At 69.0% G+C, this 47,654-nt stretch carries 46 protein-coding genes and 3 pseudogenes (1 of these 49 only partly in view); 26 read left to right on the forward strand and 23 right to left on the reverse strand.

All coding sequences use genetic code 11. The annotated features are described in order from the left end of the window. Together BYZ73_RS13465 and BYZ73_RS13470 are read left to right on the forward strand one after the other, a co-directional pair. Nucleotides 1-95 carry the 3' portion of a leucyl aminopeptidase family protein gene (locus BYZ73_RS13465; RefSeq protein ID WP_112316348.1) on the forward strand. 1,288 nt of this gene lie to the left of the window's left edge, so the window shows 95 of its 1,383 coding nt (coding positions 1,289-1,383); its start codon lies beyond the left edge, outside the window; its stop codon occupies nucleotides 93-95. Then, nucleotides 92-937: a C40 family peptidase gene (locus tag BYZ73_RS13470; protein ID WP_112316349.1), complete on the forward strand. Its 846-nt coding sequence runs from the start codon at nucleotides 92-94 to the stop codon at nucleotides 935-937. Before BYZ73_RS13465 ends, BYZ73_RS13470 begins: the two co-directional genes overlap by 4 nt. Nucleotides 938-956: 19 nt before the next feature. On the opposite strand, the gene BYZ73_RS13475 is transcribed toward BYZ73_RS13470, so the two are convergent. Together BYZ73_RS13475 and BYZ73_RS23820 are read right to left on the reverse strand one after the other, a co-directional pair. Further along, nucleotides 957-1,301, reverse strand: a complete 345-nt coding sequence (locus tag BYZ73_RS13475; protein WP_112316383.1) for a DUF2794 domain-containing protein — start codon at nucleotides 1,299-1,301, stop codon at nucleotides 957-959. Nucleotides 1,302-1,710: 409 nt separating this feature from the next. After that, entirely contained in the window at nucleotides 1,711-3,543 is a 1,833-nt protein-coding gene (locus BYZ73_RS23820; RefSeq protein WP_245943148.1) for a Y-family DNA polymerase, read from the reverse strand. A gap of 153 nt (nucleotides 3,544-3,696) precedes the next feature. Between BYZ73_RS23820 and BYZ73_RS13485 the strand changes: the two genes are divergently transcribed. Both BYZ73_RS13485 and BYZ73_RS13490 read left to right on the forward strand, forming a co-directional pair. Beyond that, complete coding sequence (locus BYZ73_RS13485) at nucleotides 3,697-4,143, forward strand: c-type cytochrome (RefSeq protein ID WP_108025184.1); 447 nt, start codon at nucleotides 3,697-3,699, stop codon at nucleotides 4,141-4,143. Between the two features lie 125 nt (nucleotides 4,144-4,268). Then, nucleotides 4,269-4,991: an NYN domain-containing protein gene (locus BYZ73_RS13490; protein ID WP_112316351.1), complete on the forward strand. Its 723-nt coding sequence runs from the start codon at nucleotides 4,269-4,271 to the stop codon at nucleotides 4,989-4,991. An 18-nt stretch (nucleotides 4,992-5,009) separates the two neighbouring features. Here BYZ73_RS13490 and BYZ73_RS13495 read toward each other — a convergent pair whose 3' ends face one another. Further along, nucleotides 5,010-5,636, reverse strand: a complete 627-nt coding sequence (locus tag BYZ73_RS13495) for a TetR/AcrR family transcriptional regulator (protein ID WP_108025180.1) — start codon at nucleotides 5,634-5,636, stop codon at nucleotides 5,010-5,012. Nucleotides 5,637-5,796: 160 nt separating this feature from the next. On the opposite strand from BYZ73_RS13495, the gene mbfA reads away from it, so the two are divergent. The 7 genes from mbfA (at nucleotide 5,797) to zapE (ending at nucleotide 11,912) form a co-directional block, all read left to right on the forward strand. Continuing rightward, nucleotides 5,797-6,774, forward strand: a complete 978-nt coding sequence (gene mbfA, locus BYZ73_RS13500) for an iron exporter MbfA (protein WP_108025178.1) — start codon at nucleotides 5,797-5,799, stop codon at nucleotides 6,772-6,774. A gap of 164 nt (nucleotides 6,775-6,938) precedes the next feature. Further along, the gene (gene fghA / locus BYZ73_RS13505) at nucleotides 6,939-7,769 is read left to right on the forward strand and encodes an S-formylglutathione hydrolase (RefSeq protein WP_108025176.1); all 831 of its coding nucleotides are present in this window, start codon (nucleotides 6,939-6,941) and stop codon (nucleotides 7,767-7,769) included. Between the two features lie 16 nt (nucleotides 7,770-7,785). Next, nucleotides 7,786-8,235: a YaiI/YqxD family protein gene (locus tag BYZ73_RS13510; protein WP_112316352.1), complete on the forward strand. Its 450-nt coding sequence runs from the start codon at nucleotides 7,786-7,788 to the stop codon at nucleotides 8,233-8,235. A gap of 99 nt (nucleotides 8,236-8,334) precedes the next feature. Continuing rightward, entirely contained in the window at nucleotides 8,335-8,961 is a 627-nt protein-coding gene (locus BYZ73_RS13515) for an HAD family hydrolase (RefSeq protein ID WP_112316353.1), read from the forward strand. Beyond that, nucleotides 8,954-9,868, forward strand: coding sequence for an ornithine cyclodeaminase family protein (locus BYZ73_RS13520; protein ID WP_112316354.1), 915 nt, complete (start codon nucleotides 8,954-8,956; stop codon nucleotides 9,866-9,868). Before BYZ73_RS13515 ends, BYZ73_RS13520 begins: the two co-directional genes overlap by 8 nt. Next, nucleotides 9,853-10,782: an alpha/beta fold hydrolase gene (locus BYZ73_RS13525; RefSeq protein ID WP_245943149.1), complete on the forward strand. Its 930-nt coding sequence runs from the start codon at nucleotides 9,853-9,855 to the stop codon at nucleotides 10,780-10,782. The genes BYZ73_RS13520 and BYZ73_RS13525 overlap by 16 nt, the downstream gene beginning before the upstream one ends. Nucleotides 10,783-10,832: 50 nt before the next feature. Beyond that, nucleotides 10,833-11,912: a cell division protein ZapE gene (gene zapE / locus BYZ73_RS13530; protein WP_108025169.1), complete on the forward strand. Its 1,080-nt coding sequence runs from the start codon at nucleotides 10,833-10,835 to the stop codon at nucleotides 11,910-11,912. Nucleotides 11,913-11,952: 40 nt separating this feature from the next. Here zapE and BYZ73_RS13535 read toward each other — a convergent pair whose 3' ends face one another. The 4 genes from BYZ73_RS13535 to BYZ73_RS13550 all read right to left on the reverse strand — a co-directional run bounded on the left by BYZ73_RS13535 (nucleotide 11,953) and on the right by BYZ73_RS13550 (nucleotide 16,159). After that, a complete protein-coding gene (locus BYZ73_RS13535; RefSeq protein ID WP_425451091.1) occupies nucleotides 11,953-13,191 on the reverse strand; it encodes a bifunctional folylpolyglutamate synthase/dihydrofolate synthase in 1,239 nt (412 codons plus the stop codon). Between the two features lie 32 nt (nucleotides 13,192-13,223). Continuing rightward, the gene (gene accD, locus BYZ73_RS13540; RefSeq protein ID WP_112316356.1) at nucleotides 13,224-14,225 is read right to left on the reverse strand and encodes an acetyl-CoA carboxylase, carboxyltransferase subunit beta; all 1,002 of its coding nucleotides are present in this window, start codon (nucleotides 14,223-14,225) and stop codon (nucleotides 13,224-13,226) included. Nucleotides 14,226-14,306: 81 nt separating this feature from the next. Continuing rightward, nucleotides 14,307-15,182 (reverse strand): CPBP family intramembrane glutamic endopeptidase, encoded by an 876-nt coding sequence (locus BYZ73_RS13545; RefSeq protein ID WP_112316357.1) that lies wholly within the window; start codon nucleotides 15,180-15,182, stop codon nucleotides 14,307-14,309. A 92-nt stretch (nucleotides 15,183-15,274) separates the two neighbouring features. Next, nucleotides 15,275-16,159 (reverse strand): CPBP family intramembrane glutamic endopeptidase, encoded by an 885-nt coding sequence (locus BYZ73_RS13550; RefSeq protein WP_112316358.1) that lies wholly within the window; start codon nucleotides 16,157-16,159, stop codon nucleotides 15,275-15,277. Nucleotides 16,160-16,271: 112 nt separating this feature from the next. On the opposite strand from BYZ73_RS13550, the gene BYZ73_RS13555 reads away from it, so the two are divergent. The 5 genes from BYZ73_RS13555 to BYZ73_RS13575 all read left to right on the forward strand — a co-directional run bounded on the left by BYZ73_RS13555 (nucleotide 16,272) and on the right by BYZ73_RS13575 (nucleotide 21,785). Then, nucleotides 16,272-16,943, forward strand: a complete 672-nt coding sequence (locus BYZ73_RS13555; protein ID WP_112316359.1) for a hypothetical protein — start codon at nucleotides 16,272-16,274, stop codon at nucleotides 16,941-16,943. Between the two features lie 105 nt (nucleotides 16,944-17,048). Continuing rightward, complete coding sequence (locus BYZ73_RS13560; protein ID WP_146746302.1) at nucleotides 17,049-17,819, forward strand: DUF6478 family protein; 771 nt, start codon at nucleotides 17,049-17,051, stop codon at nucleotides 17,817-17,819. Next, complete coding sequence (locus BYZ73_RS13565; protein ID WP_112316361.1) at nucleotides 17,816-18,235, forward strand: hypothetical protein; 420 nt, start codon at nucleotides 17,816-17,818, stop codon at nucleotides 18,233-18,235. Before BYZ73_RS13560 ends, BYZ73_RS13565 begins: the two co-directional genes overlap by 4 nt. Nucleotides 18,236-18,719: 484 nt before the next feature. After that, nucleotides 18,720-20,744: an NADPH-dependent 2,4-dienoyl-CoA reductase gene (locus tag BYZ73_RS13570; RefSeq protein WP_112316362.1), complete on the forward strand. Its 2,025-nt coding sequence runs from the start codon at nucleotides 18,720-18,722 to the stop codon at nucleotides 20,742-20,744. 138 nt (nucleotides 20,745-20,882) lie between these two features. Then, nucleotides 20,883-21,785 (forward strand): LysR family transcriptional regulator, encoded by a 903-nt coding sequence (locus tag BYZ73_RS13575; protein WP_108025153.1) that lies wholly within the window; start codon nucleotides 20,883-20,885, stop codon nucleotides 21,783-21,785. A 45-nt stretch (nucleotides 21,786-21,830) separates the two neighbouring features. Here BYZ73_RS13575 and BYZ73_RS13580 read toward each other — a convergent pair whose 3' ends face one another. From BYZ73_RS13580 to BYZ73_RS13595, 4 genes are read right to left on the reverse strand one after another with little or no spacing between them, the layout of a single operon-like run. Beyond that, nucleotides 21,831-22,835, reverse strand: a complete 1,005-nt coding sequence (locus BYZ73_RS13580) for an OmpA family protein (protein WP_112316363.1) — start codon at nucleotides 22,833-22,835, stop codon at nucleotides 21,831-21,833. Continuing rightward, nucleotides 22,832-23,407 (reverse strand): peroxidase-related enzyme, encoded by a 576-nt coding sequence (locus tag BYZ73_RS13585; protein ID WP_108025149.1) that lies wholly within the window; start codon nucleotides 23,405-23,407, stop codon nucleotides 22,832-22,834. The genes BYZ73_RS13580 and BYZ73_RS13585 overlap by 4 nt, the downstream gene beginning before the upstream one ends. A gap of 3 nt (nucleotides 23,408-23,410) precedes the next feature. Continuing rightward, nucleotides 23,411-24,151 carry a GNAT family N-acetyltransferase gene (locus tag BYZ73_RS13590; RefSeq protein ID WP_342768205.1) on the reverse strand — a complete coding sequence of 247 codons (741 nt, stop codon included), beginning with the start codon at nucleotides 24,149-24,151 and terminating at the stop codon, nucleotides 23,411-23,413. Then, nucleotides 24,148-24,879, reverse strand: a complete 732-nt coding sequence (locus BYZ73_RS13595) for a competence/damage-inducible protein A (protein WP_112316364.1) — start codon at nucleotides 24,877-24,879, stop codon at nucleotides 24,148-24,150. The genes BYZ73_RS13590 and BYZ73_RS13595 overlap by 4 nt, the downstream gene beginning before the upstream one ends. A gap of 108 nt (nucleotides 24,880-24,987) precedes the next feature. Here BYZ73_RS13595 and sfsA point away from each other — a divergent pair, with 108 nt between their 5' ends. The 3 genes from sfsA (at nucleotide 24,988) to BYZ73_RS13610 (ending at nucleotide 28,255) form a co-directional block, all read left to right on the forward strand. Continuing rightward, entirely contained in the window at nucleotides 24,988-25,695 is a 708-nt protein-coding gene (gene sfsA, locus BYZ73_RS13600) for a DNA/RNA nuclease SfsA (protein WP_112316365.1), read from the forward strand. A gap of 67 nt (nucleotides 25,696-25,762) precedes the next feature. After that, entirely contained in the window at nucleotides 25,763-26,641 is an 879-nt protein-coding gene (map, locus tag BYZ73_RS13605) for a type I methionyl aminopeptidase (protein WP_181498056.1), read from the forward strand. Between the two features lie 81 nt (nucleotides 26,642-26,722). Further along, nucleotides 26,723-28,255, forward strand: a complete 1,533-nt coding sequence (locus BYZ73_RS13610; protein ID WP_108025140.1) for an alpha/beta hydrolase family protein — start codon at nucleotides 26,723-26,725, stop codon at nucleotides 28,253-28,255. A 118-nt stretch (nucleotides 28,256-28,373) separates the two neighbouring features. Here the strand turns inward: BYZ73_RS13610 and BYZ73_RS23825 are convergent. Continuing rightward, a pseudogene (locus BYZ73_RS23825) lies at nucleotides 28,374-29,511 on the reverse strand (IS3 family transposase); the annotation flags it as partial. A 66-nt stretch (nucleotides 29,512-29,577) separates the two neighbouring features. Continuing rightward, nucleotides 29,578-30,855 carry a glycosyltransferase family 2 protein gene (locus tag BYZ73_RS13620; protein ID WP_112316368.1) on the reverse strand — a complete coding sequence of 426 codons (1,278 nt, stop codon included), beginning with the start codon at nucleotides 30,853-30,855 and terminating at the stop codon, nucleotides 29,578-29,580. Nucleotides 30,856-31,003: 148 nt separating this feature from the next. On the opposite strand from BYZ73_RS13620, the gene BYZ73_RS13625 reads away from it, so the two are divergent. The 4 genes from BYZ73_RS13625 to BYZ73_RS13640 are packed head-to-tail and all read left to right on the forward strand — an operon-like array spanning nucleotide 31,004 to nucleotide 35,226. Next, the gene (locus tag BYZ73_RS13625) at nucleotides 31,004-31,780 is read left to right on the forward strand and encodes a cephalosporin hydroxylase family protein (protein ID WP_112316386.1); all 777 of its coding nucleotides are present in this window, start codon (nucleotides 31,004-31,006) and stop codon (nucleotides 31,778-31,780) included. 13 nt (nucleotides 31,781-31,793) lie between these two features. Beyond that, nucleotides 31,794-32,969 carry a class I SAM-dependent methyltransferase gene (locus tag BYZ73_RS13630; protein ID WP_112316369.1) on the forward strand — a complete coding sequence of 392 codons (1,176 nt, stop codon included), beginning with the start codon at nucleotides 31,794-31,796 and terminating at the stop codon, nucleotides 32,967-32,969. Further along, a complete protein-coding gene (locus tag BYZ73_RS13635; protein WP_112316370.1) occupies nucleotides 32,966-34,000 on the forward strand; it encodes an ATP-grasp domain-containing protein in 1,035 nt (344 codons plus the stop codon). Before BYZ73_RS13630 ends, BYZ73_RS13635 begins: the two co-directional genes overlap by 4 nt. Next, entirely contained in the window at nucleotides 33,997-35,226 is a 1,230-nt protein-coding gene (locus BYZ73_RS13640) for an NAD-dependent epimerase/dehydratase family protein (protein WP_181498059.1), read from the forward strand. The genes BYZ73_RS13635 and BYZ73_RS13640 overlap by 4 nt, the downstream gene beginning before the upstream one ends. A gap of 178 nt (nucleotides 35,227-35,404) precedes the next feature. Here the strand turns inward: BYZ73_RS13640 and BYZ73_RS13645 are convergent, their stop codons facing one another. From BYZ73_RS13645 to BYZ73_RS13660, 4 genes are all read right to left on the reverse strand, one after another. After that, a complete protein-coding gene (locus BYZ73_RS13645; protein WP_112316372.1) occupies nucleotides 35,405-36,661 on the reverse strand; it encodes an NAD(P)/FAD-dependent oxidoreductase in 1,257 nt (418 codons plus the stop codon). Nucleotides 36,662-36,674: 13 nt separating this feature from the next. After that, the gene (locus tag BYZ73_RS13650) at nucleotides 36,675-37,406 is read right to left on the reverse strand and encodes an amino acid ABC transporter ATP-binding protein (RefSeq protein WP_112316373.1); all 732 of its coding nucleotides are present in this window, start codon (nucleotides 37,404-37,406) and stop codon (nucleotides 36,675-36,677) included. Beyond that, nucleotides 37,403-38,059 carry an amino acid ABC transporter permease gene (locus tag BYZ73_RS13655; protein WP_112316374.1) on the reverse strand — a complete coding sequence of 219 codons (657 nt, stop codon included), beginning with the start codon at nucleotides 38,057-38,059 and terminating at the stop codon, nucleotides 37,403-37,405. Before BYZ73_RS13655 ends, BYZ73_RS13650 begins: the two co-directional genes overlap by 4 nt. A 96-nt stretch (nucleotides 38,060-38,155) precedes the next feature. After that, nucleotides 38,156-38,896, reverse strand: a complete 741-nt coding sequence (locus BYZ73_RS13660; protein ID WP_112316375.1) for a substrate-binding periplasmic protein — start codon at nucleotides 38,894-38,896, stop codon at nucleotides 38,156-38,158. Between the two features lie 340 nt (nucleotides 38,897-39,236). Between BYZ73_RS13660 and BYZ73_RS13665 the strand changes: the two genes are divergently transcribed. Next, complete coding sequence (locus BYZ73_RS13665; RefSeq protein ID WP_245943152.1) at nucleotides 39,237-39,746, forward strand: cupin domain-containing protein; 510 nt, start codon at nucleotides 39,237-39,239, stop codon at nucleotides 39,744-39,746. Between the two features lie 87 nt (nucleotides 39,747-39,833). On the opposite strand, the pseudogene BYZ73_RS13670 reads toward BYZ73_RS13665, so the two are convergent. From BYZ73_RS13670 to BYZ73_RS13680, 3 genes and pseudogenes are all read right to left on the reverse strand, one after another. Then, nucleotides 39,834-40,337, reverse strand: a pseudogene (locus BYZ73_RS13670) (ParB/RepB/Spo0J family partition protein); the annotation flags it as partial. Next, a pseudogene (locus BYZ73_RS13675) lies at nucleotides 40,334-40,849 on the reverse strand (plasmid partitioning protein RepB C-terminal domain-containing protein); the annotation flags it as partial. The pseudogenes BYZ73_RS13675 and BYZ73_RS13670, both read right to left, overlap by 4 nt. A 12-nt stretch (nucleotides 40,850-40,861) precedes the next feature. After that, nucleotides 40,862-42,391: a recombinase family protein gene (locus tag BYZ73_RS13680; protein WP_146746303.1), complete on the reverse strand. Its 1,530-nt coding sequence runs from the start codon at nucleotides 42,389-42,391 to the stop codon at nucleotides 40,862-40,864. Nucleotides 42,392-42,516: 125 nt separating this feature from the next. Between BYZ73_RS13680 and BYZ73_RS23835 the strand changes: the two genes are divergently transcribed. Both BYZ73_RS23835 and BYZ73_RS13690 read left to right on the forward strand, forming a co-directional pair. Then, entirely contained in the window at nucleotides 42,517-43,110 is a 594-nt protein-coding gene (locus BYZ73_RS23835) for a hypothetical protein (RefSeq protein WP_245943150.1), read from the forward strand. A gap of 199 nt (nucleotides 43,111-43,309) precedes the next feature. Then, the gene (locus BYZ73_RS13690) at nucleotides 43,310-45,397 is read left to right on the forward strand and encodes a TonB-dependent receptor plug domain-containing protein (protein ID WP_112316379.1); all 2,088 of its coding nucleotides are present in this window, start codon (nucleotides 43,310-43,312) and stop codon (nucleotides 45,395-45,397) included. On the opposite strand, the gene BYZ73_RS13695 is transcribed toward BYZ73_RS13690, so the two are convergent. The 3 genes from BYZ73_RS13695 to BYZ73_RS13705 form a co-directional block, all read right to left on the reverse strand. Next, nucleotides 45,385-46,218: an ABC transporter ATP-binding protein gene (locus BYZ73_RS13695; RefSeq protein ID WP_112316380.1), complete on the reverse strand. Its 834-nt coding sequence runs from the start codon at nucleotides 46,216-46,218 to the stop codon at nucleotides 45,385-45,387. The two genes, BYZ73_RS13690 and BYZ73_RS13695, sit on opposite strands and share 13 nt — an antisense overlap. After that, the gene (locus BYZ73_RS13700) at nucleotides 46,206-47,198 is read right to left on the reverse strand and encodes a FecCD family ABC transporter permease (RefSeq protein WP_245943151.1); all 993 of its coding nucleotides are present in this window, start codon (nucleotides 47,196-47,198) and stop codon (nucleotides 46,206-46,208) included. Before BYZ73_RS13700 ends, BYZ73_RS13695 begins: the two co-directional genes overlap by 13 nt. Beyond that, nucleotides 47,191-47,654: ABC transporter substrate-binding protein (locus tag BYZ73_RS13705; RefSeq protein ID WP_146746304.1), on the reverse strand; the 464-nt coding region annotated here is incomplete at its 5' end. The genes BYZ73_RS13700 and BYZ73_RS13705, both read right to left, overlap by 8 nt.

Below are 47,654 nucleotides of genomic sequence, written 5' to 3' on the forward strand. Positions count from 1 at the left end.
GGCAACCCTCCGACGCCCCGGCCCGGCCCAAGGGCGGGGTCGGACAGGGGGCGCGGACGATCCTCGCCGCGCTGCCCGAGGTGTTGGGGCTGTGACCGGCGCCATCCCCCGCGACCGGCGCGAGACACCCGCGAACGACCGGGTGGCCGCGACCCGGCTGAAGGGGCTGGTCGCGGCGCCCCGCTATGCCGATCCGGTGCAGTTTCGGGTGACCCGGCCGCTGGCGGATCTGTTGCGCGCGCCGGGTGGGCCGCGCGAACGCCAGCTGGTGCTGGGCGAGGCGTTTGAGCTGCTCGACATGCAGGACGGGTTCGGGTTCGGCTGGGCCGCGCGCGACGGGTTCGTGGGCTATGTCGCGGCCCAGGCGCTGGCCGCCGATGTCCCAGCGCCCACCCACCGGGTGGCGGTGCCAGCGAGCCACGCCTATTCCGCGCCCGACCTAAAGCGGCCCGAGGTGATGGGCCTGTCCTTCGGCACCGAAGTCCGGGTGGTCTCGGCCGAGGGTGGGTTCTTCGAGACCGCGCAAGGCTGGTTCGTGCCCAAGCCGCATCTGCGGCCGCTGAACGTGCCGTTCCGCGATCCGGTGACGGTGGCGCAGCTCTTCTTCGGGGTGCCGTATCTCTGGGGCGGCAATTCGGTCTGGGGGATCGACTGTTCGGGTCTGGTGCAGGCGGCCTGGCTGGCCTCCGGGCGGGCCTGCCCGGGCGACAGCGATCAGCAGGAACGGGGGCTGGGCGAGGCCCTGCCCGAGGGAACGCCGGTCGAGCGGGGGGACCTTCTGTTCTGGCGCGGCCATGTCGCGCTGGCGGTCGATCCCGAGGTGCTGATCCATGCCAACGGTCACACGATGTCGGTGGCCTATGAGCGGATCGCCGATGCGGTCGCCCGGATCGAGGCGCAGGGCGAGGGCCGTCCGACCGCGCATCGGCGCGCCTAGGCGCGGGCCGGATCGGCGGCTAGTCGACCGGCCGGATCAGCTTGCGTTCCAGCACCCGCAGAACGGTCGGCAGCTCGTGGCCGCGCTTGAGGATCTGCCCGTCCATGCCGATCACCGAGTAAAGCCCCTGCCGGCCGCGCAGGCGGGGACGTTTCTCGATGCGGTAGAGCGGGTGTTCGGCAGTGCGGCGGAAGATCGAGAAGATCGCCGCGTCGCGGAGGCAGGAGATCCCGTAGTCGCGCCATTCGCCCGCAGCGACCATCCGGCCATAGAGGGTGAGGATGACCCCCAGCTCGGTCCGGTCGAAGGCGACCTGTTCGGCGGGGCGTTCGGCCGGGAACGGCGTGGGGGGGATGACGCTCATGTGACGAAGGTGCCGCCCTGTCGCGGGCAAATCAAGGGCCGCCCGGGTTTTGCCCTGAAAATACCTGTGCTTCGGCATCAGGGCTTCCTGTGGAGGCCCGGAATCGGAGGCATAAGGGGGCATAGCGATACGCTGGACCCGGTGCCGCGGTGAAACAGCCCCCACCCAAGCTGCGGCGCCGGGTGACGACCTCCCACTCCTGGTCGGCCAGGGGCCAAAATTCTTTCCAAGAATTTTGGCCCCTGGCCGACCATTTCTTGCCGTTTCTTGGTGTCCGTGCGGGCCGGGTGGTGGCTTGGGCCAAGGACGTTTTCCCGAGGCCCGGCGGCGGAGCGGCGGCCGAAAAATTCTCTGCGAGAATTTTTGTCCCGCTCCGGGGCGCGACGCGGGATGATGGGCGGGCTTGCTGTCAGCCGAACCGGCCCTGGCAGAACCAGCCCGCCGACATCTCTGCCCCATGCGCGTAGTACAGCCAGAGCCGGGTCTGCGCATCAGTGTCGACGCGCCAGTAATCCCGCGGTCCCGACCGCCAGGCCGGATCGTCCAGCCACCATTCCGGCAGGAGCCGTTCGGGGCCCGCCGCCGCGCGGGCGGCAAAGGCGCGCTGGCGCCAGCGGAACCGGTCGGGCGGTTCCGGGTGCTCGGCGGCCGCCACCGGTTCCGGCGCAAACAGCAGAAGCGGCCGCGGCCGGTCGGGCCGGGGCCAGGGGCCGGCCGGGTCGGACCAGGCGGCGGCGAGCAACTGAAAGCCCTTTTCGGGAATGTGGCTTTCGGCCGGGGCCAGCCGGGTCACCGCCTCGAGCCCGATCCGGGCGCCAAGCCGCCCGATCAGATCCGCCATCCCGGGATCGGCCGCCGCCGGTTCGGGCGGCCCGGCCCTGTCTTTGCCCGCGTTCTTGGTCGCATCCCTGTATCGGTCGGCGCGCTCCGCGGTGTCCCGGCCCGGATCGTCGCCCGATCTGTCGCCCGATCTGTCGCCCGAGCCGTCGTCCGATCCACCGCCTGGGCCGTCGCCCGAACCGGCCCCGGTGCGGGCCGGGATGTCGAACCGGCCGGAATGCGGGTGCAAGGGTTCGGTTTCGATGGCGTCGAGCCGCAGCCGGTCGATTCCGCTTCCGTCGTCATGCCCGCCTTCGATGCCGTTCTCGATCCCGCCGAGTTTCAGCGCCAGCAGCGGCCGCATCCGGTCGGGCGCGGCAGTTGCGCGGGCCAGCCCGACCTCGACCGTCCTGATGCCGTGATCGGTGCGGAAGGCCTGCAGCCGCAGCCGCCGCGCGCCCAGCCCCGCGGCCTCGAGCCGGGCCCCGAGCGCGGGCAGCAGCCGGTCGATGGCGGCCAGCAGGTCCGCCTCGAGCCCGATCGGTTCGGGCAGGGACAACCGCACCGCGAGATGCGGTGCGGGCCGGGCGGGCGAGACCGGTTCGGGGGCCGCGCCCAGCGCCTGATCGAGCCGGTCGACAAGCCCGCGCCCGAAGCGGCGGGCGAGCGGGGCGCGCGGCATGCCGAGAATGTCGCCGACCCGCCGCAGCCCGAGCCGGGCCAGCGCCTCGATTATGGTCTCGTCGAGCCGCAGCGCGGCCATCGGCAGCGGCGCCAGCGCGGCGCGGGTCTGGCCGGGGGCCGCGATCGGCAGGCGCTCTGCGGCCAGTCCTTCCGCCCGCGCGGCGGTCTGACCCCCTCCTTGACCTGCGCGCCGGGCCGCGCGCGACCGGGTGGCGCGGGCTTCCTGCGCGATGGCGTCGCCGGTCCGGTGCGGCTGCGCCTCGGTCCCGGCAAAGCGGGCCAGCGCCCAGGCCGCGCCCAGCGTGTCTGCGATGCCCGGGCGCACGCTCAGCCCCAGCGCCGTGCAATCGGTCTCGACCGCGGCGATCAGGCCGGGTTCGCCGCCGAAGAGATGGGCGCAGCCGGTGATGTCGAGCCGCAGCCCGTCGGGCGGGTCTTCGGCGACCCATGGCGAAAACCGGCCGGCCCAGCGCCGCAACCCGGTCAGGAAGGCGGCCTCGCCGGCGGGGTCGGCGGGCCGGGTCGCCAGCTGCGGGCAGATCGCCATCGCGTCGCGCAGCGGCTGGCCGATCCGCAGTCCGGCCGCCTCGGCCTCGGCGCAGAGCGAGACGATGACCTGCGCGCCCCGGCGGTCGGCCAGCACGGCGAAGGGCCCGGGCGGCAGGCCCCGGCGGTCGCGCAACGCGCGGTCTGCGGCAAGCCGTGGAAACCACAGCGACAGGATTCGGCGGGCGGGCATGGCAGGATGTTCTCGTTTTGGTCCAATCTAGCATCCCCCTCTGCGCCGAGTCGAGTCGGCCCCGCCTGCCCCCTGCCGCCGACCCCACGGCGATGTGACCCGCGGCTGTCGCAATTCCGGCATAGGCTGGGGGCGCCAATCAGGAGGATCCGAATGACCACAAGGCGCATGACCAAAGTGACGATCTTCGCGCTGGCCGCTGCGGCGGCCACGCTGGCCCATGCGGCCGATGCCACCGACCCGACCGTGAAGGCCCGGCAGGAAGCGATGGAAACCATCGGAAAAAGCATGAAGACCATCGCCGACATGGCCAAGGGCGATGCCGCCTTCGACTCCGGGGCCGCCACGGCCGCGGCGGCGACGATCGCCGAGACCGCGGCCAAGGTGCCCGGTCTCTTCGAGACCCCGGCCGACGATCCGGAATCGGAAGCGAAGCCCGCGATCTGGACCGATTTTGCGGACTTCACCGAAAAATCCGAGGCGCTGAAGGCTGCGGCCAGCGAGGCCGACATGGCCTCCCTGGATGCGCTGCGGGGGTCTGTCGGCGACATCGGCAAGACCTGCAAATCCTGCCACGACGACTATCGCGTCAAGAAATGACCGGCAGGGTCGGGGCCGGAACGCGCCGCCGCGCCGGCCCCGGCTTTCCCGCAGGGGCGGACCGGGCTATATGACGATCCGGGTGGCACCCCGTCCCGCCCGGCAGAAGAAATCATGAAATACCCATGCCCGAGACAAAGCCGCCGCTTCTGGCCGTCCTGATCGACGCCGACAACATCCCCGCCCGCCATGCCGAACCGATCCTGAAAGAGATCACCAGCTTCGGCGAACCGGCCCTGCGCCGGGTCTATGGCGACTGGTCCTCGGACCGGCTGAAGCCCTGGGCCGAGAAGGTTCTGGCGCTGGGCATGGTGGCGCATCAGGAGACCGCCAATACCAAGGGCAAGAACGCCTCGGATATCGGGCTGGTGATCGACGCCATGGACATCCTGCATTCGGGCCGGTTCGACGGGTTCGTGCTGGTGTCCTCCGACAGCGATTTCACCCGTCTGGCCAGCCGCATCCGCGAAGAGGGGCTGGACGTGATCGGGATCGGCGAGGCCAAGACGCCGGTTTCGCTGCGCAATGTCTGCAACCGCTTCGTGCTGGTCGAGAACATCGTCGAGGAGCCCGCACAGGGCGCGGTGCGCGACCGGGCGCAACCCGCGGCCGAGGGCAAGCGGCCGGTCCACGAGGTGTCCGAACTCATCATCCGGGCGATGGACAAGATCAACCAGGAAGACGAGTGGTTCACGCTGGGCCAGATCGGCCAGTTCATCACCGCCGACAGCCCCGATTTCGACACCCGAAGCTATGGCAAGCGCAAGCTCTCCGATCTGGTGCGCGATCTCAAACGGTTCGAGACCAAGCGGGTGGGCAATCAGCTTCTGGTGCGCCGGCTCGACTGAGCCGGGCCGCGTCGGGGGTCAGGTCCGATTGGCGCCGTAGCGCGCGAGGAAGACCGCCACCGCGCCGTCGATCACCCGGCGGATCTCGTCCTCGGCAAAGCCGTTGTCCAGCCGGAACACCCGGCGCGTGTAAAGATCGGCCTTGCAAAGCTCTGCGAACTGGTCGGCGGCGAGGGTCTCGTCCTCGACAGACAGTTCACCGCGCCGGGTCGCCTCGCGCAGGAAGGCCGCGATTTCGCTGCGCAGCCGCATCGGGCCGGACTGGTAGAAGGCGGCGCCGAGATCGGGGAAGCGGTCGGATTCCGCCACGCAGATCCGGAACACCGCCTGGTTGAACTCGGACAGCAACGCCGAAACGATGTGGCGCGCCGCACTTTTCAGCACCGTCTCGGCGGGCGCGGCCATGTCGATCTCGTGCAGCGCGGCCCCGGCCTGGCGATCGCATTCGCGCCGCAGCACCTCGGAAAACAGCAGCCGCTTGTCGGGGAAGTAGTTGTAAAGCGTGGCTTTCGACACGCCGGCCGCCCGGGCGATGGCATCGACCGAGGCACGCTCGAATCCGTCGCGCAGGAAGATCTCGCGCGCCCCTTCGAGCACCTGGTCGAACTTGCGTCCCTTGCGGATCCGGTCCGGTTTCGCGGTCATGGGGGGGTCCTGCGGCATCGCCGACATCCTAGACCGGGCGGTTCAGTTTCCGCAAGGCAAGCCTGTGGCAACGGGCCGCCCGGCCTGCGGCAGCGCGTCCCTTGCAGGGAGGGGCAGAGCGGACTAATTTAGAATCGTTTTAAACTGGAGTCCATTGACGATGATTCCCGGTCTTTCCCAGCGCCGCCGGTTTTCCGACCTGAACGAGCAGGAAATCCTGGCGCTTGCGATTTCGTCCGAAGAGGACGACGCCCGCATCTATCGCAGCTATGCTGAACAGCTGCGCGCCGATTATCCGGATTCGGCACAGGTCTTCGAGGCGATGGCGCGCGAGGAGGACGGTCACCGGCGGCGCCTGATCGAGACCCACCGCGCGCGGTTCGGCGAGGTGATTCCCTTGCTGCGGCGCGAGCATGTCGCGGGCTATTACGCGCGGCGGCCGGTCTGGCTGATGAGCAATCTCGGCATCGAGCGGATTCGCGAAGAGGCCGAGATGATGGAGCGCGACGCCCATGATTTCTACCTGCGCGCGGCCGGGCGGGCGACGGATGCGGCGACGCGCAAGCTCTTGGGCGATCTGGCGGCAGCGGAGGCCGGGCACGAGACGGTGGCCGACCGGCTGATCGCGACCCATGTCGATGCGGCCGCGGCCGAGAAGGAAAGCCGCACCGCGCATCGTCAGTTCGTGCTGACCTGGGTGCAGCCGGGGCTGGCCGGGCTCATGGACGGGTCGGTCTCGACGCTTGCGCCGATCTTCGCCACCGCTTTCGCGACCCAGGATACCGGCACGACCTTTCTGGTCGGGCTGGCGGCCTCGGTGGGCGCCGGGATCTCGATGGGCTTCACCGAGGCTGCGTCGGATGACGGGGCGATCTCGGGCCGCGGCTCGCCGCTGAAGCGGGGGATCGCCTCGGGGGTGATGACGGCGGTTGGCGGGCTTGGCCATGCTTTGCCTTATCTGATCCCGCATTTCTGGACCGCGACCGGCATCGCCATGGCGGTGGTGTTCTGCGAGCTTTGGGCGATAGCCTGGATCCAGAAGAAGTACATGGACACGCCGTTCTTCCGTGCGGCCTTCCAGGTGGTGCTGGGGGGCGCGCTGGTCTTTGCCGCCGGGGTGCTGATCGGGTCGGGTTGAGTCCGGAAAGACCCGGGCCGGGCGGGTCGCGACTTTTCTGCGAAAAGTCGGGCCCGGTTGCCCGCGATGCGCGCGGTTACCGGCCCGTCGGCCGGTTGCGCGCTTGCCCTGTCCGCGATCCCGCGCTAGCCCTGAGGCAAGCGGGTGAGGAGGGAGTTTGCCGGATGGAAACGGTTTCGGAGAACAGGTGTTTCGACGGGATGCAGGGCGTCTACCGTCATGCCTCGGATGTCTGCGGCTGCGACATGACCTTTGGGCTCTTCCTGCCGGAAGAGGCCAAGGACGGTCCGGTGCCGGTGTTGTGGTATCTGTCGGGGCTGACCTGCACCCATGAGAATGCCATGACCAAGGCCGGTGCCCAGCAATGGGCGGCCGAACAGGGTATCGCGCTGGTCTTTCCCGATACCTCGCCGCGTGGCGAGGGCATCGCCGACGATCCGATGTACAATCTCGGGACCGGCGCGGGCTTTTACGTCAACGCGACCCAAGACCCGTGGTCGAAGAATTACCGGATGTGGGACTATATCGCCGAGGAACTGCCCCGCCTGCTGACCGCGAATTTCGCCATCGACGAAGAGCGCCAGTCGATCTGCGGCCATTCGATGGGCGGGCATGGCGCGCTGACCCTCGCGATGGCGTACCCCGAGCGCTATGCCGCCGTCTCGGCCTTTGCGCCGATCACCCATCCCAGCCAGTCCGACTGGGCCAAGAAGCCGATCCATGCCTATCTGGGCGAGGGCAATGTCGACTGGACCCGCCACGATGCCTGCCTGTCCCTGCGGGCCAATGGCTTTGCCGGGCCGATGCTGATCGATCAGGGCACCGGCGATCAGTTTCTCGATGCGCTGATGCCCGAGGCGCTGGCGGCGGCCATGACCGAGACCCGGCATCCGGGCATTTTCCGGATGCAGAAGGGCTACGATCACAGCTATTTCTTCATCTCGACCTTCATGGAGGACCATGTCGCCTTCCATGCCGAGGCGCTGTACCGGTGAGGCGCGGGGGGCAGGCATGACCGTCTATGTCGACGCCGATGCCTGCCCGGTGAAGGCCGAGGCGCTGCGGGTGGCCGAACGCCACCGGGCGGACCTGGTCTATGTCGCCAATGGCGGGATCCGGCCCGTCGATCACCCGCTGGTGCGCATGGTCTATGTGCCCGAAGGCCCGGACGAGGCCGACAAGTGGATCGCGGACCATGCCGGGCCGGGCGATGTGGTCGTGACCGCCGACATCCCGCTGGCCGCGAAGGCGGTCGCCGCCGGGGCCCGGGTGCTGAGCCATACCGGCGAGGCCTTCACGCCCGCCAATATCGGCCAGAAGCTGGCGACCCGCGACCTGATGGCCGATCTGCGCGCCGCCGACCCCTTCCGGCAAGGCGGCGGCAAGAGTTTCGGCAAGGCCGACCGGTCGCGTTTTCTCGATGCGCTGGACCGGGAGCTTGGTGCCTGCGCGCGCGGGTGACGTCGCGGCCGGGCGCCTTACGGCGGGCGGCCCGGGGCCTTCAAGAATCCGCGTCCGGGGACTAGCCTGCGCGCGAGGTTCCAACCCGCAGGAGATCCGATGCCCATAGACGCCGTCGTTTTCGACATCGGCCGCGTGCTGATCGACTGGCAGCCCGAAGCCTTCTATGACCGCTGTCTTGGCGAGGACCGCCGCCGCCGGCTGTTTGCCGAGGTCGACCTGCATGGCATGAACGAGGGCGTCGATGGCGGCGACCCTCTGTCGGACGCGGTCGAGGCGCTGGCGGTGCGTCATCCCGACTGGGCCGCCGAGATCCGGATGTGGCGCGACAACTGGCTCGACATGGCAAGCCCGGCCTTTCCGGACACGGTCGCCGTGCTGAAGGCGGTCAAGGCCACGGGCATTCCGGTCTTCGCGCTGACCAATTTCGGCGATGCGACCTATGACATCGCCCGCGCGGCCTATCCGTTCTTCGATCTTTTCGACCGGGCCTATGTCTCGGCCCGGCTGCGGGCGATGAAGCCCGGCCCCCGGATCTACGAGATCCTCGAAACCGACAGCGGCATCGCGCCCGAGCGGCTGATCTTTACCGACGACAAGCCCGAGAACATCGCCGCCGCCGCCGCGCGGGGCTGGCAGACCCATCTTTTCGAGGGCGCCGGGGGCTGGGCCGCGCGGCTGGTTGCCGAAGGCGTGCTGGCACCGGGCGCGGTCGGTCATGGCTGAGATCATCGGGTTCGAGGAGGGCGAGCGTGCGCTGTCCTGGTCGGGGCTTTGCGAGGCCTTTGCGCGCGGCCATGCCTTGCCGCGCGCCGAGATCGCCGACAGCTTTCTGTATCGCGGCGAGGACACGCTTTTGAACCGGGCGGCCTGGATCGACGGGCTGGGGCTGGCGGTAAAGTCGGCGACGGTGTTTCCGGGCAACGGAGCGAGGGGCAAACCGGTGGTCAATGGCGGGGTCTGTCTTTACGCCGACACCGACGGCACGCTCGAGGCCATCGTCGATTTCCATCTGGTGACCAAGTGGAAGACGGCGGGCGACAGCCTGTTCGCCGCGACCCGGCTGGCACGACCCGACAGCCGCAATATTCTGGTCGTGGGCGCGGGCAATGTCGCCCGGTCGCTGGTCGAGGCCTATCGAAGCGCCTTTCCCGAAGCGCGCTTCACGATCTGGAGCCGCACCGAGGCCAGCGCCTGGCGTCTGGCCGAACCGCTGGGCGCCGCCGTTGCGACCGATCTGGAGGCGGCGGTGCAGGAGGCAGATATCGTGACCTCGGCGACCATGGCGACCGAGCCCCTGATCCGGGGCGAATGGCTGCGGCCGGGCCAGCATGTCGACCTGATCGGCGCTTACCGGCCCGACATGCGCGAGGCCGACGACCGGGCTCTGCAGCGGGCGCGGATCTTTCTCGACAGCCGCGAGACGGTGCTGACCCATATCGGCGAACTGAAAACGCCGATCGCCACCGGCGCGATCGGGCCGGGCGATGTGGTGGCCGACTATTACGATCTGGGCGGCGGACGTTTCCGGCGCGACAGCGATGACGAGATCACGCTGTTCAAGAATGGCGGCGGGGCGCATCTGGACCTGATGACCAGCCGCTACATCCTCGACGCGTGGCGGGCGGCATGATCCGGGTGGGGCTTGTGGCGGGTCTTCTGGTGGCGGCGGCCTGGCCGCTGTCCGAGGCCCTGCGCCGCCCGATGGACGCGCGCGCCCGTGCGGGCGCGCCGGGGCAGATTGCTGACCTGCCCGGTGGGCGGACCCATCTGATCTGGCAAGGGCCGCCCGAAGGACCGGTGGCGGTGGTGCTGCACGGGCTGACCACTGGCAGCTACATCCTCGACGGAGTGGCGGCTGGGCTGGCCGGGCGGGGCTACCGGGTGCTGCGCTACGACCTTTACGGGCGCGGCTATTCCGATCGGCCGCGCGGGCGGCAAGACCGGGCCTTCTTCCTGCGCCAGCTCGAGGCGGTTCTGGACAGTCAACGACTGGGTGGCGAGCTGACTCTGGTCGGCTATTCGATGGGCGGCGCGATCCTGACGGCCTTTGCGGCGGACCATCCGGCCCGGGTGCGGCGGCTGGTTCTGCTGGCTCCGGCCGGGCTGGGCCAGACGCCGCCTGGCCTCGCGGATCTGGTCGCGCGGCTTCCCGGGCTGGGCGACTGGGTCATGGCGGTGATCGGCGGGGGCGTCTTGCGGCGGATGACGCAGCGCGTCGGCCGCGCGCGCGGTCTGCCCGCCGGGCTGATCGCGGCGCAGATCGCCGAGACCCGGTTTCGCGGCTTTCTGCCAGCGGTGCTGTCGAGTCTGCGGCACGTGCTGGCGAGGGATCTGGCGGCCGAGCATCGCGCCCTGGCAGAGACGGGTGTGCCGGTCCTGGCGATCTGGGCCGGGCGCGACGAGGCGATTTCGGCGCAGGCCCGCGACCGGCTGGCCGTGCTGAACCCCGCGGCCGGGCACCTGCTTCTGCCAGAGGCCAGCCATGCCCTGCCGGTGACCCATGTCTCCGAGATCGTGGCGGCGATCCCGCCTGCCGGGTCATAAGGCCGCGCGTTCCGCTTTTCTTCCGCACCGTGGCACTCTAGATCCGGCCCATGAGCGAGACACTGAAAGACCTGTACGACGCGCGTGCGGCCGAGGGGCATCTGCGCCCCGATCCGGCCCAGATCGCCGCGCTGGCGCCGCTGGACCGGATCCGGGAGGCGCTAGAGAACCCGCCGCCCGCGCCGCGGGGCGGGTTCTTCCGCAAGGCCCCGCCACCCGATCCGGTGCGCGGGCTCTATCTCTGGGGCGGGGTCGGGCGCGGCAAGTCGATGCTGATGGACCTGTTCTTCGGGGCTGTCGCCATCGAGGGCAAGCGCCGGGTCCATTTCCACGCCTTCATGCAGGAGGTGCATCGGGGGCTGCACGCGGCCCGGGCGACGGGCGCCGACGACGCGCTGAGGCCGGTCGCGGCCGGAATTGCCGACGGTCTGAAACTGCTTTGCTTCGACGAGATGCAGATCGTCGACATCACCGATGCGATGATCGTGGGGCGGCTCTTCGAGCTTCTGTTCGCGGCCGGGGTGACGGTGGTGACGACCTCGAACCGGGTGCCCGGGGATCTTTACAAGGACGGCCTTCAGCGCGAGCGCTTCCTGCCCTTCATCCGGATGCTGGAAGAGCGGCTGGAGGTCATGGAACTCGGGTCGGCGACCGATTACCGGCAGAACCGGCTGACCGGGGAAGAGGTCTATTTCACGCCCTCGGACCGGGCGGCCCGGGCCCGGATGGCGGCGATCTGGGAGCATTTCACCCATGGCGAGGGCGGGCCGCTGGTGCTGCGGGTGCAGGGACGGCAGGTGGAACTGCCGTTCTTCCACAACGGGGTGGCGCGGGCGACGTTCTGGGATCTTTGCGCCAAGCCTCTGGGGCCGGCCGATTACCTGGCAATGGCGCAGGCGGTGCGGGTGCTGATCCTCGAGGACATCCCGCGACTGTCGTCGGAGAACTATAACGAGGCGCGGCGCTTCGTGACGCTGATCGATGCGCTTTACGAGGGAAAGGTGCGGTTGATCGCCTCGGCGGCGGCGGAGCCAGAGATGCTTTATCTTGAAGGCGAGGGGACCTTCGAATTCGAGCGGACGGCCAGCCGTCTGCGCGAGATGCAAGGCGCGGACTGGGCGCGCGGCTGAGGGCGGGGCGCGAATTTTCTGCGAAAATTCGGGGTCGGGATCAGCCGTTCTCGCGCAGGACCCGGCCCGCGAGATAGAGCGAGCCGCAGATCAGGATGCGCGCTTCAGGCGTGGCGGCGGCGATCCGGGCCACCGCTTCGGCCACGTCCCCGGCGGTTTCAGCCCGCAAGCCGACCGCTTCTGCCGCCGCCCTGGTCGCCTCGGCGGGCAGGGTGGCGGTTTCGCCCGGAATCGACACGGCCGTCAGGCTGGCCGCGACAGCCGCGAGCGGTTTCAGGAAACCCGCCACATCCTTGGTGTTCAGCATCCCGCAGACGAGGTGCAGCTGTCTTGGCGAAAGCCGTGTGACGGCCTCGGCCAGCGCAATCCCGGCGGCCGGGTTGTGGCCGCCGTCGAGCCACAGCTCGGCCCGGCCCGCGGCCTCGACCAGGGGGCCTTGGCGCAGCCGTTGCAGCCGGGCGGGCCACTCGGCGCGGGTCATCGCGGCCTCGCAGGCGGCCTCGTTCTGGCCGAGCGCCCGCAGCGCTGCCAGTGCCGCCCCGGCATTCACGACCTGATGCGCCCCGATCAGGCGCGGCATCGGCAGGTCCAGCAACCCGCGTTCGTCCTGGAAGACCAGCCGCCCGCGTTCCTCCCAGACATGCCAGTGCTGGCCATGGGCGATCAGCGGTGCGCCAAGCCGGGCTGCACGGGCCTCGATCACCTCCATCGCCGCCTCCTCCTGGGGGCCCACCACGCAGGGCACGCCGCGCTTGAGGATCCCGGCCTTCTCGGCCGCGATCTCGGCCAGGGTCTCGCCCAGATACTGCTGATGGTCGATCGAGACCGGCGCGATCATCGTCAGGCGCGGGGCCTCGATCACGTTGGTCGCGTCAAGCCGCCCGCCGAGGCCCACTTCAAGCAGGCAATAATCGGCCGGCTCGCGCGCGAAGGCCAGGAAGGCGGCGCAGGTGGTGATCTCGAAATAGGTGATCGGCAGGCCCGAATTGGCGCGCTCGCACTCATCGAGCACGGCGGCAAGGGCGGCTTCGGCGATCGGCCCGTCCGTCATCCGGACCCGTTCGTGAAACCGCGCCAGATGCGGCGAGGTATAGGCCTGCACCCGGGCGCCCGCGGCCTCGAGCCCTGCGCGGATCATCGCCACGGTCGAGCCCTTGCCGTTGGTCCCGGCCACATGGATGACCGGGGCAAGCCGCCTTTCGGGATGATCGAGCGCCGCCAGAAGCCGCCAGACCCGGTCCAGCACCAGATCGATCACCTTGGGGTGGAGCGCCATCATCCGGTCGAGAAGGATGTCGCTGGAGGCCGTGCTCACGCCTTTGCGCCTCCGGCCGGAGGTTCGGCATCAGGCTGTGCGGGCAGGGCACGCGGCGGGTCGGGCGGGGTTTCGGACCCCTCGTCGTCGCCGCGCGCGGGCCCGTGCGAGAAGCTTGCCGGCGGCGGCAGGTCGGCGATCACCGCGGGCGGCAGCCCCATCAGCATGCGGATGATGGTGATCAGTTCCTCGCGCAGCTTGCCGCGCGGCGTCACCCGGTCGAGCATGCCGTGGTCCAGCAGGTACTCGGCGCGCTGGAAGCCCTCGGGCAGCTTCTCGCGGATCGTCTGTTCGATCACCCGCGGCCCGGCAAAGCAGATCAGCGCCCCCGGCTCGGCGATCTGCACATCGCCCAGCATCGCATAGGACGCGGTCACCCCGCCGGTCGTGGGATGGGTCAGCACCACGATATAGGGCAGGCCTGCCTCTTTCAGCATCTGCACCGCGACGGTCGTGCGCGGCATCTGCATCAGGCTGAGAATGCCTTCCTGCATCCGTGCGCCACCCGCCGCCGAGAACAGGATGAAGGGCCGGCCCAGCGCGACGGCACGCTCGGCACCCGCGACGATGGCATTGCCGACATACATGCCCATCGAGCCGCCCATGAAGCTGAAATCCTGCGCCGCGGCGACGACCGGCGTGCGGCCGATCTCGCCCTCGGCGACCAGCATCGCCTCTTTCTCGCCCGTGGTCCTCTGGGCGGTGCGCATGCGGTCGGGATAGCGCTTCTGGTCGCGGAATTGCAGCGGGTCGGGAAGCGGCACCGGCACCTCTACCTCGGTGAAGATGCCGCCGTCGAACAGCGTGATGAAGCGGTCCCGCGGCAGGATCGCCATGTGATGGCCGCAGGAGGTGCAGACGTTCAGGTTATCCGACACTTCCCGGTGGAACAGCATCGTCCCGCAGGCATCGCATTTCGACCACAGGTTCTCGGGCATCTCGCGCCGCGAGAACAGCGAATTGATCTTGGGCCGGACGTAGTTGTTGATCCAGTTCATCGGGGGCCTCTCGCACGAATGGGCCGTGAGATAAGCCGCGAACGCCGGAATTGCAATCGCGCCGCGCCCCGGCCCCCCCGGTCAGATCAGCGCGCGCAGAAGCCGCCAGAGCAGGAGGATCGCGATCAGGTCGATGGCCATGGCAAGCGGTGCGCTTGAGGTATCGGTCACGTCGAACGGGGTCACGAACAGCGCCAGCCCGGTGATGGTGCCCTTGACCGAGGTGAAGAGAAGCGAGCTGACATTGTTGACGAAGTGCCAGCCCATGGCGGTGCCGAGACTGCCCGAGCGTTCTGTCAGATCGGCGGCGGCCAGAGCGAAGGCGAGGATACCCACCAGCACCATCACGTTGTTCATCCCCGCCGCCGGGTTGTAATGGAGCGCGGCAAAGATCAGCGCGGGCAGCCCCATCCAGACCGCGCGCCAGGCAAAGCGCGCTGCCAGTTGCTGTTGAAGATAGCCGCGAAACAGCAGTTCCTCGGACCCGGTCTGGATCAGGACCAGCACCAGAGCCAGCGGCAGCACCCGGACCCAGGTCGCCGGGTCCAGATTGGCCTCGAGCGGGATCGTCGCCCAGGACAGCGCAAAGAGTGCCGCATAGGCCGGGATCAGCACCTTGAGTGCGCCGAAAAAGCCCCGTGCCCAGTCGCGAAGCGGTCCGAACAGCGAGCCGGGTTCGCGGTAATGCAGCGCGGGCGTCGCGATCAGCACCCCAAGCCCCATGCCGAGAAAGCTTGCCAGCACGAACAGGGTCTGGGTCGGGGTCGCGGGGGCCGAGAGCCCCATGATCCAGCCGAAATAGTTCAGCGGCCCGAGCACCGGATAGGCCGCGACCAGCATGGTCGAGAACACGCCGACATAGACCAGCAGGATCACCAGCACGCCGACGATCAGGCGCCAGAACTCGGGATAGAGCCGGGCGGGCTCGATATATGCCTCGAACAGGGGGGAACGCATCGCTCTCTTCTTGTATCTTGTTGCGTCGGATGGCGCGACGCGGTCCTTCGCGTCTGAGGCGCAAGCTAGTGCGGGGGGCCGCGGGCTTCAACTCAGACCCGCAGCGCCACCCTTGCCGCCAGCCAGGAGACGCCCAGCACGGCGAAGTCGACCGCCACCAGCGGCAGGAGCGCGGGGTCGTCGGCGCCGAAGCCATAGGTGTACAGCGCAAGCCCCGAGACCGGGCCGGGCAGGGCAACGATCAGGATCGCCATGGCGTTGTTGACGAAATGAAGCGCGACCGCCGCGCCCAGGTTGCCGGTGCGCGCGGTCAGGTCCGAGGCCGCGACCGAAAAGGCCGCAGCCCAGAGCGCGGCGAGCAGGGCATTGGCGCCCGCCGCGTCGGGGCTGTAATGGGCCGCCGCGAACATCAGCGCGGGCAGGCCGATCCAGAGCACGGGGCTTTTGAACCGTGCGGCCAGCTGCTGTTGCAGATAGCCGCGGAACAGCAGCTCTTCGGCGAAGGTCTGGATCAGCAGCGCGGGCAGGGCCAGCGGCAGCAGCATCAACCAGACGCCCATGGAGCGGTGCGGGACCGGCTCGGACCCCGAGGGCAGCGCGACCCAGATCAGCAGATAAAGCAGCGCCAGCGCGCGCAGCGCCCGGGCGAACTGGCGGATCGCCGGACCGGGCGCGCCGGTCAGGTCGCCGAGGCTCCGGCCCTGCAACAATTGCGCCGCAACGCCCACGCCGCAGATCAGGCACAAGAACGAGGTCAGCAGCCAGAGCGTGTCGGCCGCGGTCTGAGAGGTGACGAAGACGCCCCGGAACGCCGCTTCGGCGATGCCGGGGCCGCGCAGCGCCGCGACCGCGCCATAGACGCAATAGACAAGGCCGATCTGGACCGCCGCGACAACGGCCAGCCCGGCGCCAATGCGCCAAAGCTCCGGCCGGGCGCGGGCGGTCGAGACAAGCGTTTCATGCGGGTCGTAGCGCATCGGGCGGCCCTTTCGGCCGCGACCCTAGACCGGGCGGGCGCCGGGCTTCAATGGCTTGTCTCATCGCCGCCCCGTCTCTATGCCGGGGCCCGAGCCAACGACCGAGGACCCGATGCGCCGCCAAAGCCCCGCCCTGCCCCGCCCGCCGCGCCGTGCCATTGCGCTGACGGCTGCGGTGCTTCTGGCGCTGGGCGGCTGCGTGCCCGGAGGGGACGGGGTGCAGCGGGTCACCGTGGCCGGGGACCGCGTGGCGGTCGTCGCGCCCTACGGGTTCTGCGTCGACGAAGGCGCCAGCCAGGACGGCGAGGACGGGGCCTTCGTTTTGCTGGCCAGTTGCGCGGCACTGGTGCGAGCCCCCGGCGCCCCCGTGCCCGCCGAGGACGCGATCCTGACCGTGTCGGTCGCGGCCAGTCCGGGGCCTGGCGGCAGCCCCGAGGACCGCGCCCTGGTGCTGCGCCGTTATTTCCAGTCCGATCTGGGCCGTGCGGCGCTCGCGCGCAGCGGCGAACCGGACGATGTCGAGGTGCTGGACACCGAGACCGAAGAGGGGCTTTTCCTGGTCAAGTCCATCGACCGCGGCCCGGGGCTGGCCGAAGGGTTGCGGCCCGACGCCTGGCGCGCGATCTTCGAGGCCAACGGGCGGATCGTCACCGCAGCGGCAACGGGCTTTGTCGCGCATCCGCTGAGCGATCCGGCGGCGCGGAGCCTGCTGCGCGATCTCGCCCGGCGCAGTCTGGCCGCAACCGAAGCCCTTCCCGATCCGGCGTCGACCGCCAGTCCGTAGGCCGCGCCGCGGCCCGGTCCATTTCTTCCCCAGCGTTAACCTTCCGGCATCCTGCGCGCGCCTAAATTGGCGGCGACCCGAACCCCAACGTGACCGATGCCGACCTTGTCCAAACGCGACTCGCTGACCGACCGTCTTCTGTTCCGTCCCGCCCTGGCCGCCTGGAGCCGGGCCGGCGACGCCGCCGACCACCTTGACGCGCCCGATCTCGCCGCCCTGCGCGGCCGTGCCTGGCGCCTGCGCCACCGTCTCGACCGGGTGATCCACACCGCCGACGCGCGGCTGGCGGCGCTTCATGCCCGGGCCGGGGCGCCGCGCCTGCCGCTGGGGTCCGACTGGGGGTTTCGCCCGGCGCCCTTCTCGGGTCCGGTCGAACCGCGCGGGCTGACCGGGGTCGGCAACGGCACCCGTCTGGGGCCGCGGGTGACGCTGTTTCACGACGCCAACCGGGCCGACATCGCCTTGCGCCAGATCGCCAATACCGGCCCCAAGGACAGTGCGCCCTATGGCCTGTCGCTGGAGGTTTTCGGCTTTGACGGCGGGTTCCTGTCGGTGGTGTTCGACCTGCCGCTGCGGGCGGTCGAGGGGTTGCGACGACGCCATCTGATCCGGCTCGAGGCCGCGCTCGAAGTCGAGGCGCCGGTCGACATCTTCGCCCGGATCAACATCCGCCACGGGCCGAACCTGACCCAGGTCGTGCGCGCGCTGCCGCCGCGCGATCCCCGGATCGCGCTCGATTTCGACCTTGCCGCCAGCGATCTCAACGACCGCCGCGCCGAAAGGATGTGGATGGACCTGATCTTCGACGGCCCCGGAATGAACCGCATCCTGCTGTCCGATCTCGTCCTCAGCCGCCGCCCGAGGGCCGAGGCGTGAGGCCCGCGAATCCGCCCCGGCTCAGCGGGGAACGGCTGCAGGCGGGCCTGTGGGAGGCTGTACTGGACCTGCCGACCGGGGCGCCGCCGCCCGGGATCGAGGCCCTGCATGGCGACCGGGCGTTGCCGGGCGTTACCGCCTGTGCCGACCCCGACCGCCCGGGGCGGCATCGGCTGTCGGTGCCGATCCCCGCCGATCTCTTGTCCGACGGTGTGCAGAACGTGCTGATTCGCGACTGCAACACCGGCGCCACGCTGGCGCATGTCTCGATTCTTGCGGGGGCGGTCTTGGAACGGGACGTGCGCGCCGAGCTTGACCAGATGCGGGCCGAACTCGATCTGCTCAAGCGCGCCTTCCGCGACCATTGCCGCGAGATCCCGCTCTTTCCGCGCGTTTCGCACCGGTCCGGGTCCTGACGCGGCACCGGGGCCGGTCCGGCCGCCGGGACCTGCGCGCTTGCGCTGGGTGGGACGCAGTTTCGAGCTTCGCCGGGACGGAGTTTCGTTCCGGTGCCTCATCCCGCCGAAGCAAAGCCCAACGGCAGCCCGGGCCGTTTGAGGTAGGCCGCCCGCCAGCCGGGCCTGCGGCGCCGTTTGGAGACAGGGGTTAGGCCGGTCGCGACGGACCGGTGCCTCCGGCCGGAGCGGGCGGCCCGGTCATTTCCGTTTTGCCTCAAAGGCAATCCGGGGTCGCCTGCCGTCCCTTCGGGGCGTCGAACGCCGGCCTTTCTTCACCGGCATGGCCTGGCGAATAGATCTCCATCGGAACGCCGGGCTGGCAGAGCCGCCGTGCACGCGTATGCTGAGCGGGTCCGCGTCCCGTTGGCGGGAGCCTGACGTCGGGTCCCCGGTGACAGCGGCGTGGCGGCGCGACAGTCTGTGCCGGGGGAGGACCGACGACATGACCGATTATCCGCATCTTCTTGCGCCGCTCGATCTTGGCTTTGCACGCCTGCCGAACCGGGTGCTGATGGGGTCGATGCATACCGGTCTGGAAGAGCGCGGCGACTGGGACCGGGTGGCCGAATTCTACGGGCTGCGGGCGCGGGGCGGCGTCGGACTGATCGTGACCGGCGGCATGGCACCCAACCCCGAGGGCGGTGTGTTTCCGGGCGCGGCCGGGCTTTACAGCGCCGAGGACATCGCCAATCACCGCCGGGTGACGGACCGCGTCCATGCCGAGGGCGGGCGGATCGCGATGCAGATCCTGCATGCGGGCCGCTATGCCTACAGCCCCGATTGCGTGGCGCCCAGCGCGGTCAAGTCTCCGATCTCGCCCTTTCCGCCGGAGGCGCTGGACGAGGCCGGGATCGAGAAACAGATCGCCGATATCGCCACCGCCGCCGCCCGTGCCCGCGAGGCCGGCTATGACGGGGTCGAGGTGATGGGGTCCGAAGGCTATTTCCTGAACCAGTTCCTGGTGCGCCACACCAATCGCCGCGAGGATGGCTGGGGCGGCAGCTATGAAAACCGGATGCGCCTGCCGCTGGAGGTCGTGGCCCGGGTCCGGGCCGCGGTGGGTCCCGACTTCATCCTGATCTACCGGCTCTCGATGATCGATCTGGTGCCCGACGGGTCCAGTTTCGATGAGGTGGTCGAGCTCGCGCAGCGGGTCGAGGTGGCGGGCGCCACGATCCTCAATACCGGCATCGGCTGGCACGAGGCGCGGGTGCCGACCATCGCGACCTCGGTGCCGCGGGCGGGCTTTGCCTGGGTCACGCAAAAGCTGATGGGCAAGGTCGGTATCCCGGTCGTGACCTCGAACCGGATCAACACGCCCGAGATCGCCGAGGGGCTGCTGGCCGGGGGCGCGGCCGACATGGTCTCGATGGCGCGGCCCTTCCTGGCCGACCCCGATTTCGTCGCCAAGGCGCGGTCGGGCCGGGCGCGCGAAATCGCGCCCTGCATCGCCTGCAATCAGGCCTGTCTGGACCATACCTTCAGCGGCAAGATCTCGACCTGCCTCGTCAACCCGCGCGCCTGTTTCGAAACGGAACTGCGTTACGAGACGGCCGCCGCCCCGCGCCGGATCGCGGTCGTGGGCGCGGGGCCTGCGGGCCTGTCGGCGGCGCTGGTCGCGGCCGGGCGCGGCCATGCGGTGACGCTGTTCGACAAGGCCGGGGCGCTGGGCGGGCAGCTCAACATGGCGCGGCGCATTCCCGGCAAGGAAGAGTTCGACGGGCTGGTCGACTGGTTCGCCACCATGGTCGCGCGGGAGGGCATCGCGCTGAAGCTGGGGGTGGAGGCCGGGGTCGAGGATCTTCTGTCCTATGATGCGGTGGTGCTGGCGACCGGCGTCCAGCCGCGCGATCCGGGCATCGCGGGCCAGGACCTGCCGCATGTGATCTCTTATGTCGATCTGCTGGCGGGCCGGGCCGAGGCAGGGCCGCGCGTCGCGGTGGTTGGGGCGGGCGGTATCGGCTTCGATGTCGCCGAATATCTGGTCACCGGCGACAGCCCGACCTGCGACCCGGCGCTCTGGCGTGCCGAATGGGGGGTGGCCGATCCCGCGACCCATCGTGGCGGGCTGGCGCCCGAGGGTCCCCGGCCCGAGCCGCCGTGCCGCGCGGTCACGCTGTTGCAGCGCAAGGCCGAAAAGCCCGGCAAGCGGTTGGGCAAGACCACCGGCTGGATCCACCGCGCCGCTTTGCAGATGAAGGGCGTGACCATGCTGTCGGGCGTCAGTTACGATCGCATCACCCCCGAGGGGATCGAGATCAGCCTTGGCCCGGATCTGTGCGAGCGGCGCCTGATCGCGGTCGATACGGTAGTGCTATGCGCCGGGCAGGAGCCCGAGCGAAGGCTGGCGGCAGAGCTGGAAGCGGCGGGCATCGCCTATCACCTGATCGGCGGGGCGGATGTGGCGGCCGAGCTCGATGCCAAGCGCGCCATCGACCAGGGCGCGCGTCTGGCGGCCACGCTCTGACCCCGGGCGCCTGTTTCCGATGGGACGACGATCCGTCCCGTTACCAAAGTATTGTCTGGGGCCTTCCCAATTCCTGCCCGATTCCGGCGGCATCTTGCGAAACGGTGGTAAGATGGGCATGCGAGCAAGGAAGAACCTATGGACAGACTGACCGAGATGGAGGCGTTTGCCACCGTCGTGGATCAAGGCGGCTTCACCGATGCCGCCAGGAAGATGGGCATTTCGAAATCGGCCGTGTCCAAGCACGTCTCGTCGCTTGAGGCGCGGCTGGGCGCGCGGCTTCTGAACCGCACGACGCGGCGCGTCAGCCCGACCGAGATCGGTCTGGCCTATTACGACCGCGCACGGCGGGTGCTGAACGATGCGGGCGAGGCCGATGCACTGGTCACGGCGATGCAGTCGGCGCCTTCGGGGCTCTTGCGGATCTCGGTCGCGACCGATTTCGGGGTCAATCACCTGTCGCCGCTTCTGGGCGAGTTCCTGCAGCAATATCCCGACATCACCATCAACATGGTGCTGAACAACCGCTTCGTCGAACTGATCTCGGAAGGCTTCGACATGGCGATCCGGGTGGGCGAACTGGAAGACAGCACCTTGCGGGCGCGCAAGCTGGCTGACACCACCAAGCGGATGATCGGCTCGCCCGCCTATTTCCAGAAATTCGGGCGCCCGCAGAAGATCGACGACCTGAACGAACACAAGCTCTTGCACTATTCCAACCAGGCCAGCGGCAATGTCTGGAAGATCACCGCGCCCTCGGGCGAAAAGCGGCAGGTGCGCACCGCGGGCTGGCTGACGGTGAATGACGGCCAGTCGCTGCTGAACGCCGCGATCGCCGGGCTTGGCATCGCCTACCTGCCGAGCTTCCTGTTCAAGGAAGCGAAGGAAAAGGGGCTGGTCGAAGAGGCAATCCCGGGCCTGCCGATGGAACGGCTGGGCATCTATGCGGTCTATCCGCCGGGGCGGTTCACGCAGCCCAAGGTGCGGGCCTTCATCGACTTCCTCATCACCCATTTCGACGGCGACGACATCATGATCTGAGCGCGGCATCCCGCCGTGTCCCGCCATGCCCGGCTGTGCCGGTGGCTATTGCGCCGTGTCGAGCACCGCCTCGACGCGGCGGTTTTCCCTGCGGCCGCTGTCGGTCGCGTTGCTGGCGAGCGGCGCAAGAAAGCCGACGCCCTCGGCCGCCACCCGGTCGGCGGGAACGCCCAGCGTCGCCACCAGATAGCTGCGCACCGCTTCGGCGCGCTTCTTCGACAGCGCGATATTCCCGGCCAGCCCGCCTTCGGTGTCGGTATGGCCCACCAGCACGATCCGGGCCCGGGGATGGGCGCGCAGATAGTCGGCAAGCGTGTCCAGCGCGGGGAAGGGGCCGCCGTCGAGGTTTGAGGCGCCGGTGGCGAAATCGACCCCGGCCAGCACCGCGCGTCCGTCGCGGTCGAGCCGGTCGGCCAGCGTGCCTTCCGCATCCCCGGTCGCCGGTTCCGCAGGCGCGTCGATCAGCGGCAGCGCCGCCGGGTCGGGCGACTTGGTGGACTGGACGGGCGGCGGCGTTTCGGGGCGGCCGACGCGGGTCACCTGCACGAAGGCGCGCTCTTCCGAGCGGCTGACCATCAGGCTGACATAGTCGGTGCCGTCGGGGCGCACCTTCTCGGCCAGCAGATACCGGAAATCGCCCAGATCGACATGCATCGCCGGTTCGGGCAGGGTGTCGGTGGCAAAGCGGAAGTCGAACCCGCCACAGCCCGCGGCCGCGCATTGGAAGGCGATCCGGTAGCCGCCCGCGATCAGCTGGGCCTTCAGCCCGTCGATCACCTGCAAGGTGCCTTGCCCGTCCAGCGGGGCCTGCCAGACCAGCCGACGGATCGCACCCTCGGCCCGCAGCGTCGGCACGGTCTGGCCGTCATAGGGGGCGGTCGGCAGCCGCAGGCTCGACTCGGCCTCGGTCTCGTCGGCGGCCACGGTCGCGGTCTCGGGCAGCGCGGGCACCTCTGCCGGCGCGCGCCCGGGCCAAAGCGCCAGAACCAGTGCCGGAGCCAGCACCGGCAGCAGGGCCGGAACCCGCGCCAGCGGGGCGGGCGGGGTCATCGATGTGCCCCGTGATAGGCGGGGTTCGGCTCCATCCCCGAGGCCGAGGCGACCCGGTTGGTCATGTTGAAGAACCCGGCCACGGCGGCGATGTCCCAGATGTCGCGGTCGGAAAAGCCCGCCGCGCGCAACGCCTGGCGGTCGGGCTCTTCGACCCGGTGGCTGGCCTCGGTCAGCTTGGCCGCGAAATCCAGCATGGCGCGCTGGCGCGGGCTCAGCGGCGCGACGCGGTAGTTCATCACCAGCGCCTCGCCCAGTGGCGGATCGCCCGACAGCTCGCGCACGGCGGCGCCATGGGCCACCTGACAATACCAGCAGCGGTTGATCGACGAGACCACGACCGCGATCATTTCACGCTCGAGCTTGGACAGCCCGCTGTCGCCCAGCATCAGGTCGTTATACATCGCCGTGAAGGCGTTCAGCTTGCCGATGTCGAAGGCATAGGCGGCCAGCACGTTCGGCACGAGGCCAAGCCGCTCCGCGCAGAGGTCGAAATACCGCTGCGTTTCGGCCGGCAACGGGTCCACAGCCGGCAGGTCGAGTGCCGTCGGACGGGGCGCGTCATGGGTCACTGCTCAGGCCTTTTGCGGCGCGATCGTTCGATAGTGATACTGTCCCACATCCGTCATGTTCAGGGAAGCATAGAGAGCGCGGGCCGCGTGATTGTGGTCTGTAACCAGCACGTTAAGCGATGTGGCCCCCTGATCTTGGGCCCATTGTGCGGCGGCCCGCATCATGTTGACGGCGGTTCCCTGCCGACGATGCTCGGGCGAGACCGCGACCGCATGCACGAAGGCCATGTCGCGGTCGAGCGCGGCGAAGGCCACGCCCGCGGCGCGGTCCTTTCGCCGTCCCAGAATGGCGGTCTTCGGCCCCTGAACCCGGGCCATCACCGCGCGCCGGGCCGGGCCGATGCCGTTTTCCGCCCAGAGCTCGTCCATGATCGCGAGCGGCTCCCAGAGCGTGAAGGCCGACACGGGCGGCGGCGGTTCGGCGGCAAGATCGGCGACCGCGCCCGACAGGATCGTCACCGGATCGACCACGGCATAGCCGCGCGCCGCGAGGTCCGCGTCAAGCGCGGTCTCGTCGGGCCGCACCATGAACAGCGGGGCCTGGCCCAGCGCCCGCATCCCGGCCTCGGCCTCGGCGACGGCCGCAGGGTCGAAGGCGCCGTCCAGCGTCGCGGCCGAAACGCGCTTGCCGCCGCCCTGGCCGTCGCGCAGGCACCAGGGGCCTGCGGCATGGCGGGCGGCGGGCGGCCAGGTTGCCTCCTGCCCCGCGAAAAGCTGCGCCAGACTCACGCCATCGCCACTCACGCCATGGCCTCGGGGAACAGGGCGCACAGCTCGGCCATGGCCGCGTCGATCCGCGCGCCGTCCGAGCCGCGGATTACGATGTTGGTGCCGTAAACCCCGTCGCGGCTGAACGGGTAGGATCCGATGGACAGATCGTCGAACCGCGCGGCCAGCCCGCGCAGCTCGCCCGCGATATCGCCTTCGGGCCGCTCGACGCACAGCGTCTGCGACATCAGCGGATCGCCCCCCGCAAGCGTCGGCAGCACGCTCGCGACCATCGCCTGGAACACGCTGGGCACCCCGGCCATGACATGGACATTGCCGATCACGAAGCCCGGCGCGGCCGAGATCGGGTTTGCGATCAGCGTGGCGCCGTCGGGGATGCGTGCCATGCGCAGCCGCGCCTCGTTCAGATCTCGCCCCATCCGCGCGCAATATTCGGCCAGCAGGGCGCGGGCATCCTCGCGCACGCCGATGCCGACGCCGAAGGCCGCCGCCACCGCATCGGCGGTGATGTCGTCATGGGTCGGTCCGATCCCGCCCGAGGTGAAGACGATGTCGTAATCGGTCCGAAGCGCGTTCAGCGCGGCCACGATCCGGTCCTGACGGTCGGGGACGATGCGGACCTCGGCCATCCGGATGCCGTGCTTGATCGCCTCGCCCGCAAGGTAATGCATGTTGGCGTCGCGGGTGCGGCCCGACAGGATCTCGTCGCCGATCACCAGCATCGCCGCGGTGGGGTTGGTCATGGCTGCCTCCTTGCCCGGCCGATCTGCCCGGTCCCGGTCGCGGGGAGCCTGTCTTGCCCTGTCCGTGCCCGGCTTGCCGGTTCTCGCCCTAGGGTATAGGAGCCCGCCATGCGCTTTCAAAGACCCCTCGTGCCGGGGCGGCTGATCCGCCGCTACAAGCGGTTCCTCGCGGATGTGCGGCTGGAGGACGGGACCGAGGTGACGGCGCATTGCCCGAACCCCGGCGCGATGCTGGGTCTGACCGAGCCCGGGCTGCGGGTCTGGCTGGAGCCCAATGACGATCCGCGCCGCAAGCTGGGCTTTGCCTGGCGGCTGGCCGAGCTTGCGGGTGGTCACTGGGCCGGGGTCGATGCGGGCCTTGCCAACCGGGTGGTGGCCGAGGCGCTGGCCGAGGGCCGGGTTCCGGCGCTCGCGGGCCATGACCGGGTCCGTCCCGAGGTGCGCTATGCCGCCCGCAGCCGGGTCGATTTCCTGCTGAGCGGCGCCGGACAGCCCGACACCTATCTCGAGGTCAAGAACGTACATCTGCGCCGCGAGGGCGACCGGGCCGAGTTTCCCGATTGCGTGACGGCGCGCGGCGCCCGGCACATGCGCGATCTGGCCGAAATGGTGGCCGCCGGGCACCGGGCGGCGGTTCTGTTTCTGGTGCAGCGGACCGATTGCGGGCGCTTCGGGCTCGCCGCCGATCTCGACCCCGGCTATGCCGAAGCGGCCCGGGCGTCGGCCGCGGCGGGGGTCGTTTTCCTGTGCCACGCCACCCGCATCGGCCCCGAGGGTGTGACGCTTGCGCAGGCGCTTCCGGTCGATCTGGGCTGAGGCGGACCGGCGCGACCGTTCCGCCTCTGGTCTTTGCCCGCCGGGGGGCGTATCTCTGGGTCAAGCCATGAAGGAGTGCGCATTGGACGAGAAGACCCGCGGCAGGCGGACGAAGGACAACATTCGCATCTACGACCCCGAGGATTTCGCCGGCATGCATGCCGCGGGACGTGTGGCGGCCGAGATCCTCGACGAAATCGCGCCTCTGGTCTTTCCCGGCCAGACGACGGCCGAGATCGACCGCGTCATCACCGATCTGGTCGAGGCCAAGGGATCGGTGTCCGCCACCATCGGCTACAAGGGCTACAAGCACGCCAGCTGCATCTCGGTGAACCACGTGGTCTGCCACGGCATCCCGGGGCCCAAGGTGCTGAAGGATGGCGACATCCTCAATGTCGACGTGACGGTGATTGTCGATGGCTGGTACGGCGATACCAGCCGGATGTATGTGGCGGGCAAGCTCTCGCGCAAGGCCGAGCGGCTGATCCAGGTCACCCACGATTCGCTGTTCAAGGGGATCGAGGCGGTCCGTCCCGGCAACACCTTCGGCGATATCGGCGCGGCCATCCAGACCTTCGTGGAATCCCACCGCATGAGCGTGGTGCGCGATTTCTGCGGCCACGGGCTGGGGCGGGTGTTCCACGCGCCGCCGAACGTGCTGCATTACGCGCCCTTCCGGCTGAACGAAGACGGCCAGAAGGTCACGATTTCGGGCAATCCGACCCGCGACCCGACCCCGGTTCTGGAAGAGGGCATGTTCTTCACCATCGAACCGATGGTCAATCTGGGCCGGCCCGAGACCAAGATCCTGGCCGATGACTGGACCGCCGTGACCCGCGACAAGTCGCTGTCGGCCCAGTTCGAGCATTCGATCGGCGTCACCGCCGATGGCTGCGAGATCTTCACGCTCTCGCCGGGCGGGCTTTTCCACCCTACCTACGGCTGAGCCGCCCCCTTTCCGGGGCGCGGCGCTCCGAACGACAATCAGGGCAGTCCGCCGGCTTCGGGCGGCGATGGAGGCGGTATCATGGTCGAACTCTTCGCACGTCTGACGCCGATGCGCTGGATCGTGGGCATCGCGGCGCTTCTGGCGATCGCGGTCTCGGTCTGGCAGCTCGAGTCCGAGCGGCGCGGCATCGTCATCGCCCCGGTGCCCGGCACCGGCGCGACGCCCGCCACGGTCTACCGGCTGAAGGACGCGCCGCCCGCCCCGGTGGTGATCGTCTCGCACGGCTTTGCCGGATCGCGCCAGCTGATGCAGGCCTGGTCGCTGACGCTGGCGCGCGCGGGCTATGCGGCGGTTGCCTTCGATTACGAAGGGCACGGGCGCAACCCGGTGCCGATGTCGGGCGATCTCGACAGTCCCGAAGGCACGGCGCTTCTGCTGATGGCCGAGACGCGGCGGGTGACCGATGCCGCGCTGGCCCAGCCCTGGGCGGACGGGCGGGTCGCGATCCTCGGCCATTCCATGGGCAGCTATATCGCGATCCGCGAGGCGCGCGACGACCCGCGGATCGCCGCCACCATCGGCATCGCGGCGGCCAACGACTCGATCACCGCGACCGAGCCGCCGAACCTGCTGATGATCAACGGAGAATGGGAGACCCGGCTGGCCACGGACCCGCTCGAGGCGCTGCAGCTGGCCGATCCGTCGGCGCAGCTGGGCGATACCGTGGGCGATCCGGCGACGGGCACAGGGCGGCGCGCGCTGCTGGCGCCCGATGTCGAGCATATCGGCGTGATCTGGTCGCCGACCGCGCTGCGCGAAACCCGGGCCTGGCTTGACGCAACCTTCGGGCGGACAAGCGGCGGGCCGGTTGTCGAGATCGGCGGCTGGATCGCGCTGCTGCTCGTTGGCATCGTGGCGCTGGCCTGGCCGCTGGCGCGGATGCGCGGCCAGACCGAGGCCCCCCGGCCCGCACCGCTGCCGCGCCGCCGCTTCCTGATCGTGGCGTTGCTTCCGGCGGTGGCGGTGCCGCTGATCCTGGCGCCGTTCCGCACCCAGTTCCTGCCGGTTCTGGTGGCCGACTACCTCGCCGTCCATTTCGCGCTTTACGGCGCGATGGTGCTGGCGCTGCTGGCTTGGTGGGGCGAGGTCCGCTGGGCGGGCTGGCGCGAGATCGGCCGGATCCTGGCGCTGGCCGCGCTGGTGGCGCTTTACACGATCGGGGTCTTCGGCTTCGCCATGGACCGCTACGTGACCTCGTTTTACCCGATCCCGATCCGGGGCCTGATCATCGCGGCGATGGCGGTCGGGGCGGTGCCCTACATGCTGTCGGACGCGCTGATGGTCGAGGGCGGCCGCGCGCCGGTCTGGCGCAGCCTTGTGTCGCGCGGCGCCTTCCTGGCCTCGCTGGGGATTGCCACCGCGCTCGACTTCCACCGGCTGTTCTTCCTGCTGCTGATCCTGCCGATCATCCTGATCTTCTATCTGCTGTTCGGCACCATGGGCGGCTGGATCGGCCGCGCCACCAACCGGCCCGCGGGCGTCGGGCTGGGGCTTGGCCTTTTTCTGGCCTGGGCGCTGGGCGTGACCTTCCCGATGTTCCAGGCGGTCTGATCGGGCCGCATCGCGGGACGCAGAGCGGGCTGGGGGTATTTGAACCAAGAAGAAGACACGGTTCGTCGAAAGCGGCGCATCCCAACCTGGCACGGACCTTTCATGTCGCGCAGCAGCGCCTGGCGATTGCGGCGGTCAGTGTCGGTGCGTCGTCAGCCGGTGTCTGGTGATCCAAAGCCGAATGCGGGCGCTCGGTGTCATAGTCCGTGGCCCCGGCGGCGATGACGACACGCGCGTGGGCCAGGTCGTGGCACATGGTCTCGTTGAGCGGATCGTCGCGCATCCGGCCGGTGACGCTTTCGGCGACACCTTCTGCATGGGCTCTCCTGGCGCGATGCGAATGCCATTCGATCCGTTTCTCGGAACACCGTCGCAGGATAGCGTTCGAGATCAGGTCCGTGCCGTTGTCGCTGACGATCATCCCCGGCTTCCCCCGGCGCTCGATCAGCGCGATGAGGTCACGCGCGACACGACGCTCCGAGATCGAGCTGCCCTGGGGCGACCCAAGGCATTCGCGGGTGACGTTGCCGACCATGTTGAGCACCCGGAAGTGCCGGGCATTGGTGCACTGGTCGTGGACGAAATCGCGCGACCAGCGCGCATTGGAGCGCGCCTCGACCGGGATCGGGGCGCGCGCCCCCAACGGCCTTGCGCCGAGCCTTCGCTTTGCGGAGCGGCGCCCCCTCCTCGCGGAAGAGCCGACAGATCCAGTTGATGCCGGACGGTTGTCCCTCTCGGCACAGCAGCACGAAGTGCCGCCGATCGCCGAACCTCCGGCGCGCATTGGCCAAGTCCCGCAACCGGGCGCGCAGCACCGTATCCGGCGCACGCTGCGCCCGGCAGCGGACCATCTTGCGATCCGCCCCGGCAATCCGGCACGCCCACCGTTCCGATAGCCCGAGCAGGAACCTCAGGTGCGCGACCGCGTCACCCTTCAAGGCAGGCGTCGCGACTTTTTTGAGACCGGTTCCTTCATCGCCGCCTGGCTCAGCATCTGCGCGGCCAGCGGCGTCATCAGCTTGGCGTTCTCGTTATCGAGCGTCTTCAGCCGCTTGGCCTCGGACACCGTCATGCCGCCGAACCGGGCCGTCCAGTTGCAGAAGGTCCCGTCCGAAATGCCGTAGAGTGCTGGAAACGGTTCCCCGGACCGTTTGCCTGAGGCTTGACCTGCGCCACGGGGTCGCGCGCGTCGCGCCCGCCTCAGGCCTGGCCAGGATGCCGGTGGACTGCTCGTCCGTTGCTCTCGTTCGCGTCATTGTCGGCCCTCAAGTCGGGCCGGACTGTCTTCGATGGTGGAGGAGAAATCCCCTGGCAGGTCAAACTCACCTCAGCATCTGCCGTGCCCGGGCATGCTGGCCCAGCACGTTCCGAACACGGCCCAGGGCTCCGGGCGGGCGGGCATCGGCGCGGTCGAGCCGCACCAGCCGGTCGAGCGTGTCGGCGGCCGCGGCAGCATCGGCCGTCATCCGCCCGCCCTCGAAATGCAGGGTGGTCGACAGCCGGCGGAGCGTCGGGCCGTCGGGTGCTGCGGGCGCGGGCGTGGCGGCGGCAGCAGCGGGGGCGCTTTCGGGGGCGGGGCCCTCCAGACGGAAGTCCGGGCCCAGCAGCACGCGGGCCAGCGCCTCGCACGCGCTGCGTGTCGGTTCCGCGAAACGGCCGATATCGGCGGCGATGCGGGCCGACCAGGCGGCAGCGTCGATGGTCAGCGGATACGCCTGAAGCTCTGCCGCGCATTGCAGGCAGTCGAGCGTCGCCATGCTCAGCGAGGGGCAGGTGCCCGGCAAGCGGCACAGGAACGGGTCCGCTGCCGTTTCGGCGATGAACCGCGCGAATTCCGAGCCGTCGAGCGCGGCGGTGGCGGTGGCGACCTTCTGCCCGACCGCGCCGTTCGACCGCGGCGAGGCCCCGCCCAGCGTCAGCGGCAGGTTGACCCGCAGGATCGGGCGGTCGCTGACCATCAGCGATTGCATCGCGGCGAAGACGTCGGGGCAGGTGCCGCGGAAGAACGGGCCGCCCGACCCGGCCTCGGCCCGCGCGATCAGCCGCCGCGACAGGCAGCCGTGGTAGATCATCCCTCCGTCATGGTAGCTGCGGAACTTCGCCCGGGCGAAGCCGTCCAGCACCGTGGCGGGGTCGAGCCGCTTCAGCCGGCCGTCCAGCGCTTGCGGCCGGGCCCGAAGCGTGCCCGCCGCCCCTGTCGCCGGATCGGGCCAGAGATAGGTCATGACCCGCCATTTCACGATATCGGGGTCGTGGCGCGCGATCAGGTCGGCCAGCACCCGAAGCCCGTTCGGCAGCACCGCGTCGTCGTCGCCGATCAGGACGACATGCCCGCCGGTCGTGTGCGACAGCGCGAACTGGAAATTCTCGCGCATCGACAGCCGCCGGTCGGACCGGACCGCGACGAGGCGCGGATCGTCGAACCGGGCCATCACCTCGGGCGTGGCGTCCGCGCTGGCATTGTCGGAGACGACGATCTCGACCGCCGCGCCGGCCTTGTCGGCGGCGGCGAGCGCCGAGCGGATCGCCGCATCCAGATAGATCGCGCGTTCGCGCGTGGGGATGACAAGACTGATGGCGGGACGGGACGCGGTGGACATTCGGGCCTCGGCAGATCGCGACGGCGCGGCGCCGGTCCGGTCGCCCGCGCGCCATCTCCTAGCGGGGACGCGGCGCCCTGGCAAGGCGGCGCCCCGCCCGCCCGGACCGGGCTGCCTTTACAACCAAGCGCCGAGCGACTACCAACCCATGAAACATGGGCTGGATGTGGGATACCGCAGGTTGGACGACCGTCAGAAATTCGCAGCCTTCCAGAAGGAAAAGGCGCTCGACCTGGGCGCGGCCGAGGACGTGTTCGAAGCCTCCAAGCACCTGGTCGTCCGTCTCAACGATTTCGCCTATGCCTATCAGTGGACGTGGTTCGGCGTGCCGATCATCCAGCTTCCGGCCGATGTGATGGCGACCCAGGAAGTGATCTGGGCGTTCCGGCCCGATGTCATCATCGAGACCGGCGTGGCGCGGGGCGGATCGGTTCTGTTCATGGCCACCCTGCTGGAGGCGATGGGCAACGGCATCGTCATCGGCGTCGACATCGACATCCGCGCCCATAACCGCGACAGCATCGAGAGCCATCCGATGGCCGGGCGCGTGCGTCTGGTCGAGGGGCCCTCGACCGCGCCCGAGACGCTGGCCGCGGTGCGCGACCTGATCCCCCAAGGGGCACGGGTGATGGCGGTGCTCGACAGCGACCATTCCCGCGACCACGTCCTGGACGAATGCCGGGCCTACGGGCCGATGGTGACCGAGGGCGGCTATCTGGTGGTGGCCGATACCCTGCTTGGGCATCTCGAACCGGAAGAGACCCCCACCGACCGCTCCAAGCTCTGGGAGCGCGGCGACGAACCGCTGGCGGCCGTGCGCGCCTATCTGGCCGAGGACGACCGGTTCGAGCCGGATCCGGTGATCAACGGCAAGCTGGTGCTGTCCTCGTCGCCCGGCGGGTATCTGCGCCGCATCAAGGCTTGAGGCGGGCCGGTGGATGACCAGCACGGCGATCACAACATGCTTTGCCTGCGGATCGCAGGAGCTTGAACCGATTTTCGCGGCGCGCGGCATCGGCTTTACCCTCGCGCAGCGCCCCAACGATCTGGCGACGACCTCGGCGGTGCTGTGCCGCGCCTGTTCGCACGTCCAGACCCCGCCGCTGGAGGACATCGCAAGCTATTACGACACCGGCTACAACTTTCAGCTGAACGACGCCGAGGAAGACGACATCTATGCCGTCGAGCCGGACGGAACCCGCGTCTTCCGCGCCGAACATCAGGCGCGCTCGGTCGCCGCGAAATGCGATCTGCACGACGGGCTGCGGGTGCTGGATTACGGCTGCGGCAAGGCGCGCACGCTGGAACTGCTGTCGCGCGCGCATCCCGGCATCACGCCGTTTGCCTTCGATGTCAGCGATATCTACGGCGCGTTGTGGAGCCGGTTCCTTCCGGCCGACCGTCAGGCGCCCTATGCCGTGCCCGAAAGCTGGGTCGGCACGATGGATCTGGTGCTGTCCTTCTTCGCGCTGGAACACACGGCCGACCCGCAGGGCTTCGTCCGCGAGCTTGCGCGGCTCCTGCGTCCCGGCGGCCGGGTGCATGTCGTGATCCCCAGCATGTACCGCAACATCAGCGACCTGGTGGTGATCGACCACGTGCAGCATTTCTCGCGGCTGTCGCTGGAGCGGCTGTTCGCCGATGCCGGCTATTCCGACATCCGCATCGACGCCGAGACCCACCGCGCGGCCTTCATCGTGAACGCCGTGCACGACCCGGCCGCGCTGCCCGCGCGCCCCGCCCCCTCGGCCGCCGATCTGGCCGAGACCATGGACAAGGCCCGCGCCATCGCCCGGCAGTGGCAGGACATCGCCACGCGGATCGAGGCGTTCGAGGCCGGGCATCCCGACACGCGTTGCGTGATCTATGGCAGCGGCGTCTACGGCATGTTCATCGCCTCGACGCTGAAGGATCGCGGGCGGGTGCTGGCCTTCCTCGACGCCAACCCGTTCCGGCAGGGGCGCGAACTGATGGGGATTCCGATCCTTGCGCCCGACCGGGTGCCGGAGGCGGCCGGGGCGGTCTATGTCGGGCTCAACCCGCAGGACGCGCGCGGCATCATCGCGGGGGTCGCGGCGCTGCACGACCGGCCGCGCTCCTTCTTCTACCTATGAGCCGGGACGCGCCCATCACCGTGATGATCGCGGGGATGGCCGGTGCCTCGCTTGGCACCGAGATCGCCAAGGCGCTGGCCGCGGCGGGCGGCTATCATGTGCTGGGCTGCGATATCTCGCCGCTGGCCTATGGCCATTTCGACGCGCATTTCGCCGAGACCTTCCTTGCCGAGCGGGACGATTACGTCGCCAGCGTGCTGCGGCTGTGCCGGGCGGCGGGGGTCGAGGTGCTGATCCCGGGCGGCGACCAGCCGGCGGCACTTCTGGCGCCCGCCGCAGCGCGGTTTGCCGAGGCCGGCATCCGGATCGCGCAGAACGCACCCGAGGTCGTGGCCGTCGCCACCGACAAGACCCGCTGTTTCGAGGTTCTGGGCGCAGCCGGCGTGCCGATCCCGACGACGCGCGGCATCGCCGCGCCGGGCGACATCGCCGGGTTCCCGACGCCCTGCGTGATCAAGCCCTCCAGCGCCTCGGGCGGCAGCGCCTTCGTCTTCTTCGCGCGCGACCCGGGCGAGGCCGAGCTGTACTGCGCCTACCTGTTGCGCAACGGGATCGCGCCGGTGGCCCAGGCCTATGTGCCGGTCGAGGGCGGCGAGTTCACGGTGGGCGTGCTGTCGGACCCGGACGGCAGCGTTGCGGGCGTGATTGCGCTGCGTCGGGCCTTTACCTCCAAGCTGTCGGTGCTGGCGCGGGGGCCGGATTTCCTGATTTCCAGCGGCTACACCCAGGGCCGCATCGAGCCCTTCCCCGAGGTCTGCGCGGCCGCGCGCCACATCGCGGAGACGCTGGGCAGCCGGGGGCCGCTGAACGTGCAGGGCCGCGTCGATCCGGACGGCCGGTTCGTGCCCTTCGAGATCAACCCGCGCTTCTCGGCCAGCACCTATCTGCGCACGCTCGCGGGCTTCAACGAGGTCGACCATTTCCTGCGCCGCCTGACCGGATGGCCACCCGCCGCGCCGCTGGGGCTGCGCCCGGGCTGGTACCTGCGCAGCCTGACCGAAACCGTCACCCCGGACGAGAAGCGGACATGATCCGCTGGATCGTGCCCGGCCGGCTGGCCACGGGGCCCGCCCGCGAGGCGCATCTGGAGGGCGCCACGCGGATCGACCTGCGCCACCTCGTCGATGCCGCGGGCAACGCCACCGATGCCGTCGCCCGGCATGTCGCGGATGGCGTTGCCGCGCTCGAGCGGGGCGAGACGCTGCTTCTGGTCTGCGATTTCGGCGTGTCGCGCAGCAATGCGGTGGCCGCCGGGGTGCTTGCGCGCTGGCAGGGCCTGCCCTTCGATGCGGCGGTGGCCCGCGTGATCGAGGCCACGGGCGAACGCGAGATCAAGCTCGACATGCTGGACACGGTGCGCGTGGCGCTGGGCGCGGCCCGCAGGCGGCAGGGCGGGCGCACGCTGGTGACCGGGGCGACAGGCTTCATCGGGCGCCACCTCTGCACCGCCTTCCCCGACCGGGTGACAGGGGTTGGCGGGCGCGAGACGCTCGATCTGCTGGCGGCGCCCGCACAGATCGCCGCCCGGTTGGGCGAGGCCCGTGCGGGCCGCGTGATCCACCTGGCGCATCCGCGTATCTACACCAACAACGCGGCCCTCGGTGAGGCGCTGACCATGCAGAAGAACCTGATGGACGCGGCCGCTTCGCTCGGGGTGCGCCTAGTCCTCGTCTCTTGCGCGGCGGTCTTCGCGGGCGGGACGACGACCGGCCCCGTTCCGCCCTCGGCCCCGCCATGTCCCCGGGGGGTCGCGGGCCAGATCAAGGCCTTGCAGGAAGGCCTGTTGAAACTGACGGTCGAGGCTTCGGGGCTGGAGGCTTGCGTGGTGCGTCTGGCCCAGACCTATGGCCCTGGCGGCCTGCGCCCCCGCCTGATCCAGAGCTTCGCCGAGGCCATCGCCGCCGGACGCCCGGTCACGACGCATCGTTTCGAGGACGGGCCGGCGAAGCTCGAGCTGCTGCATGTCGACGACGCGGTGCGGGGGCTGGTCGAGATCGCCGAAGCGGGCACCGCGCCGGTCTATCACCTCGGCTCCGACGACATCGCGACCCCGGCCGAAATCGCGGGGATGATCGCGACGCGGCTCGACCAGCGGCTGGACCTGGCGGAGTTGCCGGTCGCGGGGCGGGCCGACCGGGTCCGGCTTGACTGGTCGGCCACGCGCGACGACCTGGGCTGGCGCCCCCGGATCGCGCTGGCAGACGGGCTGGCCGAAACGCTGGTCGCGCTGGGGTTGCCGGGACATTCCCGAGACTGAGGTCTTCTGGACCCGAGCGCGTTATCGAACGGATGTGCGCTCTGGATATGCACGGATTCGCAAAGGTCTTTGTCGGAGCGCGGAAGATCTCGCTCCGACCCATACTGGGCGCGATGATAGCCGAGCGCTCGCACGCCTTTGCATCGCTGATGAAGGCCAATCCCATGCGAGGTCGGCTTCAGCGCTCCAGCGCGTCGCGCAGGCGGTACCAGGCGATCGCGGCCGTCCCGTAGCTGCGGTGAAACCGGTGAAACGGAAGCGGGTCGATCTTGCGGGAGGGAAGCGGCAATGGGGTGCCTCTGGCAAGGTGATCGGCCAGCGCCTTGCCCATCGCGGTGCCAAGCGCCACGCCCCGTCCGTTATAGCCCATCGCCACGATCATGCCCGTGTCCGGCTCGAACAGGCGAACGCGGTGGTCGGCCGTCATCCCGACCCGACCCGACCAGCGATACTCGACCCCAAGCCGGGCGGCCTCGGGGAAGAAGGCCCGCAATTCCCGTTCGACAATGCCGTAATCCGCCGGGGCCCCCCGATGCGAAAAGCGCCCGCGCCCGCCGATCATCAGGCGGTTGCCGGGACCGATGCGGAAATAGGTGCCGACGCGGCGGCTTTCGGAAACGACGGAGCGCCCGGGCAGGATACGTTCCAGCAGATCGGGCGGCAGCGGACGGGTCGCAATCTGGATGCTGTTGGCCGCAACCAGCGTCCTCTCGATGCGCCGATAGAGGTTCGGCGGGGTATAGGCATTGGTCACCAGAACGACACGATCGGCCGTGACCGTCGCCCCCGATTGCGTGTGGGCCTGCCAGCCCGTGCCGGTGCGGCGGATCTCGACGACGCGGCTGTGCGCGAAAAGATCTGCGCCGGTCCGCCGGGCTGCCGCCGCAAGCCCCCGGACATAGTTCAGCGGGTGTACCCGACCCGCCCGCAGGTCGCGCCAGCCGCCGCGGAACCGACGGGTTCCGGTGGCCTGAGCGATGGCCTCCGCATCCAGCCACTCGACCGGGGCGCCGCGCGCCTGCCATTGGGCCATCCGGCGTTCCAGCGCGGGCAGGTGACTGTCCTTGAGGCTGGCCTGGATCCAGCCGTCGCGGCTTGCGTCGCAGTCGATGCCGTGCCGGGCGACCAGATCGAAAAGGACATCGGCCGTGCCGCCCGCGAAGGCGGTGGCCGCCGGGCCGAAAAGCGCGTCCAGACCGTCGGGATCGTCCTTCAGGCCCGGAATGACCTGCCCGCCATTGCGCCCCGACCCGCCATGGCCGGGAGCCTCGGCCTCCAGCAGGGTCACGGCGACGCCCGCCTCGGCCAGATGCAGCGCGGTCGAAAGCCCGGTGAACCCGCCGCCGATGACCAGAACGTCGGTCCGGCGGCTTTCGGCAAGCGCGGGCAGGTCGGGGCCGGGGCGGGCCGTCGCGGCCCAAAGCGATTGCGGCATGTCGTCCACGGGATCAGACCGGATGGGTGACGCGGCGCAGGAAATCCTGCGTGCGCGGATGTTGCGGAGAGGTCAGGACATCGGCGGCCGGGCCCTGCTCGACGATGCGCCCGCCATCGAGAAACAGCACCCGGTCGGCGGCCTCGCGGGCGAACTGGATCTCATGGGTCACGACCAGCATCGTCATGTGCTCATGAGCAAGATCGGCCATCACCGACAGCACGTCGCCGACCGTTTCGGGATCAAGCGCCGAGGTGGGCTCATCCATCAGGATCGCCCGCGGCCGCATCGCAAGGGCGCGGGCGATGGCCACGCGCTGTTGCTGGCCGCCCGACAGCGCGGCGGGATGGGCGTTCATCTTGTCGGCCAGCCCGACGCGCCTCAGATGCTCCTCGGCCCGGTCGCGGACCTCGGCCTTCGGTTCGCCAAGGACATGCAGGGGTCCCTCCATCACGTTTTCCAGCGCGGTGCGGTGCGGGAACAGGTTGAAGCGCTGAAACACCATCGCCACCTGGGTCCGGAGCTGGTGGATCGACGGCGCGTGGGCATCGACCCGGGCGCCCTCGATGGCAATCTCGCCCTGCTGGTAATCCTCGAGCCCGTTCACGCAGCGCAAAAGCGTGGACTTGCCGGACCCCGACGGCCCGATCAGGCAGACGGTTTCGCCCTTGGCCACCTCGGCATCGATCCCCTTCAGCACCTCGAGCGAGCCAAAGGACTTGTGCACATCGGTAAAACGGATCATCGGGCGGCTCCCATCCGGCGTTCGACCTGCCGCATCAGCATGTTCAGCGGGATCGTCAGGCAGAGATACAGCAGCGCAACCAGGGTGAAGACGGTCATGTTGTCGAAGGTGGACGAGGCCAGCATCTTGCCCTGCATGGTCAGCTCGGCCACCGAGATCACCGAAACCTGCGAGCTGTCCTTGAGCAGCATCACCATGTTGTTGCCATAGGGCGGCAAGGCGATCCGGATCGCCTGCGGCAGCACCACGCGGCGCATCATCTTGCCGTGGCGCATGCCGATCGATTTCGCGGCCTCGGTCTGGCCCCGGTCCACCGCCTCGATCCCGCCGCGGAAGGTTTCGCCGATATAGCAGGAATAGATCAGCGCCAGACCGATCACCCCGGCCTGGAAGGCGGTCAGGTCGATCCCCAGCTCTGGCAGCACGAAGTAGATGTAGAACAGCATCACAAGGATCGGGATGCCGCGCAGGAACTCGACCACAAAGCGCGCGGGTCCCGCCAGATAGCGACGGCCCGAGGTCCGCAGAACCGCCCAGACCAGCCCCAGCGCCGATGCCAGCACCAGCGCCAGGATCGTGACCGCAACGGTCAGCCAGAGGCCCTGGGTCAGAAGCGGCAGGTAGTCCTGCACCCGGTCAAGAAGTGGCGCCATGCATCTTTCCGTTCATCTTTCCATTCAGGGGGGGGGCGGTTTCGGGTCTCTGGCCCCGGGGCGCAGACCCGCGCCCGGGGCCGGGTTGCGTGCCCGTCAGAGGCCGTATTTCGCGAAGATCTCGTCCAGCTTGCCGCTGGCCTTCATCCCGGCAATGGCGGCGTCGACCGCCTTCAGCAGATCGGGGTTGTCCTTCGAGACGGCCAGCGCCACGTCGCCCTTGCCCATCGGCGTGTAGTCCTCGACCATATGCACGCCGAGACCCGGGTTCTGCGAGACCTGGTAGGCGATGATCGGTTCGTCGCCCACCCCCGCCTTGATCCGGCCCAGCTTCACGTCGCGCATGATGTCGACGAGGCTGTCGTAAAGCTTGATCTCCTTGAAGATCCCCAGCGCCTGCAGCTTGTCGGCGAAGGTGGTGCCGATCTGGGCGCCGATGACCTCGCCCTTCAGATCGTCAAGCTGGTAGGCCGTGTCGTCGCCCGCGGCCACGAACAGCGCGTCACCATAGCTGTAGACCGGGGTCGAGAAATCGACGACCTCCCGGCGCTTGTCGGTGGCATACATGCCGGCCGAGATCACGTCGATCTTGCCGGTGGTCAGGGCCGGGATCAGGGCCGAGAACTGGGTGATCTCGAAGCTCGCGCCGGTGTTCATCTCTTCGGCGATGGCTTGGGCCAGATCGACCATCGCCCCGGTCGGCTGTTGCGTTGCCGTGTCGACGAAGGTGAACGGAATGCCTGTCGTGGTCACGCCGACTTTCAGACTGTCGGCCGCCTGCGCGAGGGATGCGACCATCGCAGCCGCGGCGGCGAGCATCGGGATTTTCAGTTTCATGAACGGGTCTCCTGTTGATGGGCGCCGATGCGCAGCAGATCCGGACAGGTTGCCCCGCATCTCCGTCGCGTCTCGATCTGTTATTTTTTCACGCTAGTGAACGTACGCCCCTTTGCAAGCAAAAATTCATGAGTCCTTCACTCAGGCGAAAAGCCCACGCCAGCGTCGGCCTTTTTGCTTGCGGGATGGCGCATCGAATGCATAGCTATGGCTTCACCTGCATGAACAAGAAGCGATGACCCAAACCGACCCCAACTCGCCCGACACCGATCCCGCCGGGACCGTCGAAGCGGACCTGTCGCTGGGGCAGGCGGTGCGGCGCGCCCGTCAGGGCCGCGACATGTCCCTAAAGCAGGTCGCGGATGGCGCGGGCATCTCTGTCGGCCTGATGAGCCAGATCGAACGCGGCATCTCTTCGCCGTCGATCCGGGTCCTGCGGGCCATCTGCGCTGTGCTGGACATTCCCGTCCTGTCGCTTTTCGTCTGGGACGATCACCTTTCGGACCGCGAGGCCCGAATGATCGTGCGCGCCGACCGGCGTCGGAGCATCGATTTCGGCGACCGCGGCATGGTGAAGTCCTTCGTGACCGCGCATGATGCAGGCACTCTTCAGGTGATGGATATCGTCCTTCAGCCGCGTGGCGGGTCGGGCGAAGACGCCTATCGTCATGCGGGCGAGGAATGCGGGCTTGTTCTTGGGGGCCGTCTGGAAATCTGGATCGACGGCCATGCCTTCCACCTGAACGAAGGCGATTCCTTCCATTTCGAAAGCGCGCTGCCGCACAAGTTCCGCAACCTGTCTGACGGACCGACGCGGGTGCTCTGGATCACCACGCCGCCTGTCTGGTAGCACTGCTTCCCGGCGTCCACTCCGGGTCGGGTCGGCGATCGCATCGGCGCACATGCATCTTTGTGCAGCCTGGCAGATGTCGACTGGCTGCCCGGAGACCGCGGCCATGATGCCGATCGCCTCGGGGCAGATACCGTTCAGCAGCGTCCGCTTTCGCCGGATCAGTGCCACATCCACATTCAGGGCCGCGATGATACGGGCCTCGGACGCGCCATGCCCGATGGCGCGCAGGATCATCTTGTGCTCCTGGATCGTGGCAAGGCGACCGATGCGTTTGTTGCAGGTGAAGGACGCGTCGTCGGTGGCGACCAGGCAGGTGACGGCGTCGGTGCCTATCTCCTTCAGGACATGGAGCCGGACAGGGCCGTCGAGCAGGTTGAAGGTGCCATCCTGGTGCCGTGCGTGCGCGATCACGCGCGGTTCGATCAGGCCGGTCTCGCGGATCGATGCGGCGATCTGCGCATATTGCCGACCCTTTGGAACCGTGCTCGGCAGTTGCGTCAGCGGCAGGATGCCGGCGATCGGGATCTGACGCGGGGTCGGCTCGAAGCCTGGTCCCTTGGGCGGGGGCGTTTTGGCCCGATGTGTCATGCCCGAGGTTCCTTGAGACCGTCGACCACCATGCCCGGCAGGGAAGCCAGCCCCTCGGCCCGAAGGAGGGTCACAAAGTTCCCGTCCCCGAGCTGGGACTGAAACGCCGCGTCGAGGAACAGCAGGTGGCCGCGCGTCGATTGGGCCCTGCGGATCATGTCCTGCTGGCGTTCTGCCTCGATCCGATAGGCCCGGACCAGCGCCGCCGATGTCATCCGCACCGCAGATCGCTTTGTGGGTGCAACACCTTTTTTCTTGCCATGCCGGTGGCGCAGTTCCACCAGTCGCCGTGCTTCCAGCAGCTTCTTGCCCGGCAATTCACCCGAGGCATAGGCTGCCTCCAGCGCCTTCTGCACATCCTTCTCTTCCGCCCGGGCGATATAAAGCGCGACGCTCAGGGGCATCCGGCCGGTTTCGACCGCGATCAGCAGTCGTTCCTCGCCGTTGGCGATCAACTCGCCGATTTCGTGAACGTACGACCATGACAATCCGGTTTTCTCGGCGATGTCGTGGTCCGAGTATCCTCAGTCCCGCAGGATGGCGACGTCCTCCCGCAACTCGAGCGGTCGCTGCTGACGGCGGGCAATCTTCTCGATCACGCTGCGTAGAAGTCGTTCGACCTCGGTCGCGTCCACGACGCTGGCCGGAACATGGGTTTCGCCCAGCGCGATATACGCTTCCATCCGACCCTGCCCGCAGACCAGGCGATAGCCATCTGCGGCCCCGGCATCGTCCTGGGCCAGCGTGATCGGCTTTTTCCGCCCCACCTTTCCAATACTGTCCACCGGGGCGCGAAAGGTCTTTTCCGACCGCTCGCGAGGATTTTCCACGGTGATTGCAGCGATCGGAACGATCTGCACCTCGGTCCCGGCTTCGCCGTGCATCTGGCGCAACAGGCGGTTGGCTTCGATATAGCGATAGTCGCGATCCGGGGTGACGCCGACGAGGGAATAGGCCCTGAGCAGGCTGCCGAAGCGGTGGGCATAGGCGCCGCTCGACGGCGTCCCTTCGGCCTCGTCGATCACCGGCCCCGAGATGTCGCCATGGCGTTGAAACAGCCGGGTCAGGCGTTCCAGCATTTCTTCATCCGAAAAGCGGCGGTTGCGCGCCGCGACGACGGCCTGCACCTGTCGGAACCGCCTTGGGTCGACAATGGCCTCGAAGGCGCCGTCCGCGCGGATCCAAATGTCGGGGGCGTTGGCGACCCGCTTGCGCCTCAACTTGACGGATCGGCGATTGCAGACGTTGTTGCCGATGTATTTCTCATTGGTCAGGATCTGGCGGACCGTCGCGCGGGTCCAGGCCCGCCCCAGATCGGTGAGGATGCCGCGCGCGTTGAACTCGGCCGCGATCTCGTCCTCGATCCGCCCGAGCATGAGAAAGCGGTCGTAGATCCGGCGCACCGTCCGAACCTCGTCATCCGGTCCCGGAACCAGGACGACGCGATCGGTCTGAAGGCTCTTGTGCTCGCCGCGGTTCAGTTCGGTCTTCACCTCGCCACGGTCATTGAGCAGCGCGCGGCGCAACCCGACGCCCGCCGTGCCGCCCTGCCGGTATCCCGGCTCGATCAGGCAGCACTGGCCCGCGAAGACCTTGACCGACAGCTCGCGGCTGTATTCGCCGGCCATGGCCCGCTTGACGCTTTTCACGATGGTCGAGGTCGGCAATCCGTCGTCTTCGAACAGCTCGGCGCAATAGGCGACCTGCATGCCGACCTTCCGGCAGCGGTATTCGTCATAGGCCGATTCATCGGCATCCTGAAACCGCCCCCAGCGGGTGACGTCATAGACGAGGATCACGCTGAATTCGGCCGCGCCGGAGTCGACGTTGGCGATCATCTGCTGCAGGGCCATCCTGCCGCCGATGACCAGCCCGCTTTTCGCGCCGTCCGAATAGGTTCTGACAATCCTGATGCCGCGCCGCTTGGCGTAGTCGCGGATAGTCTGCGCCTGGTTCCGGGTGGAGTATTGCTGATGCTCGGTCGACATCCGGACGTCGTCCGCAGCCAGCAGGCGGTCGGTCCTCTCGGAACTGGGTCGACTTGCCCGGGCCACGTCCGCCTCCCGATGCGATCATTCGGGCCGATCCCGGCGACTGGCCCTTTTCCGAGGAATGGGCGCCAATCCGAACGGCCGTTTCTCATGTCCTTCGCGAAGTCTTATCGGAGGAGGATGCAGAGATGCGGATCGAGATGGGCACAGTTGTGCCGGAGAAGGGCACAATTGTGCAGCTTCGCCCGGAAACGGTCGGCTATCGCGGGACGCTGGCCATGGCGTTGCGGCTTGAGCTTGGCTCGACCCATCGCGCGATCAAGACGGCGATGCGCTGGACCGGGGCAAGCGAGCGGACCGTGGAATACTGGTTCGCCGAAGAGCGCGGGCCCAGCGGAGAGCATCTGATCCGGTTGGCCAGGCATTCGGACAGGGTGTTCCGCATGGTCCTGATAGGGGCCGGTCGCTATGACGATGCGGATCCCGAGATGCGCGAAACGATTGCAGGGACGCGGTGGCGGACCTGCGGGCGGTCGAGGCGGTGCGCTGCTGTGCGGCCCGGCCTCCGTGACCGCGTCGATCTCGCCCTGGCCCGCATCTCGACCATGAGCGTCCGCCTCGGCGGCGCGTTCTGCGCTGCGCCGCGCGGTTTGCCTGCGGGCGGGGTCAATCCGGCGATGGCGGCGCGGGGGGCCAGAGAACGGGCTGTGGCCAGGTCGCGGGAGGTTGCCCCGGGCTCTGCACTCCGCTCCCGACATCCGCAAGCGGTATCAGGCACCTGACACTCGGCTCCGCCGTCACCAAGGCGCCCTGCGGATGGGCACTGCAGGACGCATCTGCTCTGGCAGCGGGCATCGGACCCGCTTCGTTCTCCTGTGCGCGGCACAGATCTGTCACAATCGTTAACGCTATATAGTTTGGCAATATAACGAATCGGCAGCGCCGCCATGCGGCGGCGTCTGCAAGACTTGGGGGACAGACATGTCATTGCTTCTACGGCTGGTGCGAACCGGCTGTCTGGTATCGTGCGGCCTCGGCCTTCCTGCCCTTGCCCAGCAGTCCTCGGACAAGCCGGACGAGGTCTTCGCGCTTGGCGAGATCGTCGTCCGGTCGTCCGACGAGGCGACGCAGGGCGGCACCAGCAGCACAGTCGGCGCCGAAGAGATCAAGCGCACCAACCGCGCCACGCTGGATGACGCGCTGCGCACGCTGCCCGGCGTCTCGGTCGGCAATACCGGCGGATCGCGCAACGAGCGGCTGATCTTCGTGCGCGGCTTCGACCGCTTTCAGGTGCCGCTTTACGTCGACGGGATCCGTGTCTACCTGCCTGCTGACAACCGGCTCGACTTCGGGCGCTTCCTGACCCCGGATCTTTCGGCAACCCAGATCCAGAAGGGCTATGTCTCGGTGCTGAACGGTCCGGGTGGCATGGGCGGCGCGATCAACCTGGTCACGCGGCAACCGACCGAAGTCTTCGAGGGCGAGGCACGGGTCGGGCTGGAAGCCGGCAACCGCGGCGACGTGACGACCCGCACCGGCTATTTGTCGCTGGGCAGCCGGATGGACCGGTTCTTCGTGCAGGGCAGCTACCTGACCCGCGACAATGACGGGTACTACCTGTCGCGCGACTACACGCCGACGGACGTTCAGGGGGCGGGACATCGCGACTATTCTGACAGCGAGGACAGCCGCCTGAACCTGAAATTCGGCTTTACCCCCAATTCAAGCGACGAATACGTGCTGAGCTATACCCGGCAGGAGGGCTCGAAGAACGCCCCCTACAATGTCGATCAGCCGGTGCGGGGCATCACGCCCGCGCCGTTGCCGGTCGGCGCCAGCTATCAGCGCGACTGGGAATGGCCGGAATGGGATCTCGAAGGGCTGACCTTCTATTCGACCACCGATCTGGGGGGCGGCGCCTGGCTGAAGACCAAGCTCTTCCACCACCAGTTCGACAATGTGCTCTCGGCCTATGACGATTACACCCATTCCAGCCAGACCGTCGGGCGGGCCTTCGACAGCACCTATGACGACACGGCCTGGGGCGGGACCATCGAGCTTGGCTCGGATATCGGCGGGCGGAACACGCTGACATCGGCGTTTCACTACCGCTATGACCGGCACCGCGACATCCAGCTGTCGCGCCCCGATATCAACAGTATCCCCGACCCGACCGAGACCAGCCGGGAACGGACCCTGTCCTTCGCCCTTGAGGACCGCTTTCAGCTGCGCGACGACCTGAGCCTCGTGGGCGGGCTCAGCTTCGACCGGGCCGAGGTCCTGTCGGCAAGCCGCACCAGCACCGATTACGGCGAACCGGTCGGGTCGTCGGACGCCGTGAACTGGCAGCTGGCGGCGATCTGGTCGCCTGCGGCGGGCGGCGAATACCATGCCAGCCTGTCGTCGCGGACCCGCTTTCCGACCCTCTTCGAGCGCTACAGCTCCCGCTTCGGAACCGCCGTGCCGAACCCCGATCTCGATGCCGAGCGCGCCCTGACCGCCGAGGTCGGCTATCGCGGCGATCTGGGGCCGGTCGCGGTCGAGACGGCTCTGTTCTACAGCGAGATCGACGACACGATCCAGTCTCTGAACGTCGGGGTCGGCCTGTCGCAGAACCAGAATGTCGGCGACGGGACCTATGCGGGCTTCGAGATCGGCGCCCGCACCGACCTGACCGACAGCCTGGCCCTGTCGGCCAACTACACCTATCTCGACCGCGACATCACCGATCCGGTCCGCCCCGGCCTGAAGGCCACGGACACGCCGCGCCACAGCGCCTATCTGCGGCTCGACTGGCAGGCGACCGACAGCTTCTCGATCGCGCCGTCGCTGGAACTGTCCAGTTCGCGGCTGTCCGACAGCGCGATCCAGCCGGCCGATCCGACCGACGTGTCCTATACCCGGAATGCCGGGTTCGGTCTGCTGAACCTCGACATGGAATGGAAGGCCAGCGACCGGGCCAGCATCGTTTTCGGGGTCCGGAACGCCCTCGACAAGAATTACGAGCTGGTCGAGGGCTTTCCCGAGGCGGGCCGGACGTTCTACCTGACCACCGCCTACACGTTCTGACCGGCAGAGGCCCCGGCAACGGGGCCTTCGTCTCCCCGGCCGGAGGGGCCGGAGAAATGCAGCCGTCCTCCGGGCAGGGAGTCGCGCCGGACCGGGATGTCGTAAAGACGGGTCATCCGCGCGGCGGTCATCACCTCGGCGGCGGGGCCCGCCGCCAGAACACCGCCGGGTTCGATCAGAACCGCCTCGTCGCCCAGATCGGCGGCCTGATCGGGGTCGTGGGTGCAAAGCAGCACGCCGATCCCGCGCGCGGCCAGACCCCGGATCGCCTTGCCCACGCGGATGCGGTTGGCGAAATCGAGGCTGGCGGTGGGTTCGTCCATCGCGACGGCCTCGGCGCCCTGGGCGATGGCGCGGGCGATCAGCACCATCTGCCGTTGTCCGCCCGACAGCCGCGTGATCTCGACCGGGCCGAGATCGTCGATCCCCAGAAGGGCCAGCGCCGCCTCGGCGCGCGCGATCTCGGCCGCGCCCGGCCGGGCGAAGGGACCAAGCCGCGCTGCCGCCCCCATCAGGACGAGATCGAGGGCGCGCCAGGCAAAGGGTGTCGTCAGGGTCTGGGGCACATAGGCCAGCCGCTGGGCGATCTCGGCCCGGCTGAGATCCGAAAGCGGGCGCCCGCCCAGAAAGACCGCGCCGCCCAGCGGCGGCATCAGGCCCAGCAGCGTGCGGAAAAGCGTGGTCTTGCCGACCCCGTTCGGACCGAGAAGGCAAAGGATGCGCCCGCGGTGAAGGCCAAGCTCCACCTCCTCAAGCAGCGCCCGCCCGCCATGGCCCACGGCCAGCCCGCGCGCCTCGACCAGCGGCGTCACTCGGCCCATGTCCGTCCTCCCCGTGCCAACAGCCACAGGAAAACCGGGCCGCCGAGAACCGCCGTGAGGATGCCCAGCGGCACCTCCTGCTGGGCGATGCACCGGGCCGCCGCGTCGACCAGCACCATCAGCGCGGCCCCCATCGCCAGCGCCACCGGCAGCAGCCGGTCGAAGCGCGGGCCGGTGATCAGCCGCGCCATGTGCGGCACCATCAACCCGACCCAGCCGATCACGCCCGCGACCGATACTGCCGCCGCGGTCACCAGCGTTGCCGACAGGATCACCAGAAGCCGCAGCCGCCCGGCCTCGACCCCCAGGCTCCGCGCCTCGTCATCGCCAAGCGCCAGCAATCCGATCCGCCAGCGCAGCGCGATCAGCGGAAGAAGGCCCGCGACGATCGCGGGCAGGGCCGCGGCGACATCGGCCTGCTTGATCCCCGCAAGGCTGCCCATCAGCCAGAAGGTGATCGCGGGCAACTGGTCGTCTGGATCGGCCATCAGCTTGACCAGCGAGATCCCCGCCCCGGCAAGGGCCGCGACCGCCATGCCGCACAGTACGACGACCAGCACCTGGCCCAGGCCGCGCAGTGCCAGTGCGATGGCCATGACCAGAGCGATGGTGCCGATCCCGAAGGCGAACCCCATCAGCTGGATCGCCAGCACCGGCAGGCCCAGCAGGATGCCCAGCACCGCCCCGAACCCGGCACCCTGCGACACGCCCAGGATGTCGGGCGCGACCAGCGGGTTGCGAAAGACCGTCTGATAGGCCGCACCCGCCGCGGCCAGCGCGGCGCCGATCAGGGCCGCCGCCACGACCCTCGGTAGACGGATGTTCCACAGCACGATGGCGGCTTGCGGGTCGGGCGGGTGGCCGATCAGCGTGTCGGCCACATCGGCGGGCGACAGCGGGTAAGGCCCCAGCATCGCGCCCGCCGCCAGTGCTCCGGCGAGCCCCAGCGCCAGCAGCGGCGGTGCCGCGCGCTCACTCACCCGGATGCCCGGCGCCCAGAAGCCCGTCCAGCGCCGCCCGGTCGGGCGTCACGCCGTAAAAGAGCGTGTAGAACCGGGTCACCTCGGCCTCGATGTCGATGCGGGCCTCGTCGGGATACAGTTTCTCGGCCAGCCATTTCAGCCCGATCAGGCGGTTGACCGAAGGCGGGCTGTCGATGAAGCCGAAGGGCGCAGACGGCGCCAGATAGACACGCCCGTCGCGCACCGCCGGAATGCCCTGCCATTCGGGCAGCGCGCCGACATGCGCCGCGAAACCGGCATCGATGGTCACGATCACCTCGGGCGCCCAGGCCTGCACCTGTTCGGGCGACACCGTGGCAAGGCCGTCCGGCCCGGCCTCGACCACGTTCCAGCCGCCGAGCCGGTCGATGATCTCGGCATTGATCGAGCCCCGCGCGGCCGTCTCGATCCCCTCGGGGCCGCGTGCCAGATAGA

Source organism: Rhodovulum viride (assembly GCF_003265965.1).
Lineage (GTDB): Bacteria > Pseudomonadota > Alphaproteobacteria > Rhodobacterales > Rhodobacteraceae > Rhodovulum > Rhodovulum kholense.

Bases quoted from the DNA above. Each gene is read 5' to 3' on its own strand.
- BYZ73_RS13550 (WP_112316358.1), bottom strand. From the start codon at position 16,159: ATGCGCTACGACCCGCATGAAACGCTTGTCTCGACCGCCCGCGCCCGG.
- BYZ73_RS23820 (WP_245943148.1), bottom strand. From the start codon at position 3,543: ATGCCCGCCCGCCGAATCCTGTCGCTGTGGTTTCCACGGCTTGCCGCA.
- accD (WP_112316356.1), bottom strand. From the start codon at position 14,225: ATGAACTGGATCAACAACTACGTCCGGCCCAAGATCAATTCGCTGTTC.
- BYZ73_RS13580 (WP_112316363.1), bottom strand. From the start codon at position 22,835: ATGACCCCGCCCGCCCCGCTGGCGCGGGTTCCGGCCCTGCTGCCGGTG.
- BYZ73_RS13510 (WP_112316352.1), top strand. From the start codon at position 7,786: ATGACCGTCTATGTCGACGCCGATGCCTGCCCGGTGAAGGCCGAGGCG.
- BYZ73_RS13645 (WP_112316372.1), bottom strand. From the start codon at position 36,661: ATGCCGCAATCGCTTTGGGCCGCGACGGCCCGCCCCGGCCCCGACCTG.
- BYZ73_RS13475 (WP_112316383.1), bottom strand. From the start codon at position 1,301: ATGAGCGTCATCCCCCCCACGCCGTTCCCGGCCGAACGCCCCGCCGAA.
- BYZ73_RS13575 (WP_108025153.1), top strand. From the start codon at position 20,883: ATGGACAGACTGACCGAGATGGAGGCGTTTGCCACCGTCGTGGATCAA.
- sfsA (WP_112316365.1), top strand. From the start codon at position 24,988: ATGCGCTTTCAAAGACCCCTCGTGCCGGGGCGGCTGATCCGCCGCTAC.
- fghA (WP_108025176.1), top strand. From the start codon at position 6,939: ATGGAAACGGTTTCGGAGAACAGGTGTTTCGACGGGATGCAGGGCGTC.
- BYZ73_RS13620 (WP_112316368.1), bottom strand. From the start codon at position 30,855: ATGTCCACCGCGTCCCGTCCCGCCATCAGTCTTGTCATCCCCACGCGC.
- BYZ73_RS13555 (WP_112316359.1), top strand. From the start codon at position 16,272: ATGCGCCGCCAAAGCCCCGCCCTGCCCCGCCCGCCGCGCCGTGCCATT.
- BYZ73_RS13595 (WP_112316364.1), bottom strand. From the start codon at position 24,879: ATGACCAACCCCACCGCGGCGATGCTGGTGATCGGCGACGAGATCCTG.
- BYZ73_RS13625 (WP_112316386.1), top strand. From the start codon at position 31,004: ATGAAACATGGGCTGGATGTGGGATACCGCAGGTTGGACGACCGTCAG.
- BYZ73_RS13485 (WP_108025184.1), top strand. From the start codon at position 3,697: ATGACCACAAGGCGCATGACCAAAGTGACGATCTTCGCGCTGGCCGCT.
- map (WP_181498056.1), top strand. From the start codon at position 25,763: ATGAAGGAGTGCGCATTGGACGAGAAGACCCGCGGCAGGCGGACGAAG.
- BYZ73_RS13630 (WP_112316369.1), top strand. From the start codon at position 31,794: ATGACCAGCACGGCGATCACAACATGCTTTGCCTGCGGATCGCAGGAG.
- BYZ73_RS13660 (WP_112316375.1), bottom strand. From the start codon at position 38,896: ATGAAACTGAAAATCCCGATGCTCGCCGCCGCGGCTGCGATGGTCGCA.
- BYZ73_RS13535 (WP_425451091.1), bottom strand. From the start codon at position 13,191: ATGATGGCGCTCCACCCCAAGGTGATCGATCTGGTGCTGGACCGGGTC.
- BYZ73_RS13650 (WP_112316373.1), bottom strand. From the start codon at position 37,406: ATGATCCGTTTTACCGATGTGCACAAGTCCTTTGGCTCGCTCGAGGTG.
- mbfA (WP_108025178.1), top strand. From the start codon at position 5,797: ATGATTCCCGGTCTTTCCCAGCGCCGCCGGTTTTCCGACCTGAACGAG.
- BYZ73_RS13515 (WP_112316353.1), top strand. From the start codon at position 8,335: ATGCCCATAGACGCCGTCGTTTTCGACATCGGCCGCGTGCTGATCGAC.
- BYZ73_RS13695 (WP_112316380.1), bottom strand. From the start codon at position 46,218: ATGGGCCGAGTGACGCCGCTGGTCGAGGCGCGCGGGCTGGCCGTGGGC.
- BYZ73_RS13690 (WP_112316379.1), top strand. From the start codon at position 43,310: ATGTCATTGCTTCTACGGCTGGTGCGAACCGGCTGTCTGGTATCGTGC.
- BYZ73_RS13545 (WP_112316357.1), bottom strand. From the start codon at position 15,182: ATGCGTTCCCCCCTGTTCGAGGCATATATCGAGCCCGCCCGGCTCTAT.
- BYZ73_RS23835 (WP_245943150.1), top strand. From the start codon at position 42,517: ATGCGGATCGAGATGGGCACAGTTGTGCCGGAGAAGGGCACAATTGTG.
- BYZ73_RS13570 (WP_112316362.1), top strand. From the start codon at position 18,720: ATGACCGATTATCCGCATCTTCTTGCGCCGCTCGATCTTGGCTTTGCA.
- BYZ73_RS13665 (WP_245943152.1), top strand. From the start codon at position 39,237: ATGTCCCTAAAGCAGGTCGCGGATGGCGCGGGCATCTCTGTCGGCCTG.
- zapE (WP_108025169.1), top strand. From the start codon at position 10,833: ATGAGCGAGACACTGAAAGACCTGTACGACGCGCGTGCGGCCGAGGGG.
- BYZ73_RS13635 (WP_112316370.1), top strand. From the start codon at position 32,966: ATGAGCCGGGACGCGCCCATCACCGTGATGATCGCGGGGATGGCCGGT.
- BYZ73_RS13490 (WP_112316351.1), top strand. From the start codon at position 4,269: ATGCCCGAGACAAAGCCGCCGCTTCTGGCCGTCCTGATCGACGCCGAC.
- BYZ73_RS13520 (WP_112316354.1), top strand. From the start codon at position 8,954: ATGGCTGAGATCATCGGGTTCGAGGAGGGCGAGCGTGCGCTGTCCTGG.
- BYZ73_RS13655 (WP_112316374.1), bottom strand. From the start codon at position 38,059: ATGGCGCCACTTCTTGACCGGGTGCAGGACTACCTGCCGCTTCTGACC.
- BYZ73_RS13610 (WP_108025140.1), top strand. From the start codon at position 26,723: ATGGTCGAACTCTTCGCACGTCTGACGCCGATGCGCTGGATCGTGGGC.
- BYZ73_RS13640 (WP_181498059.1), top strand. From the start codon at position 33,997: ATGATCCGCTGGATCGTGCCCGGCCGGCTGGCCACGGGGCCCGCCCGC.
- BYZ73_RS13495 (WP_108025180.1), bottom strand. From the start codon at position 5,636: ATGACCGCGAAACCGGACCGGATCCGCAAGGGACGCAAGTTCGACCAG.